The organism is Streptomyces sp. NPDC053755, assembly GCF_040677675.1.
Lineage (GTDB): Bacteria > Actinomycetota > Actinomycetes > Streptomycetales > Streptomycetaceae > Streptomyces.
Window position 1 is genome coordinate 1 of sequence record NZ_JBFASK010000040.1, and the last position, 52724, is coordinate 52724.

The 52724-nt window shown below is 71.3% G+C and carries 47 protein-coding genes and 1 pseudogene; 27 read left to right on the forward strand and 21 right to left on the reverse strand.

Going from position 1 to position 52724, the window contains the following annotated elements; genetic code table 11:
• The coding region (locus AB0K65_RS28060) for a ricin-type beta-trefoil lectin domain protein (RefSeq protein ID WP_365721294.1) at positions 1-4993 on the forward strand (4993 nt) is incomplete at its 5' end.
• A 5-nt stretch (positions 4994-4998) separates the two neighbouring features.
• The gene (locus AB0K65_RS28065) at positions 4999-5523 is read left to right on the forward strand and encodes a hypothetical protein (protein ID WP_365721296.1); all 525 of its coding nucleotides are present in this window, start codon (positions 4999-5001) and stop codon (positions 5521-5523) included.
• 102 nt (positions 5524-5625) lie between these two features.
• Here the strand turns inward: AB0K65_RS28065 and AB0K65_RS28070 are convergent, their stop codons facing one another.
• The 5 genes from AB0K65_RS28070 to AB0K65_RS28090 form a co-directional block, all read right to left on the reverse strand.
• A complete protein-coding gene (locus AB0K65_RS28070; protein ID WP_365721298.1) occupies positions 5626-7104 on the reverse strand; it encodes a penicillin-binding transpeptidase domain-containing protein in 1479 nt (492 codons plus the stop codon).
• Entirely contained in the window at positions 7101-8480 is a 1380-nt protein-coding gene (locus AB0K65_RS28075; protein WP_365721300.1) for an FtsW/RodA/SpoVE family cell cycle protein, read from the reverse strand. Before AB0K65_RS28075 ends, AB0K65_RS28070 begins: the two co-directional genes overlap by 4 nt.
• Before the next feature lie 139 nt (positions 8481-8619).
• Positions 8620-9942, reverse strand: a complete 1323-nt coding sequence (locus AB0K65_RS28080) for a HAMP domain-containing sensor histidine kinase (RefSeq protein ID WP_365721302.1) — start codon at positions 9940-9942, stop codon at positions 8620-8622.
• Positions 9939-10754 carry a hypothetical protein gene (locus AB0K65_RS28085; RefSeq protein WP_365721378.1) on the reverse strand — a complete coding sequence of 272 codons (816 nt, stop codon included), beginning with the start codon at positions 10752-10754 and terminating at the stop codon, positions 9939-9941. The genes AB0K65_RS28080 and AB0K65_RS28085 overlap by 4 nt, the downstream gene beginning before the upstream one ends.
• 179 nt (positions 10755-10933) lie before the next feature.
• Positions 10934-13234 carry a PBS lyase gene (locus tag AB0K65_RS28090; protein WP_365721380.1) on the reverse strand — a complete coding sequence of 767 codons (2301 nt, stop codon included), beginning with the start codon at positions 13232-13234 and terminating at the stop codon, positions 10934-10936.
• 529 nt (positions 13235-13763) lie between these two features.
• On the opposite strand from AB0K65_RS28090, the gene AB0K65_RS28095 reads away from it, so the two are divergent.
• Entirely contained in the window at positions 13764-14759 is a 996-nt protein-coding gene (locus tag AB0K65_RS28095; RefSeq protein ID WP_365721304.1) for an ATP-dependent DNA ligase, read from the forward strand.
• Positions 14760-14918: 159 nt separating this feature from the next.
• Here the strand turns inward: AB0K65_RS28095 and ligD are convergent, their stop codons facing one another.
• Positions 14919-15803 (reverse strand): non-homologous end-joining DNA ligase, encoded by an 885-nt coding sequence (ligD, locus tag AB0K65_RS28100; protein ID WP_365721306.1) that lies wholly within the window; start codon positions 15801-15803, stop codon positions 14919-14921.
• A gap of 59 nt (positions 15804-15862) precedes the next feature.
• Between ligD and AB0K65_RS28105 the strand changes: the two genes are divergently transcribed.
• Positions 15863-16933: a Ku protein gene (locus tag AB0K65_RS28105; protein WP_365721308.1), complete on the forward strand. Its 1071-nt coding sequence runs from the start codon at positions 15863-15865 to the stop codon at positions 16931-16933.
• Between the two features lie 272 nt (positions 16934-17205).
• Here the strand turns inward: AB0K65_RS28105 and AB0K65_RS28110 are convergent, their stop codons facing one another.
• The gene (locus AB0K65_RS28110) at positions 17206-18033 is read right to left on the reverse strand and encodes a hypothetical protein (protein ID WP_365721310.1); all 828 of its coding nucleotides are present in this window, start codon (positions 18031-18033) and stop codon (positions 17206-17208) included.
• A gap of 122 nt (positions 18034-18155) precedes the next feature.
• Positions 18156-18770, reverse strand: coding sequence for a TetR/AcrR family transcriptional regulator (locus AB0K65_RS28115; RefSeq protein ID WP_365721312.1), 615 nt, complete (start codon positions 18768-18770; stop codon positions 18156-18158).
• 104 nt (positions 18771-18874) lie between these two features.
• On the opposite strand from AB0K65_RS28115, the gene AB0K65_RS28120 reads away from it, so the two are divergent.
• From AB0K65_RS28120 to AB0K65_RS28145, 6 genes are all read left to right on the forward strand, one after another.
• Positions 18875-19615, forward strand: coding sequence for a 3-oxoacyl-ACP reductase family protein (locus AB0K65_RS28120; RefSeq protein ID WP_365721314.1), 741 nt, complete (start codon positions 18875-18877; stop codon positions 19613-19615).
• Positions 19616-19655: 40 nt separating this feature from the next.
• Positions 19656-19970 carry a multidrug efflux SMR transporter gene (locus AB0K65_RS28125; protein ID WP_365721316.1) on the forward strand — a complete coding sequence of 105 codons (315 nt, stop codon included), beginning with the start codon at positions 19656-19658 and terminating at the stop codon, positions 19968-19970.
• Positions 19971-20317: 347 nt separating this feature from the next.
• The gene (locus AB0K65_RS28130) at positions 20318-23185 is read left to right on the forward strand and encodes an AAA family ATPase (RefSeq protein ID WP_365721318.1); all 2868 of its coding nucleotides are present in this window, start codon (positions 20318-20320) and stop codon (positions 23183-23185) included.
• 289 nt (positions 23186-23474) lie between these two features.
• Positions 23475-23837 carry a VOC family protein gene (locus AB0K65_RS28135; protein WP_365721320.1) on the forward strand — a complete coding sequence of 121 codons (363 nt, stop codon included), beginning with the start codon at positions 23475-23477 and terminating at the stop codon, positions 23835-23837.
• 36 nt (positions 23838-23873) lie between these two features.
• A complete protein-coding gene (locus AB0K65_RS28140) occupies positions 23874-25742 on the forward strand; it encodes a class I adenylate-forming enzyme family protein (protein WP_365721322.1) in 1869 nt (622 codons plus the stop codon).
• Positions 25739-26845, forward strand: a complete 1107-nt coding sequence (locus AB0K65_RS28145) for a methyltransferase (protein WP_365721324.1) — start codon at positions 25739-25741, stop codon at positions 26843-26845. Before AB0K65_RS28140 ends, AB0K65_RS28145 begins: the two co-directional genes overlap by 4 nt.
• 133 nt (positions 26846-26978) lie before the next feature.
• On the opposite strand, the gene AB0K65_RS28150 is transcribed toward AB0K65_RS28145, so the two are convergent.
• The 4 genes from AB0K65_RS28150 to AB0K65_RS28165 all read right to left on the reverse strand — a co-directional run bounded on the left by AB0K65_RS28150 (position 26979) and on the right by AB0K65_RS28165 (position 32156).
• Positions 26979-28088 carry a 3-dehydroquinate synthase II gene (locus tag AB0K65_RS28150; protein WP_365721326.1) on the reverse strand — a complete coding sequence of 370 codons (1110 nt, stop codon included), beginning with the start codon at positions 28086-28088 and terminating at the stop codon, positions 26979-26981.
• Positions 28089-28145: 57 nt separating this feature from the next.
• The gene (locus AB0K65_RS28155; RefSeq protein ID WP_365721328.1) at positions 28146-28964 is read right to left on the reverse strand and encodes a 2-amino-3,7-dideoxy-D-threo-hept-6-ulosonate synthase; all 819 of its coding nucleotides are present in this window, start codon (positions 28962-28964) and stop codon (positions 28146-28148) included.
• A 16-nt stretch (positions 28965-28980) separates the two neighbouring features.
• Positions 28981-30231 carry an aspartate kinase gene (locus AB0K65_RS28160; protein ID WP_365721330.1) on the reverse strand — a complete coding sequence of 417 codons (1251 nt, stop codon included), beginning with the start codon at positions 30229-30231 and terminating at the stop codon, positions 28981-28983.
• A gap of 272 nt (positions 30232-30503) precedes the next feature.
• Positions 30504-32156: an FAD-binding protein gene (locus AB0K65_RS28165; protein WP_365721332.1), complete on the reverse strand. Its 1653-nt coding sequence runs from the start codon at positions 32154-32156 to the stop codon at positions 30504-30506.
• Between the two features lie 153 nt (positions 32157-32309).
• Between AB0K65_RS28165 and AB0K65_RS28170 the strand changes: the two genes are divergently transcribed.
• Positions 32310-32846 carry a cupin domain-containing protein gene (locus AB0K65_RS28170; protein ID WP_365721334.1) on the forward strand — a complete coding sequence of 179 codons (537 nt, stop codon included), beginning with the start codon at positions 32310-32312 and terminating at the stop codon, positions 32844-32846.
• 498 nt (positions 32847-33344) lie between these two features.
• On the opposite strand, the gene AB0K65_RS28175 is transcribed toward AB0K65_RS28170, so the two are convergent.
• The 6 genes from AB0K65_RS28175 to AB0K65_RS28200 all read right to left on the reverse strand — a co-directional run bounded on the left by AB0K65_RS28175 (position 33345) and on the right by AB0K65_RS28200 (position 39009).
• Entirely contained in the window at positions 33345-34034 is a 690-nt protein-coding gene (locus tag AB0K65_RS28175; RefSeq protein WP_365721336.1) for a DsbA family protein, read from the reverse strand.
• Positions 34035-34039: 5 nt separating this feature from the next.
• Complete coding sequence (locus AB0K65_RS28180; RefSeq protein ID WP_365721338.1) at positions 34040-34897, reverse strand: NAD(P)-dependent oxidoreductase; 858 nt, start codon at positions 34895-34897, stop codon at positions 34040-34042.
• Entirely contained in the window at positions 34894-35769 is an 876-nt protein-coding gene (locus AB0K65_RS28185) for an NmrA family NAD(P)-binding protein (RefSeq protein ID WP_365721340.1), read from the reverse strand. The genes AB0K65_RS28180 and AB0K65_RS28185 overlap by 4 nt, the downstream gene beginning before the upstream one ends.
• On the reverse strand, positions 35766-36914 hold the full coding sequence (locus AB0K65_RS28190; RefSeq protein ID WP_365721342.1) for an FAD-dependent oxidoreductase: 1149 nt from the start codon (positions 36912-36914) through the stop codon (positions 35766-35768). The genes AB0K65_RS28185 and AB0K65_RS28190 overlap by 4 nt, the downstream gene beginning before the upstream one ends.
• Before the next feature lie 301 nt (positions 36915-37215).
• The gene (locus AB0K65_RS28195) at positions 37216-38046 is read right to left on the reverse strand and encodes a hypothetical protein (RefSeq protein ID WP_365721344.1); all 831 of its coding nucleotides are present in this window, start codon (positions 38044-38046) and stop codon (positions 37216-37218) included.
• Between the two features lie 270 nt (positions 38047-38316).
• Positions 38317-39009, reverse strand: a complete 693-nt coding sequence (locus AB0K65_RS28200; protein WP_365721346.1) for an HAD-IA family hydrolase — start codon at positions 39007-39009, stop codon at positions 38317-38319.
• Positions 39010-39300: 291 nt separating this feature from the next.
• Here AB0K65_RS28200 and AB0K65_RS28205 point away from each other — a divergent pair, with 291 nt between their 5' ends.
• A complete protein-coding gene (locus tag AB0K65_RS28205; RefSeq protein ID WP_365721348.1) occupies positions 39301-39645 on the forward strand; it encodes a hypothetical protein in 345 nt (114 codons plus the stop codon).
• Between the two features lie 859 nt (positions 39646-40504).
• Here the strand turns inward: AB0K65_RS28205 and AB0K65_RS28210 are convergent.
• Positions 40505-40993, reverse strand: coding sequence for a hypothetical protein (locus tag AB0K65_RS28210; protein WP_365721350.1), 489 nt, complete (start codon positions 40991-40993; stop codon positions 40505-40507).
• Positions 40994-41406: 413 nt separating this feature from the next.
• Here AB0K65_RS28210 and AB0K65_RS28215 point away from each other — a divergent pair, with 413 nt between their 5' ends.
• The 3 genes from AB0K65_RS28215 to AB0K65_RS28225 all read left to right on the forward strand — a co-directional run bounded on the left by AB0K65_RS28215 (position 41407) and on the right by AB0K65_RS28225 (position 44954).
• A complete protein-coding gene (locus tag AB0K65_RS28215; RefSeq protein WP_365721352.1) occupies positions 41407-42435 on the forward strand; it encodes a DUF262 domain-containing protein in 1029 nt (342 codons plus the stop codon).
• Positions 42435-43382, forward strand: coding sequence for a RelA/SpoT domain-containing protein (locus tag AB0K65_RS28220; protein WP_365721354.1), 948 nt, complete (start codon positions 42435-42437; stop codon positions 43380-43382). The genes AB0K65_RS28215 and AB0K65_RS28220 overlap by 1 nt, the downstream gene beginning before the upstream one ends.
• 1008 nt (positions 43383-44390) lie before the next feature.
• Positions 44391-44954, forward strand: coding sequence for a nuclease-related domain-containing protein (locus AB0K65_RS28225; protein ID WP_365721356.1), 564 nt, complete (start codon positions 44391-44393; stop codon positions 44952-44954).
• On the opposite strand, the gene AB0K65_RS28230 is transcribed toward AB0K65_RS28225, so the two are convergent.
• On the reverse strand, positions 44927-45610 hold the full coding sequence (locus tag AB0K65_RS28230) for a YdcF family protein (RefSeq protein WP_365721358.1): 684 nt from the start codon (positions 45608-45610) through the stop codon (positions 44927-44929). The two genes, AB0K65_RS28225 and AB0K65_RS28230, sit on opposite strands and share 28 nt — an antisense overlap.
• Positions 45607-46401, reverse strand: coding sequence for a GntR family transcriptional regulator (locus tag AB0K65_RS28235; RefSeq protein WP_365721360.1), 795 nt, complete (start codon positions 46399-46401; stop codon positions 45607-45609). Before AB0K65_RS28235 ends, AB0K65_RS28230 begins: the two co-directional genes overlap by 4 nt.
• Positions 46402-46555: 154 nt before the next feature.
• Between AB0K65_RS28235 and AB0K65_RS28240 the strand changes: the two genes are divergently transcribed.
• The 12 genes and pseudogenes from AB0K65_RS28240 to AB0K65_RS28295 all read left to right on the forward strand — a co-directional run.
• The gene (locus tag AB0K65_RS28240; protein WP_365721362.1) at positions 46556-46888 is read left to right on the forward strand and encodes a hypothetical protein; all 333 of its coding nucleotides are present in this window, start codon (positions 46556-46558) and stop codon (positions 46886-46888) included.
• 2 nt (positions 46889-46890) lie between these two features.
• Entirely contained in the window at positions 46891-48240 is a 1350-nt protein-coding gene (locus AB0K65_RS28245) for an FtsK/SpoIIIE domain-containing protein (RefSeq protein ID WP_365721364.1), read from the forward strand.
• 81 nt (positions 48241-48321) lie between these two features.
• Positions 48322-48513 (forward strand): hypothetical protein, encoded by a 192-nt coding sequence (locus AB0K65_RS28250; RefSeq protein ID WP_365721366.1) that lies wholly within the window; start codon positions 48322-48324, stop codon positions 48511-48513.
• A 21-nt stretch (positions 48514-48534) separates the two neighbouring features.
• Positions 48535-49212 (forward strand): DUF2637 domain-containing protein, encoded by a 678-nt coding sequence (locus AB0K65_RS28255; protein WP_365721368.1) that lies wholly within the window; start codon positions 48535-48537, stop codon positions 49210-49212.
• 18 nt (positions 49213-49230) lie between these two features.
• Positions 49231-49419 (forward strand): mobile element transfer protein, encoded by a 189-nt coding sequence (locus AB0K65_RS28260; protein ID WP_365721370.1) that lies wholly within the window; start codon positions 49231-49233, stop codon positions 49417-49419.
• A 20-nt stretch (positions 49420-49439) separates the two neighbouring features.
• Positions 49440-49595 carry a hypothetical protein gene (locus AB0K65_RS28265; protein WP_314619884.1) on the forward strand — a complete coding sequence of 52 codons (156 nt, stop codon included), beginning with the start codon at positions 49440-49442 and terminating at the stop codon, positions 49593-49595.
• Between the two features lie 13 nt (positions 49596-49608).
• A complete protein-coding gene (locus AB0K65_RS28270) occupies positions 49609-49920 on the forward strand; it encodes a SpdD-like protein (RefSeq protein ID WP_365721372.1) in 312 nt (103 codons plus the stop codon).
• 5 nt (positions 49921-49925) lie between these two features.
• Positions 49926-50471 carry a GGDEF domain-containing protein gene (locus AB0K65_RS28275; RefSeq protein WP_365721382.1) on the forward strand — a complete coding sequence of 182 codons (546 nt, stop codon included), beginning with the start codon at positions 49926-49928 and terminating at the stop codon, positions 50469-50471.
• Positions 50472-50563: 92 nt separating this feature from the next.
• Complete coding sequence (locus tag AB0K65_RS28280; RefSeq protein ID WP_365721374.1) at positions 50564-50746, forward strand: hypothetical protein; 183 nt, start codon at positions 50564-50566, stop codon at positions 50744-50746.
• Between the two features lie 5 nt (positions 50747-50751).
• On the forward strand, positions 50752-52152 hold the full coding sequence (repSA, locus tag AB0K65_RS28285) for a replication initiator protein RepSA (RefSeq protein WP_365721376.1): 1401 nt from the start codon (positions 50752-50754) through the stop codon (positions 52150-52152).
• An 11-nt stretch (positions 52153-52163) separates the two neighbouring features.
• Positions 52164-52337: a helix-turn-helix domain-containing protein gene (locus AB0K65_RS28290; protein ID WP_365721384.1), complete on the forward strand. Its 174-nt coding sequence runs from the start codon at positions 52164-52166 to the stop codon at positions 52335-52337.
• Positions 52334-52724, forward strand: a pseudogene (locus tag AB0K65_RS28295) (site-specific integrase); the annotation flags it as partial. The gene AB0K65_RS28290 and the pseudogene AB0K65_RS28295, both read left to right, overlap by 4 nt.

The window sequence follows — 52724 nt, forward strand, 5'->3', positions numbered from 1 at the left end:
CAAGCCGTCGGACGTGGACAGCGGCGAGGGCTCCACGGGCGAGAACACCCCCGGCGTCGACGCCCCGCGGACCAAGGCCGTGAGCCGCTTCTTCCGCGGCATGGGCGACACCGTCCCGGTCAAGGACGTCCACGGCAACGTGATCAAGGCGTCCGACGGCTCCACCGTCTACGACCGTGAGGCGTTCGCCGGCCGCATCGCCGAAGAGCTCTCCTACACCAACGCCACCGACGCGGACACCAACTGGCTGACCCGCAGCGTCACGATCCCGGAGGCGACGGAGCTGGCGAGCCGCGACCTCGGCGACGGGCTCAAGCCGCTGAAGGCGTGGCGGGTCACGGAGCCCGAGGAGATCGCGTACACCAAGTCGTCGGGCCTGAACACGGACGACCCGCGCACGCTGCGCTCGGTGAAGTCGACGACGACGTACGAACCGACCTACGGGCTTCCGACGCTCGTGGAGTCACTCGGCGACACCGGCAAGAACGGTGACGAGTCCTGCACCAAGCTGGATTACCTGCACCAAACCGATGCGAACCTGATCGGCCTGTCCAAGCAGGTCATGGTCTCGCCGACGACCTGCGCGAACGCCAACTGGTCCGACCTCGGCTCGCTGACGGGGGCCAACCGTACGGCCTACGACGGCACGTCGTACGGGACCGCGCTCGGGGCCTCGACCCGCGGTCTGGCCACTCAGGCATGGACGCTCAACGGTGCCGGCAGCGGCTTCCAGAGCACGGGGACCAAGGAGTTCGACGCCGTTGGTCGGGTGGTCAAGGAGACCCCGGCGGACCAGCTGACCCAGCCGACGCCCAAGTCCTCGACGATCAAGTACGAGGCCATCGGGCCGGCCACCGGTCAGGTCTTCAAGGTCACGTCGACCAATGTGCTCGGCCACACCCAGGTCAACGAGCTGGAGCCGGGCCGCTCGGTCACCGTCAAGACGACCGACGCCAACAACCACGTCAGCGAGGCCGTGTACGACCCGCTGGGCCGGCTGGCCGAAGCGTGGGCTCCGGGCCGGACCCCCGCCGCGGGTGCGGTGCCCGACTTCCGGGCCGAGTACACCATCCCCAAGCCGGAAGTGGATCCGCAAGACGCTGAGCGCGAGATCCGCAGGCCTCCGTACGTCACCACGTACGCGCGTGGTTACGAGGACCGGATCGAGAAGTCCGTCACGCTCTACGACGGTCTGGGCCGCGAGCGGCAGTCGCAGGAGCAGGCGGAAGGCGGCGGCCGTCTGATCACCGACACTCTCTACAACGACGCCGGTGAGATCTACCAGACCAACAACGCCTACCTGAACCAGGACGACCCAAACGGCGAGCTGTTCACCCCTCTGGCGGACACCGCGGTTCCGAACATCACCCGCTACAAGTACGACGGCCTCGGCCGCGTGCTGGAGGAGATGCCGGTCCTCAAGGTCAAGCTCCCGGGCACGACCGAGGCCATCTCGCAGGAGGTCCCGGAGCGGGCCGTCCGATACGAGTACGGCGAGGACTGGTCGAAGGTCATCAACCCGCAGGGTGATTCGTCCTACCGTGTCTGGACGGACGCGACCGGCCGCACGCTGCGAACGGACACCTTCAACCCGGCGGCCCCCGGCGGGTTCACGTCGACGCGCTACGAGTACGACGCGCGCGGCCAGGTCATGAAGGCGACCGCTTCGGCGGACCCGACCCACCCGTGGTCCTGGACGTACAACCACAACGCCCAGGTGGAGACGGCGACCGACCCGGACTCGGGGACGACCCGGACCGCCTTCGACAGCTTCGGCCGGGTTGAGACGACCACCAATGCCCGTGGCATCACGATCTGGAACGGCTACGACGAGTTGTCGCGGCCGAAGGAACTCCGGGAGAACAACGCCACCGGCAAGCTGCTGGCCTCGTTCACGTACGACACGGTTGCCGGCGGCAAGGGCATGCCCGCCACCGCCACCCGCTACACCGACGGCGAGGCGTACACGCAGGCGATCAACGGCTACACCAAGGAGTACCAGCCGACCGCGACCACGCTGTCCCTGCCGCAGTCCATGGTCGACACGTGGGGTCTGAAGAAGGACTACCGGTACGACTACACGTACAACGACCGCGGCATGCTGGACGAGACCACCCTTCCCGAGGTGGGCAAGCTCGGCGCCGAGAAGCTGGTCGTCCGCTACAACAAGGACGGCAAGCCCCTCTCCATCTCCGGCAAGGACTGGTACGGCTCGGAGACGGTCTACTCTCCGTACGGCCAGGTCCTGCGCTCCACCCTCGGTGCGCAGCCGTACCGGGTCTGGACGCAGAACTCCTACGACGAGTCCAGCGGTGAGCTGGCCGAGCAGTCCGTCTACCGCGAGAAGGGCGGCGCCGGCGACACCACGGCCGACAGGAGCATCGTCGCCGGCAACCTGGTCTCGAACCGGGCCTACGGCTACGACCCCTCCGGCAACGTCACCTCGATCCAGGAGAAGTCCACCGGGATCGCGGAGCGCCAGTGCTTCGCCTACGACCCGATCGGGCAGCTGAAGTCCGCCTGGACCTCCAAGGACCAGACGAGCTGCGTCAACCCGAGGAACGCGGACGGCACGCTCAACAAGAACGCGGACGGCACGCTCCGGGTCGCTGCCGGTGCGGACAGCTCCGGCTACTGGCAGGAGTACGAGTACGACCTGCTCGGCGACCGCACCAAGCTGACCGAGAACGACCTCACGGGCGACACCACCAAGAACGCGGTCACCACGTACGCGTACGGCAAGAACGCCGCCAAGGACCAGCCGCACACGCTGACCAAGGTGACGAAGAAGTACAAGACGCCGGCCGGCGCCGACGTGACCGCCGAGGTCACCCGGCTGTACGAGCTCACCGGTGAAACCAAGACGATCACCTCGGTCGAGAACGGCGACAAGCAGGACCTGACCTGGACCTATGACGGTCAGGTCGACCGCATCACCGGTGCGGGCACCGGCGGCAAGACCCCGTACGTGGGTCTCGGCCAGAAGTGCCTGGACCTGAAGTCGGGTCTGGGCGCGACCGGCCAGCCGATCCAGCTCTACGCCTGCAACGCCTCGATGGCGCAGAACCTCAAGTTCACGCCCACCCCGGGCACGGCGACGGCGCCGCAGGCCGACCCCAACCGGGGCTCGCTCTCGGTGAACGGCTCCTGGTGCCTCCAGCCCGCCGCCAACACGGCCGGGTCGGCGGTCCAGGTCCAGGTGTGCAACGGCTCGGCCGCGCAGGAACTGAAGCGCAATACCGCCGGTCAACTGACCCATGCCGCCTCCGGTCTGTGCCTCGCGGTGCAGGGCGCGGCGAACGTGAACGCGACGCCGATCGTGCTCGCCACCTGCGACGCCGCTTCCGCGGCCCAGCAGTGGTTGCCGCAGAACGACACCCGTCACGTCTACGGCCCCGACGGTTCTCGTCTGCTCACCATCAAGGGCAAGCAGGCCACGCTCCACCTGGGCGAGGCCGAGGTGACCGTCCAGCAGGGCGGCGTTCTGGTCAACACCCAGCGCACCTACCCGGTTCCCGGCGGTGCGGTCATGCGCTACGCCTACGGCACCGGCGGGGAGACCCTGGTCGCCCAGACCACGGACCACCAGGGCAGCGCGTACACGGAGGTCGCCCTCAACGGCGGTCAGTCGGTGCGCATCCGCAAGCAGGACCCCTTCGGCAACGAGCGCGGCACCACCGGTGCCAACCTCCAGAACCACAAGGGCTTCCTGGGCAAGACCCGCGACGACGCCTCCGGCTTCCAGCCGCTGGGCGCCCGTTTGTACGACCCGGTGGTCGGACGTTTCCTGTCCGTCGACCCTGCGCTCGACATCAACGACCCGCTGCAGGCCAACGGGTACGCGTACGCGCAGAACAACCCGGTCACGTACTCCGATCCCACGGGTCTGGCTATCAGCCTGACCGCCTCCGAGCGGGCCGCGGCCCTCGCGGGCGCGGGTCTGTCCGCGGCGCAGGTCGCGCAGGCGCAGGCGACTATGGGCAAGTCCCTGACCTCGGTGATCCTCTCGATCGCCTGGGAGACGCTGAAGGACTTCATCGGCATCAACGACGCCATGGCCTGCTTCGGCGGTGACATGTGGTCGTGTGGCAGCATCATCCTGGACGCCATTCCATGGACGAAGCTCGGCAAGATCCCGTCGGTTCTGAAGGCGATCAACCGCACTATCGACGCCATCCAGGCGTTCAAGGCGGCCAAGCGCGCCGCGGAGGCGGTGCTCAAGGCGGCCAAGGCAGCCGAGGCAGCCGCACTGAAGGCCAAGAAGGCAGCCATCGAGAAGGCCAAGAAGGAGGCCGCCCAGAGAGCCAAGAAGAAGGCAGCCGAAGAGGCCAAGAGAAAGGCCGACGCGGCGGCTGCCGCAAAACGGAAGACGGGTAATCCCACCCAGAAGCAGGCCCAGGCCAAGTCCGCGCCCAAGTCGTCCTCCCACTCCGGGTCTGGCGGCAAGAGCTCCGGAGGCGGCAAGAGCTCGGCAGGTGGTGGCAAGTCCGGTGGTGCCGGTGGCAGCTCCGGCGGATCGTCCCGGTCCAATGGTGGATCCAGCGGTGGTGGCGGTTCCGGCAAGGTGCCCAGCACGCGTGGTGAATCCAATGGCAGGGCGCCGAACGTCGACATCGACCGCGCGCCGGCGAACTGGGACCTGGACCAACGCCTCGCGGAAGTCGCAGAGCGCGTCCCGACCTACGCGGCGCTTGCCTCCAGCGCGGCGACGCGGACCCGCACGTTCGTCGGTGCCATCAACACTCGTACCGGCGATACCGTGCTCGCTTCCTCCGGCGGCGGATACTGCGCCGAAGGCAATGCGTTGATTGCCTTGGGAGGAAACATCGACGAGGTCATCTTCACCAATGCGTATCAGATGGCGCGGGACAGCGACCGCAAATGGACGGCCATGCTGAAGAAGGTGTGCGTAAGATGTCAGGCGGACTATCCCAGCCGCGACAATTTCGTACCCGGGATTCAGGGCGAACCCGGCGGCCCGTGGGGAGACTAGAGGCAGTGGCGATGAATCTCTTCGAGATCGAAATCCAGAAGCTCGATTGGGAGCAGATGGACTGTGGTTGCGGTGAGAGGGCTGCGCACCTCCCGGGCATGATCAGGGATCTGGTCGGCCTCGGCGAGGAACATGACAATGGCGAGGCGTTCCTTCCCGCGGTGCAGGACCATGTGATGACACCGGGCGAGAGCCTCGTGTCGGCGTCGTCCGCCTTCGTCTCGGTGGCATTCGCCGCCCTGCTCGGTCCGCTGTCCGAACCCGCGAGGCGTGAGACGCTCGGGTCGTTGCTGCGTATCCTCGGCCCGGCCGTGGATTCCGGAGCCCCGGAGGCGGCTGATTGCGTCGCCGCAGCACGCGAGGGCCTATGGGTCCTCTACGCGGAGGTGATGCAGGGCGAGTCGCTCGCCGGTGCCGCCTACGCCTTCGAGTCGCTCATGCTGATCGAGGAGGACCTGGAGAGGCTTCGTGCAGTGCAGGCCGCTGCCGGCGACCGCCTGCCCTGGGACCTGCAACAGGAAGAGATCTGACGCCTGGCGTTTCCGCCACGCATCGAAGGGGTGAAGCCCCGGCCGTGACGGCCGGGGCTTCACCCCTTCTCGTGGTCCGAGGCGGTGAAGCCCTTTCGCGCCTCACCGCCCCCGCCCCTCTGCCTCCAGCCGCAGCCCCTCCTCCATCACCGCCCGTGCGATCGGCGCCGCGCTCCCGCCCCCGCTGATCTCCGTCCTCCGGGCCTCCGCGTCCTCGATCACCACCGCGACCGCGACCGCCGGCTGGGCCGAGTCGGGGGCCTGGGCCCAGGCGATGAACCAGGCGTAGGGGGTGCCGATGTTGCCCAGGCCGTGTTGGGCCGTGCCCGTCTTGCCGCCGACCGTGGCGCCCGGGATCGCGGCGGGGGTGCCCGTGCCCTCCGTGACCGCCTTGACCATCAGGCGCTGGAGCCGGGTCGCCGTCGAGGGGCGCATCGCCTGGCGGTAGGTGCGGCGGCCCGTCGTGGCGACCGTCCGGCCGCCCGCGGTCGTCGTGCGTTCCACCAGGTGGGGGTGGGCGATCTCGCCGTTGTTGGCGACCGCCGCCGCGACCATCGCCATCTGCAGCGGCGTCGCCGTCGTGTCGAACTGCCCGATCGAGGACAGCGCCAGCTGGTCGTCGCTCATCGCCGTGTCGAAGTTCGACTTCGCCACCCAGGTGGGGATCGTCAGCCTCGTGTCGTCGAAGCCGAAGTCCCGGGCCGCGGCGGCCATCCCCTCCAGGCCCACCTTCACGCCCAGGCCGGCCATCACCGTGTTGCACGACCACTGGATCGCGTACGCCAGCGAGGCGTTCGCGCACCCCTTCGCCTCGTTCGGCAGCACGTGCCGCGTGCCCGGCAGGACGAACGGGTCCGGGGTGTCCGTCGGCGCGTCCACGTCCGTCACCGCGCCCGTGTCCAGGGCCGCCGCCGCCGTCACGATCTTGAAGGTGGAGCCGGGCGGGTAGGTCTGCCGGATCGCCCGGTTCAGCATCGGCTGGTTCGGCGAGGTGGTCAGCCGCGCCCACGCCTCCTTCACGGCCGGCCCCGTCCCCGACAGCTCGCCCGGGTCGTACGAGGGCGAGCTGACCAGCGCCAGGATCCGGCCGCTCGACGGCTCGATCGCCGCGACCGCCCCCCGCTTGCCCGCGAGCCCCCGGTACGCCGCCTCCTGCATCGACGCCCGGGTCGTCGTCACCGCGGTCCCGCCGGGCCGCCGCCTCCCGCTGAGGTCGTTCCAGAACGGCAGCGGCGCCAGCAACGGGTCCGCGCCCGAGAGGACGGAGTCCTCGGCGCGCTCCAGCAGGGTGGAGCCGTACGTCTGCGAGGCGTGGCCGGTCACCGGCGCGTACAACGGCCCCTGGGTGTAGGTGCGCTCGTAGCGCAGTTGCTCGCCGCTGTCCCGCGAGCCGGTCACCGGGCGCCCCTCGACCGTGATGGCGCCACGCGGCTGGCCCCAGTGGGCGATCGCCGGGCGGCGGTTGGCGGGGTTCCCGTCCAGCGACTCGGCCTGGAAGACCATCACCCGGGCCGCGTTGACGAGCAGCGCCACCAGGAGGACGAGACAGAGCGCGGCCGCGCGCCGGATGTACGGGATCACCGGGCCTCCTCCACCACCGGGGCGACGATCCCGGCCTCCGGCACCTCGGGCCGCGGGGCGCGCGCCGAGTCGCTGACGCGGATCAGCAGGGCCACGATGACCCAGTTGGTGACCACGGACGAGCCGCCCTGCGCCAGGAAGGGCATCGCCATGCCCGTCAGCGGGATCAGGCCCATCACCCCGCCGGCGATGACGAAGACCTGGAGCGCCAGGATCGAGGCGAGGCCCGTGGCGAGCAGCCGTCCGAAGGGGTCGCGCAGGGCGAGCCCGGCGCGGTAGCCGCGCGCGACGAGCAGGGCGTACAGCAGGAAGAGCGCGGTCAGGCCGACGAGGCCGAGCTCCTCGCCCGCCGTCGCCAGGATGAAGTCGGACTTGGCGGCGAAACCGATCAGTACGGAGTGGCCGCTTCCGAGGCCCGTCCCGAGCATGCCCCCGGCCGCGAACGCGAAGAGGGACTGGGCGAGCTGGCTCGGTCCGTCACCCGCCTCGATGGAGGCGAAGGGGTTCAGCCAGTCCTCGACCCGGCTGTGCACGTGCGGTTCCAGCGAGCCGACGGCGAACGCGCCGACCGCCGCGAGGAGCAGCCCCACGGCGATCCAGCCGGTCCGGCCGGTCGCCACGTAGAGCGTGATCACGAACAGTCCGAAGAAGAGCAGCGAGGTGCCCAGGTCCCGCTCCAGGATCAGCACGCCCACGCTCAGCACCCAGATCGCGACGATCGGACCGAGCACCCGGCCGGTGGGCAGCTGGAGCCTCCAGATCCTGCGTCCGGTGTACGCCAGCGCGTTGCGGTTGGCGGCGAGGTACGCGGCGAAGAAGACGGCCAGCAGGATCTTGGCGAACTCGGCGGGCTGGAAGGAGAGTCCGCCGATCCTGATCCAGATCCTGGCGCCGTTCACCGCCGGGAAGAAGATCGGCAGGACCATCAGGGCGAGCGCGGTGGCCATGGACACGTACGCGTACCGCTGGAGCACCCGGTGGTCGCGCAGCAGGACGACGACGGCGATGAACAGCGCCACCCCGAGCGTCGACCAGATGAGCTGGGTCGGCGCGGCCCGGTCGTAGGGCGTCTCCAGGTCGAGCCGGTAGATCAGCACCAGGCCCAGGCCGTTGAGGAGGACCGCGATGGGCAGGAACAACGGGTCTGCGTAGGGCGCGCGGAAGCGGACGGCGAGGTGGGCGACGAGCGCGAGCAGGCCGAGGCCGGCGCCGTAGCGGGCGGCGTCCGGCGGCACCGCGCCGCTGCCCGCGAGGCCGACCCCGGCGTAGCCGTAGACGGAGATCAGGACGGCGCAGACGAGGAGGGAGAGCTCCACGCCGCGGCGCTTCGGGACGCGCGGCCCGGACGGGGGAGCGTCCGCCGTCGTAGCGGTCATGGTCGGCAACGTAGCAAGCTGTATGCCTTATATCCCTTATGTGTGACGGTGTGCCGCCGTCACTCCGGTGGCGCCGCCACCCCGCCCGCGCCGCGCACCCCCTCGCCTTCGTCCTCGCCCGGGACGTACTCGGGCGGCGTCAGCCGGGCGGCGGCGTAGGGTGCGTCCCCGCCGGGCCGCCTACCGTGCCCGTCTCGTCCGCCCCGTCCTCGCCCGGGACGTACTCCGGCAGGGTCAGCCGGGCGAGCGCCCCGCCGTCCGGCGCGGCCGCGAACTCCAGGCGCGCCCCGATCACCTCGGCCTGTCCCGCCGCGATGGTCAGGCCCAGGCCGTGCCCCTTGCCCCGCCCCTCGGTGCGGAAGCGCTGCGGCCCGAGGTCGAGGAGGTACGGCGGAAAGCCGCCGCCGTGGTCCCGGACCGTGACGACCGGGCCGTCCACGGCCACGACGACGGGCGGGGCCCCGTGCCTGTGGGCGTTGGCGACGAGATTCCCGAGCACCCGCTCCAGGCGCCGCCGGTCGGTCTCGACCGGTGTGTCGCGGACGATCCGCACCTCGGTGTCCGTCCCCGAGGCGCGCACCACCCGCTGGGCGAGCGGGCCCAGTTCGTGCACCGCCAGGTCCACGGTCTCGTTGCGGGCGTCGAGCCGGGAGATCTCCAGCAGGTCCTCGGTCAGCCCGCGCATCGCCTTCACCCGGTCCCGTACGAGCTCCGAGGGGCGTCCTTCCGGCAGCAGTTCGGCCGCGGCGGACAGCCCGGTCAGCGGGGTGCGCAGCTCGTGCGCGACGTCGGCGGTGAAGCGCTGCTCGCTCTGCAGCTTGCGCTGGAGGGAGGAGGCCATGGTGTCCAGCGCCCCGGAGACCGTGGCGACCTCGTCCTGGGGGCGGGAGGGGTCGTGCGTACGGGGGTCGTCGACGCGCGCGTCGAGGTCGCCCGCGCTGATCCGCCGGGCCACCCGGGCGGTCAGGTGCAGCCGCCGGGTGATCCGGGTGACCGCGAACACGCCGACGAGCAGCGTCGCCCCGATGGCCAGGACCGAGGACCCGACGATCGACCGGTCGAGCCCGCTGATCGTCTCCGCGCTCGCCGCGTAGTCCGTGCGTACGGCGAGGGCGCGGCCGTCGGCCGGGCCGGCCGCCCACATCGTCGGGCGGCCACGGTACGAGTCGACCATGGTGCCGCTCTCCCCCTTGAGGGCCAGCGCGCGCAGGGGGGCGGGCAGGCCCTCGGGGTCGATCCCGGCGAACCGGGGGAGCGGCTCGCCCGCCTCGTAGGCGCGGGCGGCCGTGGTGAGCCGGGCGAGCGCCCGGTCGCGGGAGTCGTCCACGGTCCGCCCGGCCACCGACACGTGGACGAGGATGCCGAGCAGCGCGGCGAGCGCGCAGCACATGACCGCGATGAAGACGGCGGCCTTCCAGGTCAGGGTGGCGGTCCAGGCGGGCAGGCGCGGGCGGGGGCTCATGGGCGGCCCGCCTCGGGGGCGGTGGTGGGCGGCCGGGCGGGGACGGGGGGCGGGACGGGGGCGGGTGTGGTGCCCGGGGGTGTGCCGGTGGAGGGCGAGGCGCCGGGAGTGGGGTCGACGAGGCGGGGGCCGGGGGTGGGCGCGGGGGACGGGGTGTGCGGCTTGACCCGGATGATCTCGTCGCGGGTGGCGAGCATCGCGTGCTGCTGCTCGTCCCACGTCCACGCGGTGCGGTACTCGTACCCCGGGATGCCGGCCGAGCTGACCCGCATGATCAGGTCCCGGCCCGCCAGGTCCACGCTGATCACCTGGTCGACGGTGGACATGACCCGGGTGAGGCCGCCGTTCTCGGCGAGGTAGACGCGCACGCCGACCTGCTGGTCGGGCATGCGGATGCCGACGATCAGTTCGTCCCGGCCGTTGCCGGTCAGGTCGTGGTAGTAGGGCTTCATGACCGGGCAGGCCGCAGGCTCGGTCAGGCACCGGCCGATCCGCCGGGCCGTCTCCGCGTAGAGGCCGTCCGGCCCGCTGTACGTGTCGGGGTGCGCCTTCACCTCGGCCTGGACCACGGCCACGGGGGCGACGCGGTGGACGTCGTCACCGGGGACCGCGACCCCGGGGACGCGTGCGGTGTCCGTCTCGCCGTAGTCGAGGGGCGGCGCGGTCGCGGGCGGCAGGTCGGGCCACAGACGGACCGGGCCGACGGCGGTGGGCGTGGGGCCCGCGCTCTCGAGGCCGCCCTCGTCGCCGCAGCCGGAGAGCCCGAACAGCGCCGCCACGGCGGCCAGGGCCACGGCGGCGGCGAGCGGCACTCCGCGCGGTCTCACGCTTCTCCTCGGGACGGTCGGTCTTCCCCTAGACCTTATTCGTAGGGAAGTCCTTTTTGTCCACCGGTTGCCTCGCGGACCGCCGACCCACGGTCGCCCCACCGTGTACCGCACGCCTCCCGGGCCCGGGCCGTGGCCCCCTTTGGCCTTCCGGCCGCCGCCGGTCAGCCGAGCCGGCCCCACTCCATGCGGTCGAGCGCCGCGCGGCAGAGGGTCACCAGCTTCTCGTCCTGGTGGATGTCATGGCTGCCCGAGCCGTGTTCGCGCACGTTGTGGCGGCGGCGCCTGGCCAGTTCGTCCCGGATCGCCTGCTCCGCCTCCCGCGCCGCCGGTCCCATCTCCGCAAGGCATTCGGCGATGTCCACGCGCGCGTGCGGGTTCTCGTCCCAGGCCTTGAGCAGCACCGGCAGCGTCGCCTCGACGTCCCCGGTCACCCGCCACAGGGCCGCCGCGCCGGCCACCCGCACCCACAGGTCCCGGGCCCGCAGGCCGTGACGCAAGGCGGGCGCGCCGTCCGCCGCCGCCGGGCCGATCGAACCGAGCGCGCGGGCGGCCGCGCACCACTCCGGGGCGGGGGTGCCCGGCCGCAGCCACGCCTCCAAGGCGGGCAGCACGGCGGCGGCGTCGCCCTCCACGGACCACAGGGCGAGCGCCGCGCTCGCGGCGACCGAGGCCGAGTCGCCGACCAGCAGTTCGCGTACGTCCGGGAGGGCCTCCTTCGCCGCCGGGCCGAAGGCCGCCAGGGCCTTCAGCGCCGCCTCGCGCACCCAGTCCCTCCGGTTGGGCGGCGCCCCCCGCAGCACCCGCAGCACCTCGGGCAGGGCCTGCGCGCCCCGGATCGCGGTCAGGGCGAAGAGCAGCGGCGCGGCATGGTCGTACAGCCGGTCGTCCAGCTCGACCCGCGCGAGTCTTCGGCGCAGGGCGGGCGCGAGCGGTACGGCGGCGGGGCCCAGCGCGTCGACCGCGTAGAGGAGTTCGCGGCGCACCTCCGGCTCCGCGAGCGCCTTGGCGAGGAGCGGGACCGCCCGGGCGTCGCCGGAGCGGGCCAGGGCCAGCAGTGCCCCGCAGCCCCCGGCGCGCACGAAGGCGCTCGCGCCGGCCCGGGCGCCGGGGCGCGAACCACCCGGCGCGTCCGGCCCGTCGTGGCCGCGCAGCGCGGGCGGGACCGAGGCGACCCGGGAGGCGGCCGCGGCGAGCGCGTCCGTCGCGGGACCGGTCAGCTCGAAGAGCCGCTCCATGAAGGAGGTGGCGGTCTCGCGCAGCCTCGGGTCGGGGTCGGCCAGCTGGACCCCGACGAGCCGCACCACCTCGTCGTACCGCCCGCGCCACATCCGTATCAGCCCTCCGCACAGCCAGATGGCGTCGGAGCGCTGGGACCGGTCCGGGCTGCGGAGCTGGGCGAGGATCAGGGCGATGCGGTCGTCGACGCGGTCGTCGAGAGCGGTGTGCAGGGTGCGCAGGAGTTCGTCGGTCCACGGGGTCGGGGCGGCAGCGCCGGTGGGGCCGGCGCCGGCCTCGGCCACATGGCCGGAGGAGGGTCCTGCGGTGTGGTCGGACAGGTGGCCGGCCGCCTGATCCGCGGCACGGTACGGCGCCGGGTCGGCGGGGTGGTCGGGCGGCAGCGCTCCGAGCAGGTCGCGGACCCGGCCCATGAGGGCGGGCGGATCGTCGCGACCGTCCTGGGCGAAGGGATCCGAGGGGCCCGAGGGCTCCGGCGGTGCGGCCCGTACCTCGTCGAGCAGGGCCGTGACCTGTTCCGCGACGTCGTCCGGGACCTCGGCGGGCGCGCAGCGGGCCAGCTGGGCGAGGGCCGCGAGCCGGAGCCCGGGTGCCTGGGCCGCGCGGGTGAGCCAGCCGAGCCAGTCGACGGTCTCCGCCCGCAGTGACTCGTGCCGGCGCGCGATCCGCCCGACCGCCTCCACCAGCGCGAGCCGCACCTCCGTGTCGCACTCGACCGTCAGCCGCTCCCGCAGCAGGGTCAGGACGCGGGCGGGATCCGGGTGCATCGAGGCGAGCGCGCACGGGGCGGCGAGCCGCACCTCGGGGTCCGGGTCGCCGGCGAGCGAGAGGAACACGTCGGCCCCCGCGGCGACGGCGGCCGCGGCCATGGCGTAGTTGGCCGCCGGGATGAAGTCGCCGTCGCCCGGATCGTGTTCGTCCAGCTCGTCGAGGTCGTCGTCCGTGCCGAGGTCGATCCCGCCGATGCTGGTCAGCAGCTCCACGATGCCGCCGCGGTCCTGGACGGCCGGGTCGGCGACCAGTTCGAGCAGGAAGGGGATGCAGGCGAGCGTCGAGTCGTACACGTCACCCTGGTGGTGCACCGTGCCGTACATGCCGTCGAGGGCGACCTCGCGCTCCGTGGAATCGTCCGAGGCGAGCCCGCGCAGCAACTCCGGAACGTCGTCCGCGGGGCCGTACGCATGCCCCAGTGAGGCCCAGTCGACCTCCTCGATCCCCGTCAGCATGCCGGCCGCCGCCTTCCCCGTGAGCGCTGTACCAGGCAGCAAGTGTGCACCACGTCACGGTCGACGAGGACCCGCTGACCGGACGCGTCCGGCGAACACCGCGCCGGGCGTTCGCTTTGCGCCATCCGGCGGATCGGGCACAGGAGTTGACGCCCGAAGGCTTCGCCGCGCCTCCCGGTCGCCACGGCTCGATCGGCCGTTTCAGGCCGGGGCGTGCGCCGGCGCGGCCGTACGGAGCGGGGGAGCGCGCGGAACGGGCTCCCCTGTCGCGCCCCGGCGTGCCGCCCCGCGCCGCCGTACCCCGGGGGCGTGTCGTCGCAGGTGGCCGCGGGTCGGCGCGGGCGGCGGCCGGGGTATGACAGGCGGTCATGCCGCGTCGTCGGCCGCCGTCCCTCGGAGGGCCCGCGGCGGGCGGACGGCGGGGCGGCGCTCGTCGTCGGGCCGCGCGAACCGCCCGCCGTGTGTGGCTCATGGCTGAATCGGCCGGGATCCGGGAATAGCGCCAGGCGTCACCGGTGACCACTGATCCGTGGATCTCCCCCGGATCGCCCCCATGCTCGCCACGGCCGGCGTGTTGCCACCCGCCCGGCAGGACGCCGAATGGGCCTTCGAGACGAAACAGGATGGCCAAAGAGCGATCTTCTACGTCGCCGGGGACGGCACGCTGCTCGTGCGCTCGCGCTCCGGCGAGGACGTCTCCGCCGCCTACCCGGAGCTGGCCCCGCTGGGCAGGGCGCTGCCCGCGGGCCGGACGGCGGTCCTCGACGGGGAGATCGTCATGCTCGACGAGAACGGGCACAGCGACTTCGCCCGGCTCCAGCCGCGGTTCGGACTGGCCGCCTCGCCCGCCCGGGCGAGGCAGCTCGCCGCGCGGGACCCGGTGCACGCCGTCCTGTTCGACGTGGTGTTCCTGGAGGGACGGCTGCTGACCGGCCGGTCCTGGGCCCAGCGGCGGCAGGAACTCGAGGGGCTGGCCCTGAACGGCCCGACCTGGTCCACCCCGGGCGCCCTGGTGGGCCATGGCGAGACCGCGCTCCGTGCCACCCGCGAACACGGCCTGGAGGGCCTGGTCTGCAAGCGGATCACCTCCCGGTACGAGCCGGGCGAGCGGTCCCGCCACTGGATCAAGATCCGCAACATGCGCACCGCCGACATCGTCGTCGGAGGCTGGATGCCCGGCGGCGGCCGACTGTCCGGCCTGCCCGGCTCGGTCCTCATGGGGCAGCGCCACGCGGGTGGGCTGCGCTACGTCGGCAGCGTGGGCACCGGCTGGAGCGAAGCGGAACGCGCCGACCTGGCCCGGCTGCTGTACGCCGCAGAGATCGACGAGTGCCCCTTCTCCGAGGTGCCGCCGGCGGCCGGGGCCAGGGCCCACTGGGTGCTCCCCCGGCTGGTGGGCGAGGTCCGCTACGCCGTCCGCACCCGGGCCGGGATGCTGCGCCAGCCGTCGTGGCTGCGGCTGCGTCCCGACCTGACGCCGGAGGAGTCGGCGGCGGACTTCGAGGGAGGCGCGACGGGGCCGTGAGGCGGCCGCGACGGGTCCGTGGGACGGTCGCGCCGGGTTCCTGAGCCGACCCGGGTCCGTGAGGTGGTCGCCCCGGCGGCCGCACCGGCCTCACGGCCGGCGCGGGCCGGCGGGAGAAACACTCCCGGCCCCCCCACGGCCGGTACGGCGACGGCAGCGTCAGGGCAGTGCCCCCGCCCGGTCCGGTTCGAAGAGCGGCCCGAGGAGATCGCCGTACCGCTGGAGACGTGGCGCGATGTCGTCCATGGCGAGGTCGAGCCGCGCCGGGTCGTCGCACGCCTCGACCTCCTCCCAGGTCACCGGTGCGGAGACGGTCGGCCGTGACCGGGCCCGCAGGGTATAGGGCGTGGCGGTGGTCTTGGCGGCGGCGTTCTGGCTGTGGTCGACGAAGACCTTCCCCGGCCGCAGGGCGCGGTTCATCCGGTGCACGACCAGCTCGGGGTGGTCCGCCTCGGCCTGGACGGCGAGCCGTCTCGCGTACGCCGACACCTCTTCCGACGGGGTCGGCTCCAACGGGACGAGCAGGTGCAGGCCCTTGGATCCGGAGGTCTTGGCATAGGCCGGGAGGCCGTCGGCGGCGAGCCGTTCGCGCAGCCAGAGCGCGACCCGGCAGCACTCCACGACGGTCGCGGGCGGCCCGGGGTCGAGGTCGAGGACGATCCGGTCGGCGACGGCCGGGGAGTCGTTCCGCCATTGCGGCGTGTGGAACTCCACGACGAGGTTCGCCGCCCACATCAGCGAGGGCAGGTCCTGGACGACGACCTGCCGGGCGCCGGGGTCGTCGGAGCGGGGCACGGGTGCGGTCGTCACCCAGGTGGGCGTGCCGGGCGGGGGGTTCTTGGTGAAGAAGAGCTGTCCGTCCGGGCCGTCGGGATAGCGCAGGAAGGACACCGGCCGGTCGCGCAGATGGGGGAGGAGCGCGTCCGCGACGGTGGCGTAGTAGTGCAGCAGCTCGCCCTTGGTGGTGCCCGTGACCGGGTGGAGGACCTTGTCCAGATTGCTGAGGGTCAGGCGCCGCCCCTCCACCTCCGTGATCGGCGTCATAGGATGAGACTCCCATAAATCCGGCATTTCATTACATGATCACACGAAAGGGGTGAATCGTGCGATCCATCTGGAACGGTGCCATCTCCTTCGGCCTGGTCAGCATCCCGATCAAGCTGGTGAACGCCACCGAGAGCCGGTCCGTGTCCTTCCGCCAGATCCACACCGAGGACGGCGGCCGCATCCGCTACCGCAAGGTGTGCGAGCTGGACGGCGAGGAGGTCTCCCAGGCGGAGATCGGCAAGGCGTACGAGGACGCGGACGGGACCATGATCCCGATCACCGACGAGGACCTGGCGGCCCTTCCGCTGCCGACGGCGAAGACGATCGAGATCGTGTCGTTCGTGCCGGCGGGCGAGATCGACCCCCTCCAGATGGACGCGGCGTACTACCTCTCGGCGAACGGCGTACCGGCCGCCAAGCCCTACGCCCTGCTGCGCGAGGCGCTCAAGCGCAGCGAGAGGGTGGCGGTGGTGAAGTACGCCCTGCGGGGGCGGGAGCGGCTCGGGATGCTCCGGGTGGTGGAGGACGTGATCGCCATGCACGGACTGCTGTGGCCGGACGAGATCCGGGCCCCGGAGGGCGTGGCGCCGGAGACGCCCGTGTCGGTGCGCGAGGCCGAGCTCGACCTGGCGGACGCGTTGATGGCCACGCTCGGGGAGGTCGACATCACCACCCTGCACGACGACTACCGGGAGGCGGTCGAGGAGATGATCGCCGCGAAGGCGGAAGGCGGCGGGGCCGTGGCGCCCGCCGAGCCGGCGGCGGAGGGCAGGGTCATCGATCTGATGGCGGCGCTGGAGAGCAGCGTCCGCGCGGCCAAGGAGGCCCGTGGGGAGGCGGCGCCCGCTCCCGCGGCGGAGCGGCCGGCCTCCGTGACGCGGCTCAAGCCGCGCAAGAAGGCGGCGGCACGGGCGACACCGAAGGAGACGGAGGCGAAGAAGTCCACGTCGAAGACGGCGGCGAGGAAGACGGCCGAACCGGCCCGGAAGTCGACCGCCAGGAAGTCGGCGTCGAAGTCGGCGGCGACCAAGAGCACGGCGGCGACCAAGAGCACGGCGACGGCGAAGAAGACGCAGCCGAAGAAGACCCAGGCGAAGAAGGCGACCCCGCGCAAGCGCTCGGCGTAGGGCGCCGCGCCTGCGGGCGCGGCCTTCCCCGGCTGCGGCGGCCGGTCCCTCCGCCCCCGCCGCCAGGCCCCGCCGTCCTTCGCCCCACGCCGCCGCGCTCCTCGCCCCCCCGGCCCCTTCGCACCTGCGGTCCTCCGCCCCCCCGGCCCTCCGCCCCCGCCGCCAGGCCCCGCGGCCCGAGCGGCCCCTCCGCCCCCGTGCTCGTCAGCGCTCCGGCCCCTCCGCCCCGCGCTCGTCGGCCCCCGCGGCTTCCCGCCCCGCCGCCGCGTCCCTCAGCGACCCGCGGTCTTTGTCAGCAGCATGCGCAGCGAGCTCTTCACCGCCGCGACGAACCGCTCGCGCTCGGGCTCCCCGACCAGGTCCAGCGAGAGGTACGGATTGAGGTCCTCCAGCTCGACGAGCAACAGCTCCCCGCCCGGCGCCCGGCAGGCATCGACGCGCTGGATCCCGTACGGGAGGTCGTTCCAGTCCACGAACCGCTGGGCGAACTCCAGGTCCTCCGCGGTCGGCTCGTACGGCCGGAGCACCCAGCGCGCCTCCGGATCGGGGGCGTAGAGCGCGTACTGGAAGCTTCGCCCGACGAAGTAGAACGACACCTCGTACGTGAACGGGATGCGCGGCTGTACGAGCATGCCGGCCGGGTCGACGTCCCCGAGCCCCGCCGCGTCCACGAAGCGCAGGCCGACCGAGTCCGCGCCGAGCACCGGCTTCACGACGTACTCGTCGGCCTTCGGCAGTCCCGCGAACTCCTCGCGCCGCCCGGCCGTGGGAATGACCGGAAATCCCTCCCTCGACAGGTGGAGCAGGTAGCCCTTTCCCGCCATGTCCCCTTGACCGGAGAGGGAGTTGAAGACCCGCACCCCCTTGGCGCGGGCGGCGGAACGGAACGCCTCGAACGCCTCCTGGTAGTGCAGGACGGGCCCGCTGTTGCGCACCACGACGGCGTCGAAGCGCTCCATCAGCGCGGCGGCGTCCAGCGGGTGGCAGAGCGCGAGGCCGAACTCCTCGCGCAGCCGGCCGCTCAGCCAGATGTCCTCGTCGCAGTAGCGACGCCCCCGCGCCTGGTAGCCGAGGTCGGTGACGTACAGAAGGGTGCCCATGCCGGTATCCAACCAGGCGTCGCCGCGGGCCGGGCCGGCCGCCCGCCCGGTCACCCGCGCCGCCGCCCCGCCCGCCCCGGTCGCCGGGGCCGTGGCCCCGGCGCCACCCGTTCCGCGTCGTCTCAGACCGTCGAGCGGGAGACCAGCGAGTCCCACATGGCCATCGCGTAGTCCACCGTCGAGGACAGCCGCTCGGGGGACACCCCGTCGCGCGACTCGATCGACATGCCGTGCAGGATCGTGGCGTAGAAGCCGGCGACGCTCCGGACGTCCGCACCCTGCGGCAACTCGCCCTCGTCCACCGCTTGTTCGAGCCGCTCCTCCAGCTCAGCCACCGTGGACCTGCGCCACCAGGCCAGATGGTCGGCGACCGGACGGTTCTGCGTTCCGCAGTTCGTCGCCGCCAGCACGATCATGCAGCCGCTCGGCGTCCCGGGGTCGGCGAACGTGTCGATGTTGCCGCGCAGCATCGCCTCGACGGCCGCCCGTGCCGTCGGCGCCTCCCGCAGCGCCCGGCTCGTCGCCGAGCCGGTCGTGTCGTTGTAGAGCGCCACCGCCTCCCGGAACAACTGCTCCTTCGAACCGAAGGTGTTGTAGAGGCTGGCGGAGTTGATGCCCATCGCCCCGGTCAGATCGGTCAGCCGGGTGCCTTCGTATCCCAGCTCCCAGAACGCCTCCATCGCGCGCCGCAACGCCGCCGTGCGATCGAACGCGCGCGGTCTCCCCCGGTCGGACATGACATCTCCTCAGACTTTCCTTGACCATGAGCACGAAGGGCTGTTAAGTACTTCTGGATCGTCCAGCCCAAAAATACTTTAACGCGCATCGCGAATGGAGCGACATGCCTCAGCTTGATGGCAAGGTGGCACTGGTGACAGGGGGAAGCCGCGGGATCGGAGCCGCGATCGCCCTGCGGCTGGCCCAGGAGGGAGCGGACGTCGCGCTGACCTACGTCAGTGCCGCCGACAAGGCGCAGGAAGTCGTCAAGTCCATCGAGGCCCTGGGCCGCAAGGGACTGGCCCTCCAGGCCGACAGCGCCGACCCGGCGGCGGTCGTGGAATCGGTCGAGCGCGCGGCGGGCGAGTTCGGCCGGATCGACATCCTGGTCAACAACGCCGGCATCTTCCCCTACGGCCCCATAGGAGAGGTCACCCTGGAGGAGATCGACCGGACGCTCGCGATCCACGTGCGCGCCGTCTTCCTCTCCACGCAGGCCGCCTTGCGGCACATGGGAGAGGGCGGCCGGATCATCAGCGTCGGCAGCTGCTGGGCCAACCGTGTCCCGGTGCCCGACGTGACGCTGTACGCCATGAGCAAGTCGGCGCTCATCGGCTTCACCAAGGGCCTCGCCCACGACGTGGCGCCGCAGGGCATCACCGCCAACATCGTCGACCCCGGTCCGACGGTCACCGACATGAACCCCGACGGCACGGACGAGGCCGAGGCGGAGCGTCAGCGGACGGCCGCCAAGAGGCTCGGCGCGGGCGCGGACACCGCCGGCGCCGTGGCCTTCCTCGCGGGTCCCGACGCTCAGTGGATCACCGGGACGTCACTGGCGGTCGACGGTGGCTACGCCGCCTGACGGCGGTGCGGCGAGCGACACGAGAGCGAGGGCGGGCGCGATGGCATGGGCGATCCTGACGCTGGCCGGTCTCCTGGAGATCGTATGGGCCTTGGCGCTCAAGGAGTCGAACGGCTTCACCCGGCTGTGGCCGAGCGTCATCGGCATCTTCTTCTCCGCCCTCAGCTTCGTGCTGCTCACCTTCGCGCTGCGCGACGTGCCGGTGGGCACGGGCTACGCCGTCTGGGTCGGCATCGGGGCCGCGGGCGTGGTCGTCGCGGGCCTCGTCACCGGCGAGACCGCGTCGGCCGCCCGGATCGCCTGCATCCTGGCGATCATCGGCGGGGTCGTCGGCCTGCGGCTGCTGGAGGCATGACGGCGGCCGTGACGGAACAAGGCGCGACGGGAGCCGGGACGGACGCCGTGGCAGGAGCCGTGACGGCGGCCACGACAGGGCCCGTGCCGGCACCCGGGACAGGGGCCGCGACAGGCCACTGAGTCCGGCGCACGCGATCAGCGCACCGCATCCAGGCCCTCCTCCTGCGATGGAGGGCCTGGATGCGCACGCATGCCGTAAGGAACGGAAAGCGCCGCCTCGTACGGGGAATTCACCCGGCATCGGAATCCCGCCAGCCGACGGGCTCCCCCGCCGTTCCACGCTTGCATCCGCTTTACTTCATGTTGACTCGACCTCTTGGGGCTCTACTGTTACGGGGGGATGAAATGCGCTCCGCCACGCCCGTTTTACTGAGTAGGGAGACCACACTCTACGAGATACGCCGAGCCGTCGAACTCGTGTCGTCCGGGACGGGGAACTGTCTCGTTCTCGAGGGTTCCGCGGGCATGGGAAAGAGCGAATCCCTACGGGCGGCGGAGGAAAGCGCCAAGGAAGCCGGTTTCTTCGCGACCGTCGGCAGGGCGGCGGAGCTGGACCGGCGGGTGCCGTTCGGCACGCTGCGGCGGCTGCTGCGCGACACCGTCCCGACCCGGTACCTCACGCCGCTCACGGCCCGCCAGGACTACGACCCCCTCGCGCCCGTCGACGCCATCGCCGACTACCTTCGGCGCGCCACCCGCTCCCAGCCGCTGCTCGTGGCGCTCGACGACGCCCACCTCGTCGACGACCTCACCGCGGCGGCGCTGCGCGGGCTGATCGGCGCCTCGCGGTCCGTCCCGGTCCTGTGGCTGCTGACCCGCGTGCCGGCGCGCGTGCGGGACAACGCACAGGAGACCATCGACTCGCTCGTTTGGGAAGGGGCCGTACGCCACGAACTGGGAGCCCTGTCACGGGAAGCCGTCGCCCGGCTCGCCGCCCATGTCCTCGGCGCCCGGCCCGACGGCGGGGTGCTGGCCCTCGCCGCGCGCAGCGGCGGCAACCCCTACCTCCTCAAGGAATTCCTGGCCACCTCCCTGAGCGACGGCCGCATCCGCATCGAGGGACGCGACCCGGTCGCCGTCCTCGTCGACGACCAACCGGCCCCCTGCTTCCTGCGGGCCGTCGACCACCATCTGCGCGACCTCTCCTGCGAGAGCCGCCGGATGCTGGACGCCGTGGCCGTCCTCGGGCCGAGCTTCTCCGTCCACGAGGCGGCCGGACTGCTCGGCCGCAGTCCCGTGGAGCTGCTGCCCGTCATCGGCGAGCTGATCGCCGCGTCCGTGCTGGTGGGGGAGGGGCCGACGATCACCTTCCGGCACCCGCTGGTCCGCGAGGCGCTCTACGTCCGCCTCGCCGAACCCGTACGCACGGCACTGCACCGGGAGGCGGCCGCCGCCGTCTGGCGGGAGGGGCGATCGGCGTCCGAGTTCGTCGACCACCTGATCCGCAGCCAGAGGCAGGCGGCGCCCGGAGCCACGGAACCGGCGGCGTCGCGGCAGGCCGCCGGCCCCGGACCGTCCGGGCACGCCGTGGCCGGTCTCACGGGCGGGGCGGGTGCGGCCGGTGCCACCGGCCAGGCCGATCCGGACCGGCGGGCCGAGTGGTTCCCCCTCGCCGCGGCCGCCGCCGGCCCGGAAGCGGACCGGGACGACCGGCCGGACCGGGCGGAGCCTGCCGGGCGGGCGGACCTCGACGCCTGGGCCACGTGGTCCGCGTGGACGCAGGAGCGCGCGGAGCCCATCCACCCCGAACTGATGGCCGACGCCGTCCACCTCATGGGCACCACCGGCCTCCGCGGCCCGGACGGCCGGCCCGCGCACACCGGACGGCCCGCCCCGGCCGGCGGAGCGCCCCGCGCGGGCGCCCGTCCCATCGGCGCCACGGAGGCCCCGCACACGAGCCGCTACGCCGACCTCATCTACCGCACGACGGTGCGCTACTCCGCCGACCGGGCCCAGGGCCGCCACGGCCAGGTCGTCGCGGACGCTCGCGAGGCCCTGCGCGTCGCCTACGACCACGGCCACATCGCCGACACCGGCCACCACCGGCTCTGGCTGGCCGTCGCGCTCACCGCGTCCGACCAGTTCGACCAGGCGGAGGCGATCCTGGCGGAGGAGTGCGCCCCCTCCGACCACGCCGCCCTGCGCTGGGTCCTGCCGATGTGGCACTACCACCGGGCCGAGCTCAAACTGGCCGCGGGCAAGCTCGACGAGGCCGACGCCGAGGCCGCCACGGCCGTACGCATCGCCGAACGGCTCGCCGTGCCCTCGCTGGGCGTCGGGCCGCTCGCCCTGCGCACCCGGGTGGCGATCCACCGTAACGAACTCTCCCTGGCCCGGCGCCACGTGGGCATCGCCCATCCGCTCGCGGCGAGTGCCACGGGAGCCGCCCTCGAGGACCTGGCGTGGGTCACCGCACTGCTGCACAGCGCCACGGAGGAGGAGGACACCGCGATCGACACGCTCTCCCACGTGTACTCGGGACTTCCCCGGCGGCCCCTGCTGCTGACCAAGGAACCGCACGCCGGCGCCTGCCTGGTCCGTACCGCCCTGCGCATCGGGGACTCGGACCGGGCCGTCGCCGTGGCCGAGGCCGCCCGCCTCGTCGCGACCCGCAACCCCACGGTGACCTCCGCCGTCGCCGCCGCGGCCCACGCCGAGGGCGTGCTCCGGGGCGACGTCGGCCGGCTGCGCACCGCCGTGCGGCACTACCGGTCCGGGCCCCGGCCGCTCGCGCTCGCCGCCGCGACCGAGGACCTCGCCATGGCGGAGGAGCACCAGGGCGGACGGAGCACCGCCGTGACGCTCCTGAACGAGGCGCTGGGGCAGTACACGACGCACGGCGCGCGCGGCGACGCCCTGCGCGTGAGCAAGACGCTGCGCTCGCTCGGCCTGCGGACCAAGCCACGGGTGCGGGACCGCGGGGCAGCCAGGGACCGGACGACGGACCGGACCAGGGTCCGCGACCGCGCTCCCGGCCCGGTCGGCGGGCCGCGGGCGCGGTGGGACCAGCTGACGCCGTCCGAGCTGCGTGTCGTACGGCTCGTGGCCGAGGGGCTGACCAACCGGGAGGTCGCGGAGAGGCTGTTCCTGTCCCGGCACACGGTGGACAGCCATCTGCGGCACAGCTTCACCAAGCTGGGCGTGACGAGCCGCGTCGAACTGACCCGCCAGGTCCTGACCCACGAGGCGCTGCCCCTCGACGAGACGGTCTGAGGCGCATCGGGCGGCCCGGTCACGGCCCCTCCGCACGTCCGACCGCCCGCACGCTCCCCAGCACGCCGGCCCGCCGGCATGACCGCCCGTCCGCCCGCACGACCGCCCTCGCGGGCCGCCCGTCCGCCCGCCCGCTCCTTCCGTACGGCGGAATGTCATCCCGCACACCCGGGACCTTTCCGCCGTACGGGAGTTCACGAGAACACGTGATGCCCGGGCCCGGCGCCCGCCCACAGACTGGGGCCCGTCGAAAGCCCGTTGACCCCACAGATCCGTGGAGAGGCATCCCATGACGAACGCGATCGGCCCCAACTTCCTCACGCTCCAGGTGCGTGACGTCGAGCGGTCCCGCCGCTTCTACACCGAGGTCGTCGGCTTCAAGGAGACCGACTCCAAGGTCCCCACCGCCGCCGTCCTCGAGACCGCTCCCATCAAGCTGGCGCTGCGCCAGGCCACCATCGACCTCGACGCCGTACCCGAGCTCGGCTGGGGCGTCGTGGTGTGGATCAAGGCGGAGGACCCCGACGGTCTCGCCAAGATCGTGGCCGAGCACGGCGTCACCATCACCAAGCCGCCGTGCGACGGCTTCTGCGGCCGTGAGTTCCAGTTCAAGGACCCCGACGGGTACGAGCTGACCGTCTACGAGGGCTGATCCGATCCGACCGGTCCCCGAAGCGGAAAGGAACGCATGCGCGACAACACGGGTGTCACCAGCATGGGGCTCGCGCCGGCCGCGCGGATGCCACTGCGCGCCAGGCTCCGGCTCCTGGCCGATCCCGCCCTCGGGGTGGGGAGCTTCCTCGACCACGCCCGCGCCGTCAGCCCCGCCCCTTCGGCACCGTTCCTGCTCGCGCAGCGCGCGGGCGGTGCCGGGGGCGGCGCGGCGGGCGACCCGGGCCCCCCGGGCCTCCGGGGCGAGGAGGACGACGGAGAGGTCGAGCGGCTCAGCCTCGACCGGCTCGCCGAGATACGCGACGCCTACGCCTCCTGGTACCACCAGGCGGGCGTCAGGAAGGGCGACCCCGTCGGCGTCTACGCCGGCGAGGGCGTCGACGCCTTCCTGCACTTCCTGGCGCTCAGCTCCCTGGGCGCCATCGCCGCGCTGGTCAACGGCCGGATGAGGCCCGAGGTCGCGGCCGACTACCTGGGCCGCGTCGGCGCGGTCGGGGTCGTGGCCACGGCCGACGGGCTCGACCGGCTGCGGGCCTCCGGCGCCCTGCCGAAGAACCTGGCGTTCGAGAAGGAGCTGGACGCGTTCCCGCGCCGGCGGCCCGCCCGGCACGCGCTGCCGGGAGTCTTCCCGTACCGGCACGGCGACGACGACCTGGTCATGCTCTGCCACACCTCGGGCACGACCGGACCGCCGAAGGCCGTCACCTTCGGGCACCGGCAGTTCTTCCTCGGCAAGCGCCACCGGCTCCTCAGCTTCCCCGACGCGGCGAGCAACCGGCTGCTCACCGCACTCCCGCAGACGCACTCCGCGGGCATCAGCTATCTGATGACCGCGACCCTGCTCGGCCTGCCCACCCTGGTCATGGCCGACAGCTCGGGGGAGGCCGTGCACGAGGCGGCCCGCTGGTTCCGGCCCACGATGGTGGTGGCGTTTCCCCAGACCTGGGCCGAGCTGGCCACGCTCGACCTGTCGCCGTCGGCCCTCGGGGACGTCCACACCTGGATCAACACCGGCGACTCCGCCCACGAGGCGCACATCAAGGAGCTGATCCGGCACGGCAGACGACCGGGGCGGCCGGCCGCCGTCTTCCGGCCCGGCGCGCTCGGCTCCCGACTCCGCACCGGGCTCGCCTCCCGGCTCGGCTCCGGCCTCGGCGCCCGGCTCGGCGCCCGGACCGGTGACCGCCCCGGCTCGCGGTTCGTCGACGGCCTCGGCTCCTCCGAGATGGGGATGGCGCTGTTCCGCAAGGTCAGCGAGCCCGAGAAGCAGGACTACGACCGCTGCGTCGGCACACCCGTCCGCGTGGTCCGGCGGGCGGTCGTCCTCGACGACGACGGCCGGATCCTCGGCCCCGGCCGGCCGGGCCGGCTCGGGGTGAAGACCCCCACGAGGACCGCCGGGTACTGGGGGGACACCGCACTCACCCAGAAGTCCTCCGTCTCCGGCTACTGGCTCACCGGCGACATCGTCTACCAGGACGACGACGGACGGTTCTTCCACGTGGACCGGGTGCCCGACGTCATCCACACCGTCCGCGGCCCGGTCTACAGCCTCCCGATGGAGGAGGCCGTCATGACCGGCTGCCCCGAGGTGGCCGACTGCGCCGTCGTCGCCGTCAACGCCCCGGGGCCGGGCGGCGGACAGGTCCCGTTCGCCACCGTCCGTCTCCGGCCGGGCGCGAGCACCCCCGGAGACCTGCTCGAGCGGCTCAACACGGCGCTGCGCGCGAAGGGGCTGACCGCCCTCGGCGGTGCCGTGCTCGCCACCGAACCGGAGCACTTCCCCACCGGAGCCACGGGCAAGGTGCTCAAGCGCAGCCTGCGCGAGCACTTCGCCGACGTCCTGATCCGACCCGAGCGGGTCGCGGAGGAGAACAGGCCATGACAGCCCCCCGACAGCCCGGCGGCACCGAACCGCCGGCCACGCCCGCCCCCGGCGCGCACTTCCCCGGCACGCGGCCGCCGGGCTCCGAACCGACCGGCGACGTGCCGGCGCCGGTCCGGATGTACGAGATGCTCTACGGCTCCCTGGTCAGCCAGCTCCTCGTCGCCGTCGCCGAACTGGGCGTCGCCGACGCCATCGGCGACGAGGTCCGGCACATCGACGAGATCGCCGAGCGCACCGGCACCGACCCCGGGGCGCTCTACCGGGGCCTGCGGGCGCTCGCGAGCGTCGGCGTGTTCACCGAGGTCGAGCCGAGGACCTTCGGCCTGACCCCGTTGGCGGCGACGCTCCGCGGCGACGTACCCGGCTCGATGCGCGACCTGGCGCGGTACGTCGGACTGCCCGAGCGGCAGCGGGCGTTCGGGTCGCTGGCGCACAGCCTGCGGACGGGCAAGCCGTCCTTCGACGAGGTGCACGGCACCGACTGGTGGACCTTCTTCGCCGCCCGTCCCGAGCTCGCGGCCGTCTTCAACAGCGCCATGAGCAGCATGTCGGTGATGGTGAACTCCGGTGTCCTGGACGTCTACGACCTCTCCGACGTCCGCCGCCTGGTGGACGTCGGAGCGGGCCGGGGCCGGCTCGTGGGCGCCCTGCTGCAGCGCTATCCGCGGATGACGGCGGTCGCCTACGACCTGCCCCGCGTGGTCCCCGAGGCCGAGGCCGTCCTGGCCGAGCTGGGCGTCTCGGACCGCGCCGAGTGCGTCGGCGGCGACTTCCTGACCTCGGTCCCGGAGGGCGGGGACACGTACGTCGTGTCCTGGACCATCCACGACTGGGACGACGACGACGCCGTCGCGATGCTGCGCAACATCCGTCGCGCGCTGGGCGACTCGGGGCAGCTGATCGTCATCGACGAGGTCATCCCGGAGGGCGACACCCCGCACTTCGGCAAGTTCGAGGACATCGTGATGCTGTCGCTGCTCACCGGGCACCTGCGGACCGAGTCGGAGTTCGTGGACCTCTTCGAGCGGGCCGGCTTCCGGCTCAAGGAGATCCGCCCCACCCCGTCCTCCACGAGCGTCATCGTGGCGGTCCCCGCCTAGGGAGTGGCCGGGAAGGATCGGCGAAACCCGAGCCCGTCCCGGGAACGGAGCGAACGACGGTGGCCCGCCGCGGATTCCCGCGGCGGGCCACCGTCGTCCTCCCGGAGCGCGTACCGCCTCCGGGCCGTCCGGCCTACTTCTCCAGGCAGAACTCCTCGATCGGATAGCCCACGTGCCGGTCGGCGGTCGGAAGGTAGCCGAGGACGACGTCCCCGGGCTTCAGCTCGGTGCTGTTGTGCACCACTCCGCCGGGGCCGAGGACCCGGACGTGCCAGTCGTCCTGCAGGATCAGGTTGACCGTGGTCCCGTCGGGGGCGACCGCGTCCACCGACAGCAGCGGACGGCTCTCGATCTTCACCCTGCCCACCGCCACCAGGCGCGTCTGGCCCTTGACGTCCACCGCCAGCACCTTGCTGCCGGCCTTGAGCTCGCTGAGGTAGTGCGTCCGGGAGTTCTGGGACAGCGTGTACGAGTGGATGGCGCCGGCGTTCACCCGGAACGGCCGCGTCGGCATGTAGGGCAGCGGGTGCGTCTCGCTGACGCACAGGATCATGCCCTTGGAGTGCGAGCCCACCAGGATGCCCTCGTCCTGACGGAAGTGCGTGACGGTGTCGACGCACGCCCGCTCACCCATGCCGATGTGGGTGCTGCCGGTGACGGTCAGCTCCACCATCTCCAGGTCGGGCGTCCGGGAGACGGCCGCCGCCTTGAGTCCGGTCGCGTCGCCGACCCGCGCCGGGGCCAGCATCACGCCGTCCGACCCGAGCTCCAGGACACCGAAGATGATCTCGGCCTCCTCGACGTCCTGCGCGATCGTGATGAGGCTGCCGGTGCCCTTCGCCGCCTTGCCGGCCGCGATGACGATCTCCAGCGGGATCTTCGTCGGGTCGCGGAACCAGAGCACGCTCCACTTCTCGGTGGCGGCCGAACGGCACGCCACCTCCAGCGTCTCGGCGTCCACGATCTCCACGTACCGGCCGAACTCGACCTCGGGGTGGCGGGCGGCCAGCACCGCCGGGTCACCGTGCTCGGCCGGGTTCACGACGACCACGTCGGCCTCGCCGAAGTCCTCGGGAAGCGCCCCGCCGCGCGGGAAGAGCACCTTCTTCACCGTGGGCGGCAGATCGGCCAGGTCCTCGACGGAGGACGCGACCACGCCGTCGATCCGCTGGTGCACCGCCTCTTCCAGGATCGCCGGGGTCAGTTCGTTCTTCGTGCGCAGATCGAGCCAGCAGAGCTTCATGTTCCTCTTCCTCAGGATTATGGAGCGTTCCTCGGGTCTCGCTGTTCTCAGCTGTTCTCAGGCGGGACGGGCGGTGAGCAGTGCGGAACCGGCGGCCACGCCCCGAGGGGCGTGCACCAGGTCCGCGACCCGGCCGGCGCGTTTGCCCGGCTCGGAGGACTGGAAGATGTTGCGCCCCATGGCGAGGCCCGTGGCCCCGGCGTCGAGGACGGCGGCCACATGGTCGAGGAGTTCGTCCGTGGAGGCCGCGGGCGGCCCGCCGGCGACCAGGACCGGCACCGGGCAGGCCCGTACCACCTCGGCCAGGCCGGACATCGTGTGCGGGCAGGGCACCTTGACCAGGTCCGCCCCCAGATCGGCGGCCAGCGTGGCCACGTGCTTGACCAGGGCGGTGTCCCGGGGATCGGCGATCTCGGGGCCGCGCGGGTACATCATGGCGAGCAGCGGTACGTTCCACCGGTCGCAGGCGTCGGCGACGGCGGCCATGTCGGCGATCTGCCGGGCCTCCCCGGCCGAGCCCACGTTGACGTGGACGCTGACCGCGTCCGCGCCGAGCCGCAGTGCGCTCTCCACGTCGCTGACGAGGTACTTGGCGTCCGGATCCGGGGCGTGCACGGTGCTCACGCTCAGGTGCACGATCAGCGAGGTTCTGGTGAACGGCTCGGGATCCAGTTGGCGCAGCGTCCCCTTGTGCAGCACCACTCCGTCCACGCCGTTGCCCGCCAACTGCGCGACCAGCCGGTTCAGTTCGTCGGCCGCCGCGATGGGGCCGTCGGTGACGGAGTGGTCGAGGGGGACGACCAGCAGACGATCCGGCGCGTGCCGGAAGAGCTTCTTGGTACGTAATCGGGCTCCGAACGATCGATTCTGCGTCATGCGGCTTCTCCTTCTGTCACACCGCGGCCATGGAGGGGGTGTCGAGGTCGTCGCGGCCGAGGCCGAATTCCTGGTGGAGCGCCGTGACCGCCTCCAGGACGCGGTCCAGCGGGACGATCACGGAGACCCGCAGCTGGGTGGAGGACACCCAGCTCGGCGTCACCCCCATCCGGGAGAGCAGCGCCAGCATCCGGGCCGTGTAGTCCGGCCGGTTGAGGAGGCCCACGCCGACCAGGGACACCTTGCCGACCTTCTCGTCCACCTCCGTGTCGCAGCCGAGTCCGGCCGCGATCCGGCGCAGCGCCTCGCGGGCCGGAGCCAGCCGGCTGCCGTGCAGCGCGAAGCCCATCCGGAAGCCGTGGCCGTCCGGAGCCCCCCAGGACAGGAGGTCGACCGGGACCGAGTCCCGCGCCAGTTCGGTCAGGATGTCGGCGGCCAGGCCGTCCCGGGGCCGGCGCGAGCGGGTCAGGGCCATGACGATGTCGGTGTCATGGGTGACGGCGGTGATCGATCCCTGTGATTCGAGCACGTCGATGCTCCGTCCGAGGATGGTGGTTCCGGGTTCCGTCGTGAACGTCCCGCGGACCACGACGTCGATCGCGTGCGAGGCGGCCAGTTCCACCGCGCGCGAGTGCATCACCTGGGCGCCGGCGAAGGCCATCTCCGCCATCACCCCGGCGTCGATCGTGGACAGCACCCGGGCTTCGGGCACCACCCGGGGATCGGCGGTGTAGATCCCCTTGACGTCCGTGTAGATCTCGCAGCTCGCCGCCGAGAGCGCGGTCGCGAGGGCCACCGCCGTCGTGTCCGAACCGCCCCGGCCGAGGGTGATCACGTCCCCCTCCGCGTCCTCGCCCTGGAAGCCCGAGACCACGACGACCCGGCCGCGGCGCAGATGGGCGAGGATGCGCGCCGGGTCGATCTCGGCGATCATCCCCGCGCCGTGGTTGCCCGAGACCCGGATCCCGGCCTGGGGGCCGGTCAGGGACACCGCCGGCGCCCCCTGGTCGTGCAGGGCCATGGCCAGCAGCGCGGCGGAGGCGTTCTCACCGGTCGCCAGGAGCTGGTCCGTCTCCCGCGCCGCCGGGGCCGCGTGCAGCTCCAGCGCCGCGGCGAGCAGCTCGTCCGTGCTGTCCCCTCGGGCGGAGACCACGACCACCGTCGGGCGGCCCGTGTCGTGGAAGCGGGCGACCATCTCCGCGACCTGACGAATTCTTCCGGGAGTCGACAGCGAACTCCCGCCGAACTTCTTCACCGCTACTGACATGCGTCGTCCTCGCACCGGCTGATCGGGGCAGATGGCGTTGCGCGATCTCCTTTCTACACAGCGCCCGCCGATTCCGGATCCCGGATCCACGTGATGTGGGAGCGGCTCTTTCCGGAATCCCGCATCGGCGTGATGCGGTAATGCGGGCCGGTAAATCCGGCGACCTGTCGGGCAAATGACGGGCGCGAAGCGGTGTACCGCATTCCGCCGGAATGACGGAACGAGGGCCGGGCCCCGGGAGGGAGGGGGCCCGGCCCTCGTCGCGGGCGGCGTCAGACCGTGTGGGGCAGCCGGATCGACTGCGCGTGACGGAAGACGTCGCGCCGGTCCCAGCGCGACTTCGCGCGCTGGAGCGTGGGGTAGTTCTGCTTCCAGTAGAGGTCGTGCCAGGCCACCCCCGAACGGTTCCACGCCGGGTCGGTGAGGTCCCCGTCGGCGTAGTTGATGTAGCAGCCGTCGGTCACGGCGTTCGGCACCGGGACACCGCCCGTCGAGGCGTACACCGTCGAGAACGCGCGCCGGATGTAGGCGAAGTGCTTCGCGTCGTCACTCGGGTTGCCCCAGGCCGTGCCCCAGAGCAGCTTCAGGACGCTGTCGCGGTGCACCTGGGCGGTGGCGGTCGGCGCCACCGCGTTGACCTGCCCGCCGTGCGCGGCGATCGACACCACGAAGAGTGGGTGGTCGTAGTCCGAGTCGGTGAGCACCCGGTAGAGCCCGCCGATCTGGTCGTCGGTCAGCCCCTTGCGGTGGTAGCTCGACTTGTACTTGTAGCGGTCGGTCGGGTTGCTCATCCAGAAGCCGGGCCACCCCGTGGCCTGGAACCAGGGCAGCTGGTGCAGCTCCTGGTACTCCACCGGCGTGATCCCCACCCCGTCGTTGACGGCCGCGACGAAGTCGAGCAGGAGCTGCCGGGCGTTCGGGACGGCGGTGTCCATCTGTATGGACAGAAGCACGCTGCCGCCGGTCTTGGGGCCCGGCTCCAGACGGGCCGTCAGCCCCTTGTACGGCGAGGTGGGCGAGCTGTTCTGCTCGTTCCAGACGCCGTAGTTCCGTACGAGACGGGCGAAACGCGCCTCCGTCAGCTGCGCCCACGGCCACTGGAGCCAGGTCACCAGGACGTCGGTCGGGGGCGCCGGAAGCAGAGCCGAGGGGTCCGTGCCGGTCGCGGTGGGGGAGCGGAACCAGTAGCGCGTCACGACGCCGAAGCTGCCGCCGCCGCCACCGGTGTGTGCCCACCACAGGTCGCGGTTCGGGTCGCCCGCCTCACGGGTGGCGACCACGGCGCGGGCGCGGCCGTCGGGGTCCACCACGACGACCTCGACGGCGTACAGGTAGTCGACGACCAGACCGTGCAGCCGGCTCAGGTTGCCGTACCCCCCGCCCTGGACGTGTCCGCCGACGCCCACCGAGTAGCAGGCCCCGCCGGGCAGGGTGACGCCCCACTGCCGGAACAGCGCGTAGTACGTCTCCCCGAGCGTGGCCCCTCCCTCGACGACGAAGGCCCGGTGGGCGGGGTCGTAGTCGATCTTCCGCATCCCGGACATGTCGATGATCACCTTGACGTCCGGGTGGTCGACGAAGTCCTCGTAGCAGTGGCCGCCGCCGCGCACGCTCAGCCGCTTGCCCGCGCTCACCGCCTCCTGCACGGCCGCGACCACCTGGGCGGTGGAGCGGGGCAGGCGGACGCTCTCCGGACGGCTGTGGAACAGCTGGTTCTGCCCGCTGGTCAGCCCGGAGTAGCGGACGTCCTGCGGCCCCACGGCCAGGGCGCGCGCGACGGCGCCGGTCTCCGTGGTCCCGGCCGCCCCCGCGGCGGCGGGCGCGGCGGCCTGGGCGGCGGTCACGCCGGCCGGTGAGGTCAGCGCCGTGGCGCCCACGACGGCCGCGGTACCGGTGAGGAGCCTCCGGCGCGATACCGAGGTCATGGTTCCCCCTAATGATCGTCAAACGTCGGGCGACGTCTTGGTGGTTGCTCGGGGAAGATGTCATCGCGGGGAGCGCCGACACATCACGTGATCACGTGATGCCCGGCGTACGGGCGCCCGGTTCACTGGATTCCGGCAGAGACGGATCGCGGCATGGACGCGACGAGCGTGAGGACGCCGATGAGCATCCCGTGGGGCCCGCAGGGCGCCGGAACCGGTTCGGAACAGATCACGTACGTAGCCCCGGGCGAGGGCCCGAGTGTCTGGGCGCTGCAGGGCGACAAGTACACGATGAAGGCCGGCAAGAGCACCACCGGCCCCGGGTTCACCATGCTGGAAGGCGAGATAGCGCCGGACAACGGTCCGCCGATGCACATCCACAACGACGCGGACGAGATCTTCTACCTGCTCGACGGCGAACTCACCGTGGCGTCGGGCGACGAGGTCATCAAGGCCGAGAGCGGGGCGTTCATCTTCATTCCGCGGGGTGCCAAGCACAAGTTCAGGAACGACTCCAGCAAGATCACCAAGCTGTTGTTCGTCCTGGCCCCGGCCGGTTTCGAGAACTTCTTCTTCGAGATCGGCCAGCCGGTGGTCCCCGGCCTGGAACGCCCGGCGGAGCCGGTGGGATACGAGCAGCTGGTGATGCAACGGGCCGAGGAGTTCGGCATGTTCATCGTCGACGAGTAGGGCCTTCGGTCCACGAGGACGGGACGGACGAGACCGCCCGCCGGGGGTTCCCGGCGGGCGGTCTCGGTGTCGGCAGGTGTACGACCTGGAGCGGGATGGGGGCGGTGCGGCGGCGAGGCCGTACGAGACCGGAGGCCCGGGCCGGCCGCACGGCGGGGCCGGGTCCTGAGCCGGGCCGGCCGCACGGCGGGGCCGGGTCCTGAGCCGGGCCGGTCGTACGGCGGGGCCGGATCCTGAGCCGGGCCGGTCGTATGGCGGTGACGGGTCCGGGGGCGCGGGCGCCGTGTCCGGCGCAGGGCCCGTGGGCGGCGTACGCGCGCCGCCGAGGCGCGGGCCGCGTCCGTCGGCGGTGCGTGGGGCTGCGTACGTGCGCGGGGTCCTGCGCCGGGCCGGGGCCGAGTGCCGGGCGTAGGCGCGCGGCGTCCTGCGCCGGGCCGGTCCCGGGTCAGTCGTCGTCCCCCCTCCGCGGCGCGCCGCAGCGGCCGGGCCGGTCCCGGGTCAGTCGTCGTCCCCGCCCTCCGCGGCGCGCCGCAGCAGGCTCTCGTACACCGCCCCCGGCTCGTCCCTCGTGACGACGGGGAAGCCTGCCCCCTCGCGCCCGAGCCAGTGCCGCTCCACGCCCGGGTTGTGGGCGCCGAGCCCGCCGGGGGCGAAGACGTGCGGGCTGCCCCGGACCTCCCCGCCGAGCGAGACCTCCAGATGCCTCTCGATCGCGGCGCGCGCCCGCCCCCCGACCAGCGCGCCCTTCAAGGCGTCGGCGTCCACGCCGCTCTCCTCCGCGACGGCCAGGATCTCGTGCCGCATCGTGATGTTCCGGCTCTGCCCGAACAGCGCGACGCGCAGCGCGCGGTCGAGCCGCTCGCTCGCCCGCAGACCCTGCTCCTTCGTGGCCTCCACGGCCTCCATGGCGAGCAGGGTGCTGACGGGGTACTCGTACGACGGCCGCTGCCACATCTGCCAGCCGGCGCCGGGCTCCAGCGCGCCGACGACCGGCGTCTCGGCGTCCAGGATCAGCTTCGGCGTCGACATCTCGTTGACGAGTTCCAGCGGGAAGGCGCGGACGTCGAAGCGGACGTGTCCGTCGAGACCGAGCGCGGCCCGTGTGGTGTGCAGGCGGTGGACCGCGAGGTGGGCCCAGGGGCAGCCGAGGTCGGCGAAGACGACCAGGGTGCCGGGAGCGACGTCCACGCCCGTCACACCTCCGCCCAGATGCCGGCGACGGGCTTCCAGCCGAGGACCCGGTGGGCGGCGGCGCTGCTCACCCGCTGCGACGGCTCGGGGGTGAGGTCCCGGGCGTACGCCGGCGGCGGCGCACCCACCGCGCGCGCGAGCCGCTCCACGTACTCCCGCTCCCGGAGCGGCTCGTCGGCGACGTTGAACACCATGCCCGGAGGCCGGACCTCCACGGCGGCCGCGACGGCGGCGGCGAAGTCACGGACGTGGACCATCGAGAGCCACGAGGAGCCGTCACCCGCGATCGGCAGGGCTCCGCCGAGCAGGCGCCGCCGCTGGACGTCCTGGACCGTGCCCGGCCCGGCGAAGCGCGCGCCGCGCAGAACGGTCCAGTCCGGGCCGTCCCCGGACTCCCGCCGCACGGTTCGTTCCATGACGCGGACGGGCTCGACCAGCGCACCTCGCGCCGGATCGGCGTCGAACGGCGTGGACTCGTCGAGAAGCCGGTCGCCGCCGTCCGGGTAGGCCATGGTGATGCTCATCTGCACGAGATGCCGGACGCGGGCGGCGCGCGCGGCCTCGACCAGCCTGCGCGTCCCCTCCTCCCGCAGCCGGGTGTTGACCTCCCAGGCTCCGGGAGCGGAGGGATCGGCCGGTACGGCCGTGGCGGCGTTCACCAGGACGTCGGCGTCGGCCAGCACGTCCGCCAGGTCGCCGCCCGGGATGTCGAGCAGGCTCGCGACGACCCGTTCCGCACCGGCCGGCGCGGGACGGGATCCGGGAGAGAGCACGGTGACCGCGTGTCCGCGGTCCAGCAGACGGGGCACGAGGGCGTGTCCGAGCACCCCTGTCCCACCGATGAGCACGACCCTCGTCACGGACCCTCCCCCTTCAGCCGGGGAGCCAGTTCGGCGGCGAAGGCGGCGAACGACCGCGCGTCCCGCCCGGTCAGCTCCTTCACCGCGCCGGTGACCGTCTCCGCCTCGCCCGCCACATAGGTGGCGTAGAGCTGAAGCCGCGCCTCGACCGCCCACGCCGGGACGCCACTCGCGCGCATCGCCTCCGCCGCCCGCGACGGCGGGACGTCGAGGTAGCGGATCTCCCGCCCGGCGGCGGCCGACAGGGCCGCCGCCACCTCGGCGTACCCGATCGCCTCGGGTCCCGTCAGCTCGTACACCACGCCCCCCTCGCCGGGCGGCGGCCCGGTGAGCAGCACGGCGGCGGCCGCGGCGATGTCCCGGACGTCGACCATGCTCACGCGCGCCCGCCCCGCGGGCAGGATCACGGCGCCCCGGGAGGCGATGGTGGGCAGCCACTGGGCGGCGTTCTGCATGAAGGCGTTGGGACGCAGGGAGGTGTACGGAAGTCCCAGCCGGGCCAGGGCCTGTTCGGCGAGCCCGTGCTGACGGTGGACGAGCACCGGTGAGGCGGGATCGGCACCGAGTGCGGAGACCTTGACGACATGGCCGACCCCGGCGTCCGCCGCGGCGCGGGCGACCCTCCGCTGGAGGAGGTCCTGGCGGGGATGGAACGGGGTGAGCAGGAAGAGCGCGGCGCACCCCTTGAGGGCCCGGACGAACCCGTCCGCTCCCTCCGTCCCCACCTCGACGGGGTCGGCGTACTCCGCCACCGCCGGACCCCGCCCCGGCCGGACCAGCGCGACGGCCCGGTGCCCGAGGCCGTCGAGCTCACGCAGCAGCGCACGGCCGATGTTGCCCGTACCGCCCAGGACGGCGATCCCTCGGCTCACAGCGGGTCCAGGGCGCCGGCGCCGGCGTCGACGAGCCGCTCGGGAAGCTCGTTGTTCTGCGCCGCGTCGGCGAGCAGCTCTCCGAGGACGGGCGCCATCTTGAAGAGGTTGTGCCCGGCGATGGCGGTGACCCCGTCGGTGTGCCAGGCGCGCAGCGCGTCGCTCCCGGCGGGCAGCTTGGTCATGACGCACACCCGTACGCCGACCGGTTCGGGGTCGAGCCCGGGCAGGGCTCGCTCGACGTAGTCCACGATCCGCTGGGCCTCGCCGAGGGTGCTGCTTCCCTCGGGCAGGACGCCGTCCGGCCCGAAGGGGATGTCGACGTCGACGCCGATGCGCCCGATGACGTACCTCCCGGTGTCGCCGATGGGGGAGCCGTACACGGTCTCGCCCCAGATGCCGGCCCGGTCGACCCAGCAGGGCAGCGGCCGCGTCCGCCCCGGCTCGTACCCGCGGATCCGGAAGTGCGGCCGCACGTGCAGCCGGGACTGGAGCGGAATGTCGATGCCCACCCCACGGGCGAGCCTGGGCACGGCCGTTCCGGCGGCGATCACGACATGGCGGGCGCGGTAGATGGCCTCGGTGGTCTGGATCTCCACCCCGTCCCCGTCCCGGGGCACGGTCACGCTGTGGATGTCGGCCTGGACGATCCGGTCGCCGACCCACTCCACGAGCGCGTCGATGGTGTTCCGGGCCCGTATCGCCCCGGCCTTCTCGTCGATGAGCAGCGGCCCGTCCACCGGCGAGAGTCCGGGGAACACCTCGTCCTGCCGGGAAGCCTCCACGAACCGGTGCTCCACGCCGTGCAGCGCGAGCCCCTTCACGTCGGCGGGTCCCATCCCGCTGTAGACGGCGCTCTCCGACCCGACGAGCACCCGCCCGCTGCGCCGCTCCCACTCCCGGAACCCGGCGAGCCCGTCGACGGCCATGGACACGTGCCGCTCGTCGTCGTGCCGATGCCGGAACGTCCGCGTGAGCCCACCGGACAACCCACTGCCGGGCGGCCGCCCGTCGAAGCAGACGACGTCGACCCCCCGCCGCACCAGACTGTCCACGACGGCAAGCCCGAGCACCCCCGCCCCGATGACGGCCACCCCGATCTCCCGCCGATGCCCACCACTGACCGCACTCGTGGAACGGCTCATGCCATGCCTCCCTGTCCGCAGGACCCGGTCACTCTCCTCCCCGAGCATTCCTGCCGCCCGGCGGGCTGCCATCACGCATTCGCGTGATCGTCCGAGCGCGGGTCGGAGTACGGGGTGCGGGCGGGCCGGCGCCCTCGCTCCTCGTCCCGGGCGCGGCCACGAGGGGAGAAGCGACCGGCGGCCCGCTGTCCGCCGACGCGTCCCTGCGGGGCGCCGCGGCCCCGGAACGAGCGGTACCGGACGCGAGGCCGTTCCTTCCGGCAAGCGGGACGGCACGGCATGCCGCATCGCGTCGCGGGGTTCAGGAGACGGACTGACCGTGCAGCTCGGCCTTGGCCGCGCGGACGAAGCGCGCCTCCGCCTCGCCGAATCGGCAGACGGCGTCGAGGTACGTCGTGCTGGAGGTCGGGGGCAGAGACGACCACCCCTCCAGCAGCGCACCGAACTCCTCCTCGTCCAGGGCTCCCGACGGCAGCGCGTGCCACGCCTCACGACAGGCGCGCATCACCTGCCCGTCCGGCTCCTCCCGCTCGGCGCGACGAGGGATCCGGAGGCCGGCCAGCGCCTCCGTGAGCCGTACGGCGTCAGCGCTCACGACCGGCTCCTCGCCGTCCACCAGCCGACAGAGCTTCCCCCACGCCCTTTCGTAGGTCACCTGCTTGCCGAGGTGATAGGCCATCATCTGAGCGGCGTCGGCCATCCCGGCGGCGGGGGCGGCGACCTCGTCGGGGCCTTCCAGTTCGATGATCGTCTGAGCCGCCTTGAGGGTCGCGAGCGCATCCTCCAGGGCGGCCCTTCCGGCCCGCGCGGTCTCCCCCGCGAGGTCCTGCTCGGCGTCCGCGGCACAGCGCTCGCCCGACTCCTGCACGCGATGGGCGGCAAGGAGGAAGGAGGCGTACGCCTCGCGCTGGATGGCGCGCCGCCACTGGAGGTGCGTGGCGTCCGCCTGGGCGCGGACCGCGTCGAGCGCCGCCTGGTAAGCGGACCTGGCTTGCGCCAGCCCCGCCTCACTGGTGGCCTCCGCCGCCCGTAGGGCCGCCTTCGTCTGCCACCGGCCGATGAGCACGCTCGCGGGAACCGCGATCCCCGCGACGACGGCTGCGGCCATCGCGGCTATCCCTTCAAGATCCATGCCGGTCATGGTGGCGCACCCGAAGGGCCAGGTCACGCGGTCCCCGCCTTCGACCTCCAGCCGTCCCGTCGGCCCACCGCGGCAGGCGCATCCGGCACCGCCCGTGGCGCACCGTGAGGCCGCGTCGTCCGGCACCGGCCGTGGCACACCGCAGCCTCACCGGGTGCCCCCCTACGGGTACGGCCCCCGTGTCCGGAACGCGTCCTCGGCCGTATGCGAGGAGGCCGTGCGCCGGTCTCCGTCTCGCCGGATCGCCCCGCGCGACGATGCCTACGCCGCGGTGAGCGCGTCGGCGATGGTCTGCATGCCCTCGACGACGGCGTCGGCCTGGGCGTCGGTGAAGACATCGGCCTTGTGCGGTTCGTCGGCGTACCCGATGACGGTCGTCCCCGCCGCATGGGCGGCCTGGATGTCCGTGAGCGAGTCGCCGATCAGGACGCAGTTCGTGACGTCCATGTGCACCTGCTCGGCGGCCGTGATGAGCGGGAACGGGTTGGGCTTCATGAGATGGGGTTGTCCTGCCGGGCGCCCGACGATCCTCACGACGTACTCCTCCAGCTCGTGCAACTCCAGGAAGCGCTGGACGCACTCGGCGGAGTTGTCGCTCACCACCACGACGGCTCGCCCCGCGGCGCGTGCGGCCTCGAGCGCTGCCACCGAACCGGGAGTCGGCGGCCCCGCGACCGCGACGGCATCCACCTCCGCGGCCGTGAGCGCCGCCTCCACCGTCCGTCCGAGATCGGCGTCGGCCGCGTGAGCGATGCGCAGGACCTCGACCGGATCGTCCGTCTGCTCCGCCGTGGAGCCCGCCGCCCGGTCCCGGGCCGCGACGAGCGCGGTGAGCCGCCTCGCGACGAGGGGCGCGGGCAGTCCGGCGTACACGTCGCAGAGGGGGCCGTCGAAGTCGAACAAGAGCACTCGCGCGCTCGCCAGGAGGCCCGGCAGCTCGTCGTCGTGTGTCAAGGTCGAAGTCCCTTCCGATGGTCACCCGAACGCTGTCGTACCGCTTGCGAGCCCACCTGCGGGGCTCCACCGGACGACCCGCCCGCCTCCCAGCCCGTCGAGACCGGCGACGGTCAGCGGCTCACCCCCGGGAACGGGCTTCCTCTCGACGTACCCCCCGACCACGGCGGGAACCCCGAATCCTGGCGCTTCCGCCATTCGGCACCTGCCCACACGAAGCGGCACCGACCCGGGCGCGGACGACGAGGCCGCACATCGAGGATTCCGTGGGGGGAGGCCATACTCGGGGGCGTGGACACAACCGGCGGGCGCCCGAAACTCGATCGGCAGTGGGCGGAGACGGACAACAACGTGTACGGCGTGCTCCACGGCTGCCGCGACGCATCCGCTGTGGCCGCGCGCTTCGCCGGTGCCGGCTGGAGAGCCCGTTCCTCGTCGTGGCACGCCTACGAGCTGGAGACCACCTGGTGCCTGCTGGAGATCGACCCGGTCGACGGCCCGGACGTCCTGCTCAGCGGCGTGGTCGACCCCGTCCGCCTAGACGACCTGGGTCGACTCCTCGGCTCCATGGGGTTCACTTGCGAGCTTGAACTGAGTCACGAGAACGACACCCTGGTGAGAGAGATCCGAGGTTGATCGGTATCCGCCCGAGCCCCGAACCCGTCCGGGAACCGTCATCCTCCTCGGGTACTCCATGCCGAAGCGCATCAGGTCGAGGCATCAGACCGAATGCCGGACACCTGCCCGACGCGAGAGAACCCGTCCGCCGCGTCAACGCTGGTGACGCTCTCCGTTTCACGGCACCTGGCCCCCACCGGGAGCCGGGGGCGTGCCAGGAATCCAGACCGGAGCGGAGCGGTCTACCCCGGCGGCCGTAGGACACCCGCGAACAGAGGTTCAGGACCCGGTTCCCGAGCACGGCCGGCACACGACCCGTCAGCTCGGTCCGCCCAGGCCCACACGTACGCGTGGACAGCGGGCACCGTTGGATGGAAGCCGAGTTGTATGCCGTGGATGTCAGGGAAGAAGGGCTCGGCAGCGAAGCGGCGCAACTATGGACCCCTGGGAGCGCGGCCCTGACCTCGTCGGCGGACGTGCCGAAGCGCAGTGGTCCGACGTTCTCCAGCGATGTCAGCGACCTCAGCGACCACACCGGCCGAACCGGCTCCTCGGCGGTCGCTCTGGCACCCCAGGCCATCCCCGTGCCCCACCCAGCCTGCCCAGGAACGGACTTGACGGGCGTGGATGCCCCACGACGGCCCCTACCCCGGCACACACCTGCGCAACGCAAAAGACCCCGTCCTCAGCGTCAACGCTGGTGGCGGGGTCTTCAGGCACTTCCTGCGAAGTGCCCCCGGCAGGATTCGAACCTGCGCACACGGCTCCGGAGGGCGCGTGAGTATCAGGCGTCTACGCAGGCCAGAGGCCTAGAGGCTGTTGGCCAAGCCTGGCCGGTCCACGAATAGGCCGCATCCCCTGAAGGCGCTGGTGGACCTCACCAGGCAGTGATGTGGGCACAGAGGCCGCGCTGCTGGTACCCGCCGGGCACCTCGGCCCCTACGGCCACCCAGAATCCCATGGAATCGCGTAGGTGCCCACCCAGGGTGTGCCAAGACAGGCCTGGGTGCTCGATCCGTAGCGCCGCGAGGCCGGCGGAGGCCAGACCGCATCGCTGATACTCCGGCAGCGTGTAAGGCTGCTCGACCCACCCGAGCCGACAGTGCGGGCAGACCTGATAGTCGACACTGAACGCGAACTCGCCATCCAGATTGGCTGCACGCTGACGCCAGCCGTGCCGTTCCCCAGAGATGGTGTCCTGCCAAGGCGTGTCTAACTCCGGCTCGCTCGCCCATCCACTTCGCCGCCCGAACCGCCCGCGGCTCACCCACCGCAGCACGTCGCGCCAAGGCTCCCGTCCAGACGCCCGCCCCACCTCGTGGGCCCGGCCGGCTAACTGCTGTGCTGCATACTGATCGATGGTCATGACCCCATCGTTCCCGCTTTGGGGCCGGTAGCGAGCATGGCCCCATGGGCGCCACGACCTTGCTGGAGAGAAAAGCCCCATCTCGCCTGATCGCCACCCTCAGGAGCGAACCACTAGGTGAGGGCTCCCGGGGCCTGTGGGTTCCCAGGTCGCCCTCGTAGCCGACCTGTCGCCGTCGGCCGCCGTCACCCCTGGGCCCCCTCGCACGGCCCGCAGACGGCCCGGCATCGACCAAGGGACGGCAGCATGCACGCGCGCCGGCCCCTCCCACCGCTGCACTTCAGAGGCGTAGTCGACAGGCTCAATTGATCGGGCCAAAGACGTCACCCGTTTCGGGGGAAACCGCAGCCAGTGGACGGCAACCTCCGGTATCCTGACGCAGCCTTTCAGGAAGCTATCGAATATGGGGAAAAATGGCCGGTAAGTCGACACGTTTCCAGCGGTCCACAAACACGCAGGCAGCTAGCTGGTTTCTCGATCAGCTGAGCGCTGGACGCCTCAACCTTGATCCCCCTTACCAGCGGCGCAGCGTTTGGAATCCGACGTATAAGCAGTTCTTTATCGATTCGGTAATTCGAAACTACCCTGCGCCGACCATCTTCCTTCAGGTTGACGTTTCTACCGACCTGTCCCAGCAGACCAAGTACAACGTGATTGACGGAAAGCAGCGATTGACCGCGCTTTTTGAGTTCGTCAAGGACGAGTACCCCACCCCTGACACGCTGGAGGATCTCGGACTGGCAGGGACTTACTACTCAGACCTCCCGCAGCCAGTCAAGGTATCGCTCCTGGAATACGTCTTCACCGTCGAAAGCCTAAAGAATCCATCCACTGCCGAGCTCACTCAGGCATTCGATCGCCTGAATCGCAACGTGGCTCGACTCAACGCCCAAGAGCTGCGGCACGCCAAATACGGCGGAGAGTTCATCACTAAGGTAGAGGAGCTGGCGGATCACCCTTTCTGGTCCGAAATTGGACTGGTCACGCCCACTCGCATCCGAAGGATGCTTGACGTCGAGTACGTCTCGGAATTCTACATCGTCGCCATGGATGGAATTCAAGACGGAAAGGAGTATCTCGACCGGTATTACGCAGACAATGATGCCGAAATCTCCGACATGGAAGCCACGAATCAACGCTTCATCGCCGCACAGGACTTCCTGCGAGAAGTCTCAAAGATCTATCCACTGAAGGGAACTCGTTTCGCAAACGTCGCGGATTTCTATTCCCTCTGGGCTGCCATTGTCGCGCTCCACTCCCAGGGGCTGCTTCCCACGGCCGCTGCAGCTGCGGAACGCCTTCAGGGTTTCGCTGAAGAACTGGAGGCACAGCAAACCGAACACGCTAAGCGGTATCATCTCGCCGCCATCCAAGGATCCAATAAGGGCGCAAACCGGACCGTGCGCGCCGATTCGCTTACGTCTGTGCTCACGGCCGAGTAATGGCCATCGTGGTCCCCGCCTCGTTTCGGGCTCGATATGACGAAATAGAGCCACTCCTGAAAGTGACCGAAGAATTCCTGAAGTCCCGCCTCCCTCAGGAGTTCGCCGACTGGAACCCGGTGACGATCCAAACGCGCCCCAAAGGGATCGAGTCGCTATACAGCAAACTCCAGAAGGGGGAAACGGAAAGCATTTGGGACCTTGACGACCTGGTGGGCGCAAGAGCGGTATTCCTTCATCCTTCACAGGTGAAGGCTGCCCTAGATGCGGCACGCACCGCATTCGATCCTGTCGAGGCGAAGAATATCGAAGCGAGAAACCCGACCGACTTTCGGTACCAGCAGCCTCATTTGATCGTGAGACTTCCGCGCGAGTTCACTGAAAGGAACCCGCAGCTGGCCAACCTGAAGATCGAGCTCCAGTTCACCACGTACATTCAGCATGCACTCCAAGAGTCAACGCATGACGTCATCTATAAAGGTGACAAATTTTCGTGGCGAGAGCATCGAATGGATAGTCGATTGCGCGGGCTGCTTGAAATTGTCGATGACGTACTTGTTGACATTTCGAACATTGCGGCGGTGGAGGAAGAGCCGGCCTACCCGGTGTTCGACAACAGGAATGAGATCCTGGACGTCATCAAGAGAGTTTGGGGAGCGGCCGAACTCCCAGGCGACATGAGGCGCTTCGTGATCACAATCGAGGGGCTCCTCAAAGGCTCCAAGATGTCGAATTCAGAATTCGAGCAAGCCTGTATCGACACCCCGGATCTAATTAATGCACTCTCCATCAGTCCGCTCGACAAGGTAGTTGGCGTCCTGCTCCGCTGGGATGCGCAGAAGGTGATTTCCGGACTGGGGAAGCGGCGCATCCTGGTGACACGAGAGCTTGAGGATCTCGTACCGGAGGTTCGAGGGGTGCCACAGGGCAAGAGAGTGACCCTCTGAGACTGCCCAAAGGCTTCGGAGTGATTTCGGGCAGGTTGGCGGCGGCCGGCGACTGCTTTCCCATCGGGAGCTGGGGGTGAGCAAAGTCAGGAAGCCGCATGCTCGCCGTCGAACTTCCGCGGGTTGCCAACCCGGCGGCCTCGCCTACAGCTCGCCCCGGCTCCCATCCCGTCTGCCGTCGACCCACACACCGTGGAGCGGGCGCGGGTCCTGGCGTCCAGGTGGAGCGCGCCACTGTACGAACGACCTGGACGCCAGGGCCCGTGTCTGCTCGGCTCTGCCTGGGTCGATGGCAGACGGGATGGGAGCCCCCCACCTTGACCACGACGATGCCAGCAGACGCCCACGCGCCCCTCCATCCCGGAGCCTGAGCGCCCCCGCCGGAGGCATCGTGATGGCCGGCACCTCGCGCACTCGCTCCGACCATGTTGTGGTTCTCCCTCAACAACCCGAGCTGCTAGGCGTGCGGCCGGCGGCCGGGCCGGAGCGGGGCGAAGACAGGAGCGGCGGCCCGGACGACGGGCCGCACGCGCCGCGCGTGCGCGGCGGGTGCCTTGATGAGGTAGAGAAACCTGTAACAGCTCCCCCTATGAGGGCGGTCTTGTCGACGTAGCCGCCAGCTGCTGGCATGTATCTCGGGCCGCTGCGTTGGGGGGATTGGTGAGCGATCTAACGGTGAGGCCGTGGAAGCGGCATGGCAAGGATCGGCTCTACGTGAACCTGCCGAACGGGGATGCTGTGGCATGGGTAGACCGAGCGACCAAGGTCGTGACGATCAGGAACCAGACATATCGGGATGAGGCCTTAGCCCTCCTCGGCACCCTCCTCGGTGAAGGCATGACCGTCGGCCCCAAGCCCGCCGGCGCCTCTGCTTCGGATCATGCGCCTCGCGCGCAACAGCCGACGCCATCGGCTCGGAGACACGCTTCGCGGCCAGCAGTCCTCCCGCCGCTCTCGCCTATTGAAGACCTGGCAGGGAACCGCCCTGGTGCCGGGATCCTCCGTCGGATGGCGGGGCAGGGACCTTCAACCGGTCAACGCTGGATAGCGAAGCTGTTGCGGCGTTCATCCGATTGGGAGAGCTGGTACATCGGGCTGGAGGGGGAGCGTCGAGTCGGCCGAGAGCTGAAGCGTCTGGCCCCCCTTGGCTGGCGGACCCTTCACGGCATTGAGAAGAGCAACGGCGGCGACATCGATCACCTGCTGATCGGTCCCGGCGGAGTGTTCAGTATCAACACCAAGACCCATCGAGGTGCTTCGGTTTGGGTCGGCGACACGATGGCCAAAGTCAACGGCGGGAAGCCGCACCCCTACGCGGCCGCGAGCAAGGCTGAGGCCGACTATGTGCGAGGCGTGTTGGGACGGTACTGCGGTTTCGAGGTGCCCGTGGAGCCGGTCCTTGTGTTCGTCGGTGTTGAGCGCTTACAGCGCACGGCCACTCAGTACACCGTCCGCGTCTATCAGGAACGAGATGTCGCCGCTCTCGGCCCTCTCGCTGGCACGCTCACGCCCGAACAAGTGGAGGCCGTCTACGCCGTCGCCCGTCACCGGCGAGCCTGGCTGAGGACGTGACCCTCCTCGTCTCGGAGGAGACGGCTCGTGAAGCCCCCCCTGCAGAGGCGCTCATACGCATCGATCACCTCGCTGGGTACATGCTGACTGATCATGAAGCCCTGGTCTGGATAGATCAGCAGTCGTTGGAGAGCGCCAACGAGCATGTCGATGACCATGCGGACGTCGCCGATGGAATCGACGTAGTCCTGAAGCGTCATGGGGCTAGAAGCGCTGACGATCTCGACTTCGGGCCACAGCTTCCGCGCCGTGGCATACGCCCTCCGCTCCTCGTAGGGCTTGCTGACCAGCAAGACTGAGGCCACCTCTATGCCGACCTCGGTGAGGAGCTCCCGGGAGAAGCGGATGTTCTCGCCGGTGTTGCGGGCCCGCGGCTCTACCATCACCGCTGAGGCTGGAACGCCCAGTTCGATCGCCCGCTCCTGGTAGTGCACGGCTTCGCCGCGGGGCATGCGTTCCCGCGACGTCGGGCTAGTCGCCCCGGTGAACACGAGGAGGGGGGCCATGCCGCGCTTGTACAGGTCGGCTGCGGCGTCGGCCACGCCCAGGTCGTGGCTACCGAGCCCGATGGCCACGGAGCAGGGCCGAGGTGCGTGGCCCATCTGGTGGTAGTTCCACAGGCGCAGTGTGTCGGCCCAGTCCTGGGTGGAGATCACTGTTGGCCGTTCCTTTCCTTCGCCGAGTCAGGCACCTTGAAGTCGTATTCCCAAGCGAAGCGGGAAGCGGCATGCACCCCGATGGCGAATTCGACCACTGTGCCGTCAGCCGTGTACGTCGTCCGGTGCAGTTCGACCACGGGTTCGCCCGGCGGGAGCTGGAGGAGCTTCACCTCGTCCGCTGTCGGTGTGCGGGCGAAGAGCGACTCCTTCATGTGGTCGATCTCGTAACCCGCGTCGTACAGGACTCGGTAGCCGCCGCCTCGGCCGGCCGGACCGGGGGTGGGATCGACGATCCGGGTGCCCTCGACATGCTCGGGGCGGTAGTAGCTGGTCAGCGTGTGCGTCGGCTGGTCGCCTTCCTTCACCAGCCGGGCGCGGGCGTAGACCGGAGCTCCGGTTTCGAGGCCGTGGGCAGTTGCTACCGCCGGCGGGGCATCAACGAGGCTGACGGTCTGCGTCTGTTCGTTGCGGCGGTAGGTCCGCTCTGAGGCCACGCGATCCGCTATGAACGCGACCTCGTCGCCGTCGCGCCACTTCGCCTTGTCGTACCGGGCGATGCCGAGTCGCTTGAGTGGTACCTGCTGGCGCACAACGGTCCCATGGCCGCGCGTGGAGGTGACCAGGCCTTCCGCCTCCAGGGCCTTGTACGCGGCATGGACAGTGGCCTTCGAGCCTTCGCCTGCCTCGACCTGCGCTCTGATCTGCGGCAAGGCTTCACCCGGCGCGTACTCACCCCTCCTGATTTGTTCGGCCAGCTTGTCTGCCAGCTCCCGCCACTTGGGCGCCATCACGTACCCCTCTCGACAGGAACAAGTCAAACACAGTCCTAGGACTGTTGACAGTCCTAGGACTACGGGCCACTATCTACTCAAGCGCTCGCAGTCCTAGGACAGCGAGGTCGGCAGTTCCGGTTCGGGCTGCCCAACAACGTAGGGAGTGCTGATGCCGTCCTTCAAGATCGACACGTCGACCGCTGTGGTGTTCGTGGCCACGGCCCCCGCCCCGAAGCTCGTCAGCAAGCAGACCGGTGAGCGCGCCATGGACCGGGAGACCGGTGCCGGGCTGTCCACGGTGGGCCTGCTGATCTCGGACGAGGGGGAGGGCAACCTGTACCAGGTCACCGTCCCGGAGACCGGCCTTCCCGAGGGGCTGGCGCCGGGTATGCCGGTGTCGGTCATCGGCCTTAAGGCGCGGGACTGGGAGAACACGTTCAACGGTCAGACCCGGCACGGCATCTCGTTTCGTGCGGTCGCGATCACGCCGATGGGGGCCTGATCATGACGGATCTGTCGACGTTATGGGAGGTCGGCCTTCCGCTCGCCGGGGCAGGTGGTGGCCTGGGGTACGCGAAGATCCGGGCGCCGCGTGTGTTCTGGTCGCTGGTCGGACTTCCGGTGGCGACCGCGCGGTTCGCGGTGACGTACCGCTCGACGATGGACGTGTGCGGGCTGACGGTGCAGCCCTCCCGTCTGCGGGCGTTTATGGTCCGCAACCTCGCCCGCCGTCCGGATGTCCAGCCGGTGCCGCCGAAGGTCCGCCGGGTGAGGGTTTCCTCGACCGGACTGCGGGTCACCCTGCGGCTTCCGGCCGGTCTGGAGCCCGCCGACGTGATGGCGGCCTCTGAGCGGCTGCGGCACGCCTGGGGCGTCTACTCGGTCAACGTGGCGGAGACCAGGCCCGGGTTCGTGGAACTGCGGATGACCGGCTACGACGTGCTGCGAAAGGTCAAGATGCTCCGCAGCATTCCGACCGGCCCGATGGCCGTTGCGGTCGCGCTGCGGGAGGACGGCACCCCCTTCGTTCGCGACTACCTCAAGGTCCCGCACGCGCTGACACTCGGGGCGAACCAGTCGGGCAAGTCCATGTATCAGCGCAACCTGATCGCCGGGCTGGCCCGGCTGCGGGTCGCATTGGTGGGGATCGACTGCAAGCGGGGTGTCGAGCAGAAGGGGCTCGCGCCCCGGCTGTCCGCGCTGGCCATCACCCCCGACGAAGCGTCCGGGCTGTTGGACGCTTTGGTGGCGGAGATGGAAACCCGCTTCGACCTGCTGAGCAACCTCGGCGCCTCCGACGTGTGGGAACTGCCCGACGGGCTGCGCCCGGTGCCTATCGTGCTTCTAGTGGACGAGGTCGCGGAACTCTTCCTGGTCGCCACCAAGAAGGACGAGGAACGTCGGGACCGGATGGTCACTCAGCTGATCCGGCTCGGGCAGATGGCCCGCGCGGCCGGCATGTTCCTGGAAGTCTGTGGCCAGCGCTTCGGTTCCGACCTCGGCAAGGGTGCTACCGCGCTCCGGGCCCAGCTCACCGGCCGGGTGGTGCACCGGGTCAACGACAAGCAGACCGCCGAGATGGGTCTCGGCGACATCGCCCCGGACGCGGTCGTGGCCGTGACCGCGATCCCGCCCGACAAGCCCGGCCTGGCGGTGGCCGGTGACACCTCCGGCGGCTGGTCCCGCATCCGCACCCCCGAGTTGACCGCCGCCGATGCCGCCGCAGTCTGCGTCGCGCACGCGCACCTCACCCCGGACATCCCGGCCCTCGCCCCGTACCGGCCGGACGCCCCCACCCTCACCGGGCCCGCTGGACCCGTTCCGCTGGTGACGCCGGTTCCGGCAACCAGCTGACGTCTCGCTCCCCTCGGTCGGCGTGACCGCCTCACGCCGGGTCCCTACCTGACCCATGCCCGAAGCCGAAAGGGAACCGCCATGACCACCGCGAAGAAGACCCCGGCCGCGCGTCGCCACTCGCCCCAGCCCTCGCCCGTCCCGCCGCCCTGCGGCACTTGCGCCGGCACCGGCGAGACCACCACGGCCGTGCTCGTCGGACCCAAGCACCGGGCGATCGACGCCACGCAGACCGGACTGTGCCCGGACTGCTTCGGCACCGGCACCGCCTGACCTCGGAAGGAGGCGACCCTCGTGTTCCGCACCCTCCGCTTCGACGCGGTACTGATCCAGGCCGGCATCGCCGGTGCCTTGTCCTTCGCCCACCTGCACGACCTTGCTGCGGCGGCCGGGCAGGACGGATGGAAGGCCTGGGCCTATCCGGTCAGCGTCGACCTGCTGATGGTCGCCGCCTGGCGCCGGATGCGCACTGACGCGTCCAACCGTGACGCCTGGCTCTGGTTCGGCATCGCCCTGACGGCGTCCCTGGGCGCCAACGTCGCCACCGCCGGACTGCTCGACATGAGCGATGTCCCCGCCTGGCTGCGCATCCTCGTCGCCGGATGGCCCGCCCTCGCCTTCCTCGGCGGCACCCTCCTCGCCCACGCCCACACCCCAACCCCCACACCACAGCCGGAACCCGACCCGGTCGGGGGACCCGAAGTCGCCCCGGAGCCCACCGTGGAGCGAGTCCCCGACCCGGTGCCCGAGCTACCGCCGGCCGAACCCGCCCTGGCCGAGACAGCGCCCGCCCCCGATCCCGTTCCCGCGCCGCCCGCCGTATCGGTGCCGCCCGCCCTGATGGCTCACGCCCAGAAGATCGCGGACGCCCACCGGGCCCAGACCGGCCAGCCGATCGACGCGGAAACCCTTCGCACCCGCCACGGCCTCCCCGCGGCCCTCGCGGACTCCATTGCTCTGCAACTCGCCTGACCAGACAGGAGGTCCCTGATGCGCCCGAACCGCTTCCACAACGTGACCCGGATCGGCCCGGTACAGGTCGGCACCCACCGCGACGGCCGGGGCCGTACCAAGCACACCGCCGTGTGCACCGCTCCGCGCTGCGAGTTCTCCGCGGACTACAACACCCGCGCCGCCGCCGAACTCGCCGCCAGTACCCACCGCTGCCAGCCCCGCTGACCTTCAAGGAGACCCGCGCCATGGACGTTCCGCTCTGGCTCGCCCTGATCGTCGTCGGCGGCCTCGGCATCAAGCTCATCCGCCCGCCCTGGTGGCTCGTCGCCGTGATTCTCCTCGGCGGCTACCTCCTCGCCGACAGCCTTTTCGCCCCGCTCATCGACCCGATCGCCAAGTAGGGAGACCCCAGCCATGCTCCAGCCCCGCATCCCGGTCAACCCGCTCCCGTCCGGCCACACCATCCCGATCCACAAGCCCACTCCCGTAGCCGACATCGAGCCGACCCAGACCGCAGTCCCGGTGATGGTCGCCCCGCCCCGGACCACGGTCCAGCTCACCCCGGGCAGCGCGCTCGCCCTCGCGTCCGGTGGCGGGGCGGTGGTCCTGGTCGTCGGCGCCGTCCTCGTATCCCTGCTGCTCGCGGTCGCCATCACCGGCGTCTCGGTCGCCGTCATCGCGGTCGTCCTGCGACTGCTCGTCAAGGACCTCCAGAAGGGGCGGTGACCAGCGTGGACACGCACGTGATCGCAGCTGGCTTACCGGCCCTTGGGTGGGCCCTCCACGGCGGGATGCTCCTGCGGCGCCTGAGCACCGCACGACGTGACCCGCTGACGGGCCTCCACACCCGCGCCGGATGGACCGCCCGCGCCGACCACCTCATGACCAAGCACGTGAACGCCCTGGTGCTCCTGGTCGACCTGGACGACTTCAAGGCCATCAACGACATCCACGGCCACGCGGCCGGAGACGCGGTACTCACCGCGACCGCCAACCGCCTCGCCGACTGGTGCGGACGCCACGGGATCGTTGCCCGTCTCGGCGGGGACGAGTTCGCCGCCATCGTCACCGACCCCGCCCACACCGCCGGCCTCCCGGCCCTCCACTCCGCGCTGGACGAACCGGTCACCCACCAGGGCCACACCTTGCCGGTCTCGGCCTCAATCGGTCACTGCCACCGCGCACACCTGCCGGTGCCGATCCTCACCGACGCCCTGTCCGCCGCCGACGCCTCGATGTACCTCACCAAGGGCTACGACAGGCGCAACACACGCTGAGCGGCTCCCGGGGCGGCCTCGGTCGCCAAACTTCCGCCGCCCCGGGCGCCTCAACCCCTCTTCAGACCCAAAGGACCCGAAAGGGAAAGCCCATGATGCCCCAGCCCCCGGCCACCCGCGTCTGCTCCCACTGCGACGGCTTCCCGGTCGTCCACGTCACCACCGGAAGCGTCACCCCGGACGGCCGGCGCCGCACCCTTCCCGCCTCCTGCCCGGCCTGCAAGGGCACCGGCACCCGCACCGTGACGGCCGTTCTCGTCCGCGCCGGGAAGTGACCGCCTTGACCGACACCGCCACCGCGGCGGGCCTGGACCCGGCCACCCTGAGCGATCTGCTCCGGGTGGCCGGGTCCCCCGGCTTCGACCGCCTCACCGACCAGATCCGCCGCACCGGGGGATGCGCCGCCCCCATCCGCCTCTCCGGCGGAACCAAGCTCCTCGACCCGGCCACCCGGACCGTCCTGCACGCCTACACCACGGACAACGAGCCCGGTGGGGTCTTGCGGGTCGCCTGCGGCAACCGGCGGGCCTCCCGCTGCCCCGCGTGCGCCTGGACCTACGCCGGGGACACCTACCACCTCATTCGCGCCGGACTCGTCGGCGCACCCGACAAGGGCACTCCCGAGACGATCCGCGATCACCCCCGCGTCTTCGCCACCCTCACTGCCCCATCCTTCGGCCCCGTCCACAACCGCCCCGGCACCCGGCCCTGCCGCTGCGGAACCCGCCATCCCGAGGACGCCCCTGAGCTGGGCACCCCGCTCGACCCGTCCACGTACGACTACGCGGCCGCGGTGCTGTGGAACAACCACGCCTCCGAGCTGTGGCGGTACTTCACGATCTACCTCCGCCGCGAGATCGCCGCCCGCGCCGGACTCACCCAGAAAACCGCCCACGAGGAATCCCGCGTCTCCTTCGGCAAGGTCGCCGAGTACCAGAAGCGCGGAGCCGTCCACTTCCACGCCGTCATCCGCTTCGACGGCCCCGAAGGCCCCGACACCCCGCCCCCGGCCTGGGCCACCCTCGACCTGCTCACCGGCGCCATCCGCGCCGCCGCCGCCCGCGTCCGCGTCGTCGTCCCCGCCGCTCCCGCGTACGGCGTCGACCAGGACGTGAAGCTCACGTGGGGTGATCAGCTCGACATCCAGCCCATCGGCGCCTTCGGCCAGGGCGAGGACCTGACCGAACAGGCCGTCGCCGCCTACGTCGCGAAGTACGCCACGAAGGCCGCCGAGACCACCGGCAGCGTGGACCACCGGGTCGGCAATAAGGAAGCGCTCATCCTCCTCGACGTGCCCGACCATCCCCGGCGCCTGATGGAAGCCTGCATGGACCTCGACGCAGCGTACCCCGATCGGCGGCTGAGGGCCTGGGCCCACATGCTCGGCTTCCGCGGCCACTTCTCCACCAAATCCCGCCGCTACTCCACCACCCTCGGCGCCTTACGCCAGGTCCGCGCCGACTACCGCGCCCACCAACAACGCGCCTCACTCGGCCTGCCCAACCCCGACGACAACCCCGAAGCCACCGTCCTCGTCGTCGCCCACTGGACCTACGCCGGCCACGGCCACACGCCCGGCGAATCCTGGCTCGCTGCCAACATTCGCCGCGATATCCGGCACAACCGCGAACACGCCCGTGAGATCCGTGCCGAACACGACGCCCAAGAAGGGGAGCTGTGAAAGACGAACTGATGACCGTGCCGCAGATCCTCGCCGAGTTAGGTGGGGTGTCGCGTCGGACTTTCTACCGGTGGCGTGAGTTGGGACAGGGGCCTGCGGCCTTCAAGCTGCCCAATGGCGAGCTGCGGGTCTGGCGCTCGGACTTCTCCGCGTGGCTGCGAGCGCTGGAAGGTGCCGCCGCGTGAAGTCACTCGATGTCAAGATCTGGAGTGTTCGTAAGCGCAACACCCAAAAACCGTCTTACGAAGTGCGATGGGCGGTAGCGGGCAAGGTCTTCCCTCAGACTTTTCGAACCAAGGCGCTTGCGGACAACTACCGATCCAAGCTGATGCGGGCGGCGCGGGACGGCGAGGAATTCGACACCGAATCCGGCCTTCCCGGCTCCATGGAGGAGAAGAAGTCAGCTCTCACCTGGTACGCCTTCGCCCTGAAGTACCTCGCCATGAAATGGCCACATGCTGCGCCGAACACACGCGACGGCATCAACGAATCCCTGACTTCCGTCACGACGGCCCTCCTAAGGGCTGTCCCGCAAAGACCTGGAGGCCCGAGTCGAGGCTCGAAAAGATGTG

Coding starts and splice junctions, on each gene's coding strand:
- AB0K65_RS28160 (WP_365721330.1), bottom strand. CDS start 30,231: ATGTCAGTAGCGGTGAAGAAGTTCGGCGGGAGTTCGCTGTCGACTCCC.
- AB0K65_RS28245 (WP_365721364.1), top strand. CDS start 46,891: ATGACGGATCTGTCGACGTTATGGGAGGTCGGCCTTCCGCTCGCCGGG.
- AB0K65_RS28080 (WP_365721302.1), bottom strand. CDS start 9,942: ATGAGCCCCCGCCCGCGCCTGCCCGCCTGGACCGCCACCCTGACCTGG.
- AB0K65_RS28250 (WP_365721366.1), top strand. CDS start 48,322: ATGACCACCGCGAAGAAGACCCCGGCCGCGCGTCGCCACTCGCCCCAG.
- AB0K65_RS28150 (WP_365721326.1), bottom strand. CDS start 28,088: ATGAAGCTCTGCTGGCTCGATCTGCGCACGAAGAACGAACTGACCCCG.
- AB0K65_RS28260 (WP_365721370.1), top strand. CDS start 49,231: ATGCGCCCGAACCGCTTCCACAACGTGACCCGGATCGGCCCGGTACAG.
- AB0K65_RS28075 (WP_365721300.1), bottom strand. CDS start 8,480: ATGACCGCTACGACGGCGGACGCTCCCCCGTCCGGGCCGCGCGTCCCG.
- AB0K65_RS28265 (WP_314619884.1), top strand. CDS start 49,440: ATGGACGTTCCGCTCTGGCTCGCCCTGATCGTCGTCGGCGGCCTCGGC.
- AB0K65_RS28115 (WP_365721312.1), bottom strand. CDS start 18,770: ATGTCCGACCGGGGGAGACCGCGCGCGTTCGATCGCACGGCGGCGTTG.
- AB0K65_RS28235 (WP_365721360.1), bottom strand. CDS start 46,401: ATGGCGCCCAAGTGGCGGGAGCTGGCAGACAAGCTGGCCGAACAAATC.
- AB0K65_RS28210 (WP_365721350.1), bottom strand. CDS start 40,993: ATGACCATCGATCAGTATGCAGCACAGCAGTTAGCCGGCCGGGCCCAC.
- AB0K65_RS28225 (WP_365721356.1), top strand. CDS start 44,391: ATGGCGGGGCAGGGACCTTCAACCGGTCAACGCTGGATAGCGAAGCTG.
- AB0K65_RS28145 (WP_365721324.1), top strand. CDS start 25,739: ATGACAGCCCCCCGACAGCCCGGCGGCACCGAACCGCCGGCCACGCCC.
- AB0K65_RS28270 (WP_365721372.1), top strand. CDS start 49,609: ATGCTCCAGCCCCGCATCCCGGTCAACCCGCTCCCGTCCGGCCACACC.
- AB0K65_RS28090 (WP_365721380.1), bottom strand. CDS start 13,234: ATGCTGACGGGGATCGAGGAGGTCGACTGGGCCTCACTGGGGCATGCG.
- AB0K65_RS28140 (WP_365721322.1), top strand. CDS start 23,874: ATGCGCGACAACACGGGTGTCACCAGCATGGGGCTCGCGCCGGCCGCG.
- AB0K65_RS28290 (WP_365721384.1), top strand. CDS start 52,164: ATGACCGTGCCGCAGATCCTCGCCGAGTTAGGTGGGGTGTCGCGTCGG.
- AB0K65_RS28220 (WP_365721354.1), top strand. CDS start 42,435: ATGGCCATCGTGGTCCCCGCCTCGTTTCGGGCTCGATATGACGAAATA.
- AB0K65_RS28130 (WP_365721318.1), top strand. CDS start 20,318: ATGCGCTCCGCCACGCCCGTTTTACTGAGTAGGGAGACCACACTCTAC.
- AB0K65_RS28190 (WP_365721342.1), bottom strand. CDS start 36,914: ATGAGCCGTTCCACGAGTGCGGTCAGTGGTGGGCATCGGCGGGAGATC.
- AB0K65_RS28240 (WP_365721362.1), top strand. CDS start 46,556: ATGCCGTCCTTCAAGATCGACACGTCGACCGCTGTGGTGTTCGTGGCC.
- AB0K65_RS28215 (WP_365721352.1), top strand. CDS start 41,407: ATGGCCGGTAAGTCGACACGTTTCCAGCGGTCCACAAACACGCAGGCA.
- AB0K65_RS28165 (WP_365721332.1), bottom strand. CDS start 32,156: ATGACCTCGGTATCGCGCCGGAGGCTCCTCACCGGTACCGCGGCCGTC.
- ligD (WP_365721306.1), bottom strand. CDS start 15,803: ATGACGCCGATCACGGAGGTGGAGGGGCGGCGCCTGACCCTCAGCAAT.
- AB0K65_RS28120 (WP_365721314.1), top strand. CDS start 18,875: ATGCCTCAGCTTGATGGCAAGGTGGCACTGGTGACAGGGGGAAGCCGC.
- AB0K65_RS28110 (WP_365721310.1), bottom strand. CDS start 18,033: ATGGGCACCCTTCTGTACGTCACCGACCTCGGCTACCAGGCGCGGGGG.
- AB0K65_RS28135 (WP_365721320.1), top strand. CDS start 23,475: ATGACGAACGCGATCGGCCCCAACTTCCTCACGCTCCAGGTGCGTGAC.
- AB0K65_RS28155 (WP_365721328.1), bottom strand. CDS start 28,964: ATGACGCAGAATCGATCGTTCGGAGCCCGATTACGTACCAAGAAGCTC.
- AB0K65_RS28125 (WP_365721316.1), top strand. CDS start 19,656: ATGGCATGGGCGATCCTGACGCTGGCCGGTCTCCTGGAGATCGTATGG.
- AB0K65_RS28170 (WP_365721334.1), top strand. CDS start 32,310: ATGGACGCGACGAGCGTGAGGACGCCGATGAGCATCCCGTGGGGCCCG.
- AB0K65_RS28195 (WP_365721344.1), bottom strand. CDS start 38,046: ATGGATCTTGAAGGGATAGCCGCGATGGCCGCAGCCGTCGTCGCGGGG.
- AB0K65_RS28280 (WP_365721374.1), top strand. CDS start 50,564: ATGATGCCCCAGCCCCCGGCCACCCGCGTCTGCTCCCACTGCGACGGC.